The sequence below is a fragment of the Roseococcus sp. SDR genome, assembly GCF_019083995.1.
In the GTDB taxonomy this organism is placed as follows: domain Bacteria; phylum Pseudomonadota; class Alphaproteobacteria; order Acetobacterales; family Acetobacteraceae; genus Roseococcus.
In genome coordinates, this window is sequence record NZ_JAHRCU010000017.1 from 54554 (window position 1) to 109443 (window position 54890).

The window sequence follows — 54890 nt, forward strand, 5'->3', positions numbered from 1 at the left end:
TGCTCCTCTCCTGGCACAACATCCACTACTACCAGGCGCTGATGGCCCGCATGCGGAACGCCATCCTGGCCGGCCGCTTCGAGGCGGAGGCGGCGCTCATCGAGAACGACTGGACCAAGGACGGCGAAGCATGACCGCCAAGACCGAAACCGCCGGCCTGACGATGCTGGGCGCGCACACCGCGATGCCCGCCAACCCCGATGAGGCGGTGCTGGAGCGCGTGCCCAACCCGCATCGCGACATGGCCTACTGCATCCGCTTCACCGCGCCCGAATTCACCTCGCTCTGCCCGCTGACGGGCCAGCCGGATTTCGCGCATCTCGTGCTGGACTATGTCCCGCGCGACTGGATCGTGGAGAGCAAGTCGCTCAAGCTCTTCCTCGGCAGCTTCCGCAACCACGGCGCCTTCCACGAGGCCTGCACGCTCGACATCGCGCGCCGGCTGATCACGCTGCTGGAGCCGGTGTGGCTGCGCATCGGCGGCTATTGGTATCCGCGCGGCGGGATCCCGATCGACGTCTTCCACCAGACCGGCGCGCCGCCCGAGGGTGTGTGGATTCCCGCGCAGGACGTGCCGGGCTATCGCGGCCGCGGGTGATAGCCGAGGCCGATCGGCCTGATCGTGGCCGCCGTCTTGCCCGTCGGCCGCAGGATTGGTGAAGCTGGCCGCGCCCCTGAAGGAACAGCCCCATGCGTCGCCTCTGCGTCCTGGCCCTCCTCGCGATCGGCGCGCCGGCCGCGGCGCAGCCCAGCTTCTCGCCCGCCCCGGGGCCGGCCTACCCGAACACGATCTGCGTCGTGAACAGCGTACCGGATGAGTTCTGGGCGGCCTTCGACACCCTCGCCCCGGGCCAGAACTGGGCGCCGGCCGTGGCGCTCAGGATCATCGGGCCGATGGCGCCCCAATGCATGTCCTTCGCCCCGGGGATCGCGGTCCGCCTGCGGGTGACGGTGGCGGTGCGTGCGGGCTCCGGGGCTTCCAGCTTCAACACGGTCTGCGTGCAGGTGCTGCAGCCGGCCCGCAGCGCGACGGTGAACATCACGGGCGCCCCGCAAGCAGCGGCCTGTTCCTTGTCCTAGCAGGCTGCTGAAAAACTCCGCTGTGGGACCGAGGGGCCAGCCCCTCGGACACCCCGGCAAGAACCTCAGCTTCTTGCATCTCCGATAAGTATTTGATTTAATTTAACAATTGAAGATCCAAGAAACTGAGTTTCTTGGCGGGAGAGTACGAGAGGGCGGAGCCCTTTCGTCTTTTGGCCTTTTTCAGCAGCCTGCCAGGGCGGGCGGCTCAGCCGCCCGACGCCCGGCGATAGGCGTTCTCCACCTCGCTGATCAGCGCCTGGGATTGGCCCAGGACCAGCCCCTCCGGGCCGGGTGCCGCCAGCCCCTCGCGCGCCAGCGCGCCCAGGATGCGCGTCACCACCTCGCGCCGCGTGCCGATCCGCGCGGCCAGCTCGTGATGCGGGCGCGCGGGTGCGACGACCAGCCCCCCGCCCTCGGCCGGCCGGCTCATGCGCAGCAGCAGCGCGATCAGGCGCGGCCGGACGGGCAGCAGCATCAGCTCCATCAGCCGCGCCTCCCGCTCGCGCAATTGTGCGGCGAGCATCCGCATCACCTCATGCGAGGCTTCGGGCGTGGACAGCGCCGCCGCCAGGAAGGACGCCGCCGGCACCACGCAGACCCGCGCCGGCGTCAGCGCGACGAGGCCCAGCGTCGAAGGCCCGCCATCCAGCGCCGCCGCCTCGCCGAAGAACTCGCCATGGCGCAGCTCGTTCAGGATGATCTCGCGCCCCGCGGCGCCGTGCAGGATGATCCGCGCCACGCCGTCGGCGATGAAGACCACCTCCCGCGCGGGGGCGCCCGGCTCCACCAGCACCTCCCCCGGCTCGGCCTGCCGCCAATGGGCGGCGGCGGCGAGGGCGGCCAGCGCCTCGGCCGTCAGGGGCCGGAAAAGGGGGAAACGGGCCAGATCATCCATGCGGCGGACCTCATCGGAGGAAGGTGTCCAGGCCAGTCTGGCACGGCGGCGGCGGGGCGTCGCGTGCCACGCCCAAGGTTGCGGAAGACTCGTCCCGCCCTGTATGGTCCGGCTTCAGGGACAGCGAACACATCATGAACGACCTCTTCGCGGGGCGCGGCGGCAAACCCGCCGCCTCCAGCTACAACGCCGCCGACATCGAGGTTCTGGAAGGGCTGGAGCCCGTCCGGCGCCGCCCGGGGATGTATATCGGCGGCACGGATGAGAACGCGCTGCACCACCTCGCGGCCGAAATCATCGACAACGCGATGGATGAGGCGGTGGCCGGCCATGCCGACCGCATCGAGGTGGTGCTCGAGACCGGCAACTGGATTTCCGTGCGCGACAATGGCCGCGGCATTCCCGTGGACCCGCACCCCAAATTCCCGAAATTGTCGGCCCTTGAGGTCATCCTCACCACGCTGCATTCGGGCGGCAAATTCTCCGGCAAATCCTACGAGACCTCGGGCGGCCTGCATGGCGTGGGCAGTTCCGTCGTGAACGCGCTGGCCGAGGGGCTGGAGGTCGAGGTCGCGCGCGGCGGCGAGCTGTTCCGCCAGACCTATGCGCGCGGCAAGCCCACCAGCAAGCTCAAGCGCGAGGGCGAGGTCCGCAACCGCCGCGGCACCATGATCCGCTTCAAGCCCGACCCCGAGATCTTCGGCGGGCTGATGTTCAAGGCGGAGCGCCTGTTCCGCCTCTGCCGCTCCAAGGCCTATCTCTATCGCGGCGTCGAGATCCGCTGGAAATGCGACCCCTCGCTCATCACGGGCGAGACGCCGGCCGAATCCGTGCTGCATTTCCCGGGCGGCCTCTCGGACTTCCTGGCCACCGCCATCGAGGGCCGCAGCGCCGTCGTCCCCACCCCCTTCGCCGACACGGCCGAATTCCCGGATGGCGCGGGGCGCTGCGAATACGCCATCACCTGGCTCGAACAGGGCGACGGCTTCCTCTCCACCTACGCCAACACCATCCCGACGCCGCAGGGCGGCACGCATGAGGCGGGGCTGCGCGCGGCGCTGCTCAAGGGCCTGCGTGCCTATGGCGAGATGAAGAAGGAGAAGCGCGCGGCGAGTGTGACGGCCGAGGACCTGCTGACCGGCCTCGCCGGCATGCTCAGCGTCTTCATCCGCGACCCGCATTTCCAGGGCCAGACCAAGGACAAGCTGACCAATGCCGATGCCCAGCGCCTGACCGAGAACGCGCTGCGCGACCGCTTCGACCACTGGCTGGCGGCCGACCCCGCAAGTGCCGACAACCTCCTCGCCTTTGCCATCGAGCGCGCGGAGGAGCGCCTGCGCCGCCGCGCGGAGAAGGAGACGCCGCGCAAATCCGCGACCCGCAAGCTGCGCCTGCCCGGCAAGCTCACCGATTGCTCGCGCGAGACGCCGGAGGGGACCGAGATCTTCCTCGTCGAAGGCGACAGCGCCGGCGGCTCCGCCAAGCAGGCGCGCGACCGCGAGACCCAGGCCGTGCTGCCCTTGCGCGGCAAGATCCTGAACGTGGCCAGCGCGAGTGCCGAGAAGCTGCGCGGCAACCAGGAGCTGAAGGATCTGATCGAGGCGCTGGGCTGCGGCGTCGGCGAGAAATTCGACCTCAACCGCCTGCGCTATGGCCGCGTCATCATCATGACGGATGCCGATGTGGACGGCGCGCATATCGCCGCCCTGCTCATGACCTTCTTCTACAAGGAGACGCCGGAGCTGGTGCGCCAGGGCCGTCTGTATCTCGCGCAGCCCCCGCTCTTCCGCCTGCAGGCCGGCGGCAAGAGCGTCTATGCGATGGATGACCGCGACCGCGAGCGGCAGTTGAAGAAGCACTTCAAGGCCAACCAGAAGGTCGAGGTCAGCCGCTTCAAGGGCCTGGGCGAAATGCCCGCCCAGGTGCTGAAGGACACCACCATGGGTGCGAAGAACCGCGTCCTGCTCAAGGTGGTGCTGCCGCCCGAGGAACGCGCGAAGACGGCCGAGCTCATGGAAGCGCTGATGGGCCGCAAGCCCGAGCTGCGCTTCAAGTTCATCCAGGACAATGCCGCGAGCCTGGACGAGGAGGCGGTGGACGCCTGAGGCTCAGAGCGGCTTCTGGGCCCGCTCCAGCAGGCGGGTGAAGAAGCCGGGCTTCTTGGGTGGCTCGGGGGCGGCGACCTTCGCCGCCTCGGCCTCGGCCTTGGCGCGCTTCTCCTTTTCGCGCAGCCAGGCCTCCAGCGTCATGCCGGCCTTGGCGGCCCGCTTCGCCTCATAGGCCCGCTGGCCTTCCGTCAGCTGCTTCGCGTCCATCTGGTTCCGCTCCGGGAGAAACTCTTCCCCCTAAATGCCCAGGCGCGGGGCTTGCGGCAAGGGAGCGCGGGCGCTTAACGCAACGCCCATGGATGCGAAGGTGAAGGCGCATATCTGGGTCGCCATGGCGATCCGGATGTCGGACATGGCGGGCCGCCCGGCGGCGGTGCTGCGGCGGGGCGATCCGGATTCGGGCGGCCTGCTCTGCGTGCTGAACGGCCGCGACGGCCAGGTGGTGCTGGCCCAGGCGCGCGACGCCGAAAGCCGCCCCGCCTGGGTGCGCGGCACGGGCGCCGCGCCCGTCCCGGGTGACGTGGCGGACGCCTATGTGGAGCGCCAGGTGAAACGCGACCCCGACCTCTGGGTCATCGAGTTCGAGGCCCCGGACTACCTCCCGCCCTTCGAGGCGAGAATGATTTAGCCGCCCAAGAGTAGTTGATGCCCTCAGACGCCGGGCGCGCGCTCCGCGCGCTTGGCTTCGCCGCGCCACGGGCGCGATGGGCCACACGTCCGGTTGGGCGGCGCCGGCCGCGTTGCGGCCGGATGGGTCTGGGAGGTTCGGCGGCCGCTGCCTGTCGGTCGGTCAATCCGGCCGGATGTCGTTCTCGCGGATCACGCGGCCCCAGGTCTCGATCTGGCGGTCCAGGAAGGCGCCGAAGGCCGCACCACCCTCATTGCGCAGCTCGATGCCCATGATGTTCACCAGCCGCTCGCGCACCTCAGGCACCTCCGTCGCACGGCGGGCGGCGGCCTCGACGCGGGTGATCACGGCGGGGGGCGTGCCCGCCGGCGCCAGGATACCCCAGAAGGCCTCCGCCTCCACGCCCGGCAGCCCGGCCTCGGTCATGGTCGGCACATCGGGCAGGCCCTGGCGCCGGCGCGGGCCCAGCACCGCCAGCGGCCGCAGCACGCCCTGGCGCAGATGCTCGACGAAGATGGTCCCCGTCGCCGCCGCCAGATCCGTCTCGCCCGCCATGGCCGAGGTGGCGAGCGGCCCGCCGCCGCGATAGGGCACATGGGTCAACTGGATATTCGCCGCGCGCTGCATCAGCACCATGCCAAGATGCGCGAGTGAGCCATTGCCGATCGTGCCGTAGCTGATCGCATCGGGCCGCGCACGGGCGGCCGCCACCAGCTCCGCCACGTTCTGCCAGGGCCGGCTGCGGTGCACCATCAGCATGTTGGGCGCGGTGCCGATCAGCAGCACCGGTGCCAAATCCCGCCGCGTGTCGAAGCCCATGTTGGGGATCAGCGTCGGGTTCGTCGCATGCGTGTCGAAGACGAGCACGAAGGTCTGCCCATCGGGCGCGGCGCGCGCCACCTGCGCCGTGCCGAGCGAGCCCGAGGCGCCGCCCCGATTCTCCACGATCACCGGCACGCCCAGCTCCGCCGAAAGCGGCTGCTGGATGAGGCGCGAGACGGTGTCCACGCTGCCGCCCGGCGGAAAGGGCGCCACGATGCGGATCGGCCCATTCGGCCAGGCGGGTTGCGCGATGGCGGGCGCGGCCAAGGGGGCAGCCAGCAGCGGCAGGGCGCGGCGGGTGATCATGCGTTTTCCTCCGGGGTTTTCCGGCTTCTACCGCAAAGCCCGAAACAGGGTCCAGGGAGCCCGCTCCCTGGCGGGTGGTGCTGGCGCGGGCGGCGGAGCCCTTGCCTTCTACCGCGCAACCGGCGCCGCCGCCCGTGCCATCACGCCCCGCCAGCGCTCCATCTCGGCCTGGATATGCGCCCGGAACTCCAAGGGCGAGGAGCCGATCGGCGGCGCGCCCATCTCCGAGATCCGCCGCGCCACACCCGGCTCGGCCAGCGCGCCCGTGGCCGCCAGGTGATAGGCGCGGATCGCCTCCTCCGGCACGCCGGCGGGCGTCAGCAGCCCGTACCAGCCGCCGGCCGAGAAGCCGGGGAAGCCCTGTTCGGCCAGCGTCGGCACATCGGGCATCAGCGGCGCGCGCGCGAGGCTCGTCACCCCCAGCGCGCGCAAGCTGCCCGCCTGCACATGGGGTGCCACGAGGACGAGGTTCTCGATGGTGAAGGGAAACTCGCCCGCGATCACCGCCAGCACGGCGGGCGCGCTGCCCTGGTAATGCACGGGGGCGGCCGGGAAGCCCGCCGCCTGGCGGAAGGCCTCCTGCGCCAGCAATTGCGGCGAGCCGACGCCCGGCGTGGGATACAGCACCTCCCGCCCCTCGCGCTTCAGGCCAGCGACCAGCCCCGCCACATCCCGGTGCGGCGAGGCCTGGCGCACCACCAGCACCAGCGGCGTCGCGTTCAGCAGGGTGATGGGGATGAGGTCATTCAGCGGATCATAGCCCAGCTGCGCCTCGGTGATGGGCGAGACGGCGAGCGGCCCCGTGCTGCCCACCAGGATCACATGCGCATCGCCGCGCGCCCGCGCCGCCATGGCGGTACCGACATTGCCGCCGGCGCCGGGCCGGTTCTCCACGATGATCGGCTGGCCCAGGCGCTGGCCCATGGGCTCGGCCAGCAGGCGCGCGAGCTGGTCCAGGATGCCGGCGGGCGCGAAGGGGACGATCATCCGGATCGGCCGCTGCGGCGCCCAGGAGGGTCCTCCCCCTTGGGCGCGCGCCAGCGAGGGCGCGGCCAGACCGGTGGCCAGCCCCGCGGCCAGCAGAGCGCGGCGACGCATCATGCGGGTGACCCCTCTCATACGGGTTCCAAGGTGAAGCGCAGCACCGTGTCCTTCACGACGATGCCGCCCCGGTTGCCCACGGTGATGTCGCCATAGCGCTGCGCATAGACGGGCGGCAGCACCCGGGCCTGCCGCGGCGCCAGCCAGAGGCGCAGCAGGTGGCGGCGGCGCTCGGGCTCGGGCCAATCCTCGAAATCGGTGCGGCTGTGCAGGATCTGGTGGTTGTGGATGAACTGCATGTCGCCGGGGCGGAATTCCATCTCGACCGACATCTCGGCCGCCAGCTCATCCAGCCGGTCGATCGCGGCACGCTCATCGGGTGTCAGCCGCCGCGCCTCGGGGAAATTCGCCTGGGCGGAGCGGATATACTGCCCCGAATAGATGGTGCTCAGCTCGCCCTGGAACCAGTTGAACACCGGGATCTCGAACCAGGGCAGCATGCCGGGCGGGATCTCGCCGCGCCGGTCCGTCGGCATCGGGTTGAACAGCGCGCGCCAGAGATGGGGCGTCTCCCGCATCATCCGGTCATGGATCGCGACGGAGGAGACGATCTTCGAGCCGCCGCCCGACTTCGCCGTCTTCAGGCAGATCAGGCCCACAATGTCGCAGGAATCCGTGTGGAACTCCAATTCCTTGTTGGTCTGGTAGTAGCGGACCTTGGGGTTCTGGATATCGAGGCCGAGATCCTTCACATGGCCCAGCAGATGCCCCTTGGCATTCTGCGACCGGAAGCCGCCGAGATGCGCGCCGATGCCCAGATAGGCGATGGCGCTTTCCTCGATGTCACGGCCCGCCACCTCGAAGCCGCGCAGCAGCACGAAGCCGCGCCCGTGCTGGATGTCGTTCAGGATGCGCGCGAGGCGTGGGGCGAGCCTCGGCAGGCGGAAGGTCTCGGGCGTGATCTCGCCCATGGCACGGCCGGAATTCAGATGCTCCGCGACCGCGGCGTCGATCTCGGCCAGCTCGGCCGGGGTGAGGGTCTCCACCCAGTCGGTGCGCCTGGCCATGTCCGCGCCGAGCCAGGCGGCCGGGCCGCCGATTGGCGCCTTCGGATATTCCATCATGTCCTCCCCTATTCTGGTTCAGGGGAGCTTTCGCCGTTTGTCCGGACCTGTCCAGCCATATCCGCTTCACGGGGGCGATGAGCCCCCGCCCGGCCTGATCGCGCGGCCTCAGGCCGAGGCGGCGGCCAGGATCGCGCCATCCGCGCCCTGGACCAGCACCGCCACCCGTTCCCCCGCCCCGCGCGGCACCGCCTGGCGCGGCCGCGCGCCCAGTTGCAGCGGCAGCGAGGTGAGGCTGCGCACCACATGGCCGTAGGCGAGCCGCCTTCCGCCATTCTCGCCCGCGCGGATTTCCGTCTCGTGCCGCGCATCGAAGCCGATGAGCCAGGCCGTGGCGCCGCCGGGGCCGATCTCCACCACCGCCTCGCTGGCATGCGCCTCCAGCACCAGCGCCACGCCGGCCGCGGCGGGTGCGGCGCGCAGCTCGGCCAGCACCGCCGCGCGATCGGAGCCCACGGCGTCCCGCTGGCCCTGGATCACCATCTGCGGCGTATAGACCTGCCCGGGATAGCGCCCCTCGCGCAGCTGGGCCGCATAGCGGCGCTGCCGCTCGGTCGCCGCGCGCAGCGAGAAACGGTCCTTCCAGCCGAGGCGATCCCAATAGGTGACGTGGAAGGAGAGCGCCAGCACGTCCGGTTGGTCGCGGATCAGCTCCAGCAGCAGCGCATCGGCGGGCGGGCAGGAATTGCAGGATTGCGAGGTGAAAAGCTCGGCCACCACCGGGTGCGGCCGGGCGCGGGCGGCGCGGCTGCGCCAGATGGCGGCGGCCGGCAGGCCAGCGAGGAGGAGGCGGCGTTGCATGGGCATTCTCCGGGCGGTGCTGCCACACACTTCGCCCCGGCAACGCCGCCGGTTAGCTCAGCCCTCCATCGCCGGCACGGCGCGGGCCAGGCCGCCATGCAGGTCCAGCAGCCGCTCCCGCCAGGCAAACACCGCGTCATCCGGCGCCAGCAGCGCCAGCGGGCTCACGATCCGCGCCCACATGAAGCTGCCGAAGACGATGTAGTCGGCGTAGTCCGGCGCCGCGCCGCCCAGGAAGGGCTGCTGCGTCAGCGTCCGCCGCAGCGGGCCGAGGCTCGCGCGGAATTCCGGCAGCCGCGCCTCCCGCCCCGCCGTCACCTCGGCGAGCGGCATGCCGAAGCGCTTCTCCCGGCTCTCGGTGAAATAGGCGGCCTCCTTCGGCCCCAGCAGGCCCACGATGTCCGAGACGATGAGCCGCGCCACCCCGGCGCTCAGCACCGTGTCGGTCCAGGCGGTGACGAAGCGATAGGTTTCGGCCGGGCCCTGGAAGAGCGCGGGCGCGTCCGGATAGGTGCGCTCCAGGTGCAGCGCGATGTCCCAGCTGTCGGTGAGCGTGGCCTCGCCATCCAGCAGGATGGGCACGGTCTTGCCGCCATGCGCGGCCAGGCGCTCATTCTCGGTGAAGCGCCAGGGGATGATCTCCGCCTCCAGCCCCTTGTGGGCGAGAGCCATGCGGCTGCGCCAGCAGAAGGGGCTGAAGCGGCGGGCGGGATCGGTGCCGGTGAGTTCGAAGAGCTGGCGGGTCATGCGGGCCTCCTGTGCGGGGGCCAGCCTGGGCGGATTCAACCCGGCTGCGAAGCCCTGCGGGGCGGCTCGCGGCTCAGGCCCTTCAGCGCCAGCGCGCGCTCATATTCCGCCCAGCGCTCGGCGTATTCGCGGCCGAGCCGGTGCAGCACCTCCCAGGAGTAGATGCCGCTGTCATGCAGGTCATCGAAGGCGATGCGCACGGCGTAATGCCCCACCGGCTCGATGCGCATGATGCCCACATGCCGCCGCCCGGCGACGATCACCTTCTGCCCCGGCCCATGCCCCTGCACCTCGGCCGAGGGCGATTCGACGCGCAGATATTCCGCCGGCAACGCGAAGCGGCTGCCATCGTCAAACGCGACGTCGAGAATCCTATCGGCCGAGCGATAGCGCAGCTCGGTCACGGCGAGGCCCATTGGCGTGCTCAGTCGAGCTTGCGCGCCTGGTCCGGCAGCATGATGGGAATGCCGTCGCGCACCGGATAGGCCAGGCCCGCGGCCTCGCTGACCAGTTCGCCCTTCTCGCGGTCGTAGCGCAGCGGCTGCTTGGTCACCGGGCAGACCAGGATTTCCAGCAATTGCGGGTCCAGGGCGGCGGGGGCGTTCGGGGCTTCGGTCATGCGCTTTCTCTAGCTCGGCCGCCCCCCGGGCGGAAGCTCCCCACCGCCATGCGCGGCCATCTTGAGCAGGGCGACGAGGCTCGTCGCGCGATGCGCCAGCGTCGGCGCCTCCAGCAGCGCCTGCTTCTCGGGCACGGCGAAGGGGCAGACCATGGCGAGCGTCGTCACCAGCGCGGGCCCGGCCATCTCGGTGATCGCGTCCCAATTCGCCTCGATGCCCTTGGCCGCGAAATAGGGGCGCAGCGCGTCGAGGATCGCCTCGCGCGGCACGTCCTCGGGCGCGGGCGGGTCGAAATCCTCGGTGTAGGGCGTGTAGTCGGCCCGCACGCGCCGATAGCCGCGCCGCATCTCGATCTCCTCCGCCACGCGGAAGCGCGTCACCCCCGTCAGCGTGATGAGCAGCCGCCCATCCTCCGTCTCCGCGAAGGAGGAAAGCCGGCCGAGGCAGCCCACCCGGTAGATGGTGCTGCCACGCTCGTCGCGGGGCTGCGAGGGGTCGCCCTGGATCATGCCGAACATCCGCCCCTCGGCCAGGCTGTCCAGCGTCATCGCCAGATACCGCGGCTCGAAGATGTTGAGCGGCAGCTTGCCCCCCGGCAGCAGCAGCGCGCCGGAGAGCGGGAAGATGGCGATCTCGGCCGGCAATTGCTCCGGCGCGGGCTGGAAGGGGTCCTGCATGCTCAGCGGAACAGCAGGGCGGAAAGGCCGCGGCGCGCCTTGAGCGTCACGGGGTCGGTCAGGCCCCAGGCCTCGAAGAACTTCAACAGTTGCTTCTGCGCCGCCTTGTCGTTCCATTCGCGGTCGCGCTTGATCGCCTCCAGCAGCGCATCCGCCGCCTCGGTGCGCTTCTCCATGCTGTTCAGCGCGACGGCGAGCTCAATGCGCGCCTCATGGTCATCGGGGTTCGCGGCGAGCCGCTGCTCGAAGGCGCCCAACTGCGACTGCGCGGCGCGGCCGGCCTCCGCCAGCTCGATCTGCGCGCGCACCGCGCTGATCTCCGGGTGGGCCTTCAGCTTCTCCTCCAGCCCATCCAGCATGTCCCGCGCCTGCTCCTCCTCCTCCAGCGCGATGAGGCAGCGCGCGAGGCCGGCCAGCGCCTCGGCATTCTCGGGCTCCTGCTGGGCCAGAGCCGCATAGATCTCGAGCGCGGCGGCGGCGTCGCCCGCCTCCACAAGCTGCTTCGCCTCGGCCAGCAGCTCGGCCGAGGGCATCTGGCCGCCGGCCATCTTCAGCAGGTTCTCGATGAACTTCTTCAGCTCGCCCTCGGGCAGCGCGCCCTGGAAGAGATCGGCGATCTGGCCCTGCCAGAAGGCGGCGACCGTCGGCACCGACTGCAGCGGCAGGCCCATCTGCGTCAGCTGCTGGACGAGCTGGCGGTTCTTGTCGATGTCGATCTTCACCAGCCGCACGCGGCCGCCGGCCGCGCGCACCACCTTCTCCAGCGCGGGCGTCAGCGTCTTGCAGGGGCCGCACCAGGTGGCCCAGAAATCCACGAGGACGGGCACCTCGCGCGAGGCCTCCACCACATCCTTCATGAAGTTCCGCTGGTCCCCGTCCATCACCGGATCGGGGCCATTCGATTTGCTGGGGTCGAGAATCACGTCCATCGGGGTCAGTCCTGAGGAAGGGCTAGAGATGTTGCGCGCAGGGCATAAGGCAAGGCGCGCCAAATGTCTCCCGCCCGTCAATCCGGCAGGTGCAGAACCTTCACCTCATGGCCAAGGCTGCCGAGGAAGGCCAGGAGATCGGCGGGCCTGATGCCGGTGGAGGCGGTGTTCACCAGCGGGTGGAACCAGGCGAGCCCCTCGCTTTCCGCCAGGGCAGCATCCAGCGCCACGCGCACCTCGCCGGGGCGAGCGTTCACCAGGCCGAAGGGGGTGACGCTGCCGGGCTCCACGCCCAGCGTGGCCCGGAGCGCATCCGCATCGGCCATGCTGACCTTGCCCCAGCCTGCCTCCCGCGCCAGGGCGTTGACCGAGACCCGCCGCGCCTCCTCCAGCACGGCGAGGCAGAGCTGGCCGCTCTTGGCCTCACGGAGAAACAGGTTCTTCGAATGCGCCCCCGGCAATTCGCCGCGCAGCGCCTGGGATTCGGCGACGGTGAAGACCGCCGCGTGCCGCACGGTCCGCGTCTCGATCCCCGCCGCCGCGAGGCGGGCCAGCAGCCCCTCCGGTGTCTCCATCAATCGAGCTTGATGTTGTTGGCGCGCACCACGCGGCCCCAGGCCTCGGTCTCGCCGGCCAGCCACTGCCGGAAGGGGGCGGGGCCCATCGCGCGCACCTCGGCGCCCAGCTCCGCCATGCGGCGCGCCACATCGGGCACGGCGAGCGCCTGGCGGAAGGCCTCGTCCAGCCGGGCCACGATCGGTGCGGGGGTGGCCCCCTGCACCAGCACACCCTGCCAGGTGCCCGATTCCTGAGCGGGCCAGCCCAGCTCCGCGAAGGTCGGCAAATCCGGGAAATCCGGCAGGCGGCGCGGGCCGGAGACGGCGATGCCGCGCAGCCGCCCATCCTTCACGAAGGGCGCGGTCGCGGTCGCGCCATTGATGATCATCTGCGCCTCGCCGCCCGTGACGGCGGCCAGCGCCGCCGCCCCGCCGCGATAGGGCACCTGGGTCAGTTCGGCGCCCCAGGCCTGGGTGAGCATCAGGGCCGTCAGGTGGTTGGCCGCGCCCACGCCGGAATGCGCCACGTTGATGGTGTTGGGCGCGCGCCGGGCCAGCGCCACGAACTCCGCCGCATTGGCGGCGGGCACCGAGGGGTGGACCGCCAGGATATAGGGCGCATAGATCAAGAGGTTCACCGGTGCGAGGTCGCGCATCGGCTCGAAGGGCAGGCGCGTGAAGAGGGCGGGCGCCGTCGCCAGAACGCCGGTGTCGATCAGCAGCAGCGTCTGCCCATCCGGCGCGCTGCGCGCCACCAGCTCGGCGCCCAGATTGCCGGCCGCGCCGCTGCGGTTCTCCACCACCACGTTCTGGCCGAGCAGCCGCGTCAATTCCGGGGCCAGGATGCGGCCCAGAATGTCACTGGTGCCGCCCGGCGCGAAGGGCACGACGAGGCGGAAGGGGCGGTCGAAATTCTGCGCGCGGAGCGTGGCCGGCGCGGCCAGGGCCAGGGCTGAAAGGGCTGCGAGCTGCCGACGGTTCATGACGTTCCTCCGTTGATGGCCGGGAGCTTGGACCGGACTTGGCCCGCGGGCTAGCGTGGGAAGGTCATCTCGCGTAGATAGATGCACGTGCGTGTTCGTCGGCAAGCCATCGTGAACCGACGAGTTTCGCGCCCGGGTCCCGCGGCGCCTGCGCCGCATGGCAGGCACCGGAACGGAGCGGTCCGTCCGGCACCGGCCATGTCCCAAGCCCCTGGCCAAGGCAGGTCAACACAGGGCGAAACCCATGGGGAGACCGTTGAGTCTTGAGTAAGATCGGGATCGGGATCGTCACCTACAACCGGCTGGAATACCTGCGCAATTGCGTCCAGGGTGTTCGCCAGTTCACCACCTCGCCCTTCCATATCGTCGTGGCCGATGACGGCAGCACCGATGGGTCGCGCGAATGGTGCCGCTCGGAGGGCATCGAGGTCATCGGCCTGGGCAACCAGGGCGTCTGCTGGAACAAGAATCGGGCGCTTTTCGCGCTCCAGGAAGCGGGCTGCGATCCCATCCTGCTGCTGGAGGATGACTGCTGGCCCATCGCGCCCGGCTGGGACCATGACTGGCGCGTCGCGACAGCCTTGTTCGGCCATGTCTCCTATGCCCATCCAAAGCTGGCGAAATGGACCCTCTCGGGCTCCGGCCGGCCGACGGATCCCTATGTCAACAACAAGGCCACGGCCCAGTGCTCCAGCATTTCCGCCCTGCTGATGCGCAAGGTCGGTTTCTTCGACAGTCGCTTCAAGGGCTACGGCGTGGGCCATGCCGAGTGGACGACGCGCATCAAGAAGGCCGGATCAGGCTTCAAATGGGCCGAAATCGAAGATGGCCGCCGCGCCCGCGCCAATCTCTACATCCATGGCGGCGTGAAGGGTCATGATGCGCCGACCTTCAAGGACCGCGAGAATGTCGCGCGCAACGAGGCCCTCTTCGACCGGCTGAAGCAGGAGCCCATCTACCGGCACCCCTGGTCGAGCGCCGAGGAGCAGGCCAGCTTCGCGCGCGAGATGCTGGAACTCGGCATCAGCCTCGACGGCTACCTGCATGCCACCACGGAAGAGAGCGGGCCGCTGCAACGCCTGGCCTATGCGCCGCCGATTCGCGACGCGCTGGACTCGGTCCTCTCGGACGAAGCCGGCTTCGCGATGGCGGGCCGTTGGGTCGAGGGGATCGCGGGCAACGTGCCGCTCATCGGCACGGAACTGGCCCCGGAGCTGAATTACGCCATGCTGCACTTCCTGCAGGAGCGGATGCAGCCCCTCTGGACGGTGCTCGCTTTCGGCGCCGGCTATTCCACCGCCTGGTGGTCGCGCCAGGCGGACTTCGTCCACGCCTTCGAGGAGGATGAGGAACGCGCGGCGATGGCGCGGCGCCTCGCCGAACCGGGCAAGGCCCGCGTCACCCAGGCCCGGGCGGCCGAACTGCCGGGCATGGCAGCCGCCCTGCATGGCCCCTTCGACGTCGTCGTCCTGGACTGCCCGAATGGGCCCGCCTACGCGACGGTGGCCTTGCAGCTGCTGGCGAAGACCGGCGTGCTGGTGATCAACCACGCGGGCCGCCCGGAATACGCGGACGTGCTCGTGAAGTTGAAGGAGACCGGCCTGCGGGAGCTGCGACTGGTCGGCCCGGCACCGGGCAGCCCGAGGATGGTCACTTCCTCGGTCATCTACGCGCCGGACAATTGCCTGGGCCTGTGAGGCGGTCTCACCCAGGCTGCGGCACGGGTGGCCAGGCGAGGTCCGGCCGGACATAGACCGCATTGCCATAGAAGGCGGCGGCGAGGCCGGAGCGCTTGCGCGGCATCAGGTCGAACAAACCATACATGCGATAGCCGAAGGCGAAGAGCACGGCCTGCATCGTCGTCAGCGGGACATGCAGGAGGTTCTCCGGCGAGAGGCCGCATTCCATCTGCACGAAGTCGATGCGCTGCGCCTGCACCATCGCGCTGAAGCCGATCAGCACGTCGAGATCACGGCCCTCGGTATCGATCTTGAGGAAGCCGATCCGCTCGATCCCGTTCTGCTGGCAGTAGATGTCCCCGGTGGTCTGCTCCACCACCTCGGTCTCGCCCTTGGTGAAGGTGCCCGGCAGGAGCACGCGGTTGCCGGTGGACGCACCCGCCACCGCCATGGTCACCTCCCCCGGCGTACGGCCCAGGGCCAGGCGGTTGCAGCGGATCGCGGGCTGCGCCGCGCAGGCCTTGCGCAGCATGTCGAAGGTCAGCTTCACCGGCTCGAAGGCGTGGATCGCGGCGTCGGGAAAAACATGCGCGAATTCGCGCGCCGTCAGCCCCGAGCTCGCGCCAACGTCGAACACGCAATCCGTCCGGTAACCGCCCCGCATCAGCAGGTCGAGCACAGCATTGTGAGCCAAGGTCAGTCTCCCGGAAACGCGGACGGAGGGAAAAGCGCGGGCGCAGGGGCGCAGGCGGCCAGGCGTCCGCGGGTGGCCCCGCCCCTCACGTGGTCTCCCCTTCGATGGGGCGATGGAACTCGAAGCAGAGATGGCCGGCATAGCGCAGCTTCATCGCGTTCACCTCCCGCGCGCCGGCCTGGGCCGGCGGGGCGTAGTCCAGCAGCAGATCCGCCGCCGGGAAGGCGTCGGACAGAAAGCTGGCAAGCCGCGCCAGCTCCGCCGCCTCGGCCGCGTCAAGCCGATCGCTGGCCATCAGCTTGCCGATCAGGAGGTTCAGCGGGGACTCCCGGTCGAAATAATGGCGGAAGCTGCGGCTGCGCGTGCGCAGCCCGGTGAGGAAGAGGTTGCGCAGCGTCAGCGTCACGCCGTCGATGCCGGGCCGAAGCTCCACCAGCTCCAGCCCGGCATCCACGGCGAGGGTGGCGAAGCCGAAATAGGTGAAGTTCCAGTAGCTGTTCGAATGGAAGGGCTCGAGTTGCGAAACCGAGCCGATGAAGCGCCCACCCGGCCTCAGCACCCGGCGGATCTCCCGCAGCAGCGGTTCCGGATGGCGCACATGCTCGAAGACCTGGCGCGAGAAGACGGCGTCGAAGCGCGCATCCTCGAAGGGAATGTTCACCCCGTCATAGGTCACGAACTCGCAATCCGTCCGGGTGCGGCTGCGCACCTCGGAGCTGTCGGCGATGTCGAGCCCGATCCATTCGACATCGGGATGATGCAAGCGCACGACGTCGAAGGAGCGCCCATCCCCTGCCCCAAGGTCGAGCAGCCGCAGCGGCTGGGCGGAACGAGGAATGCGGCCCAGATAGTGGTAGGCATCCACCTGGCGCGCGTGATCAGACGGGATGGCCTGGAGAAGGCGCTTGCGGGACAGGCTCATGGCGCGGATCCTGCCAGCACATCCGAGAGCCGGAACAGCCCACGCGCCTCAAGCCGCGACATGAGGCGCCCCCAGGCGCCGTCATTCTGCTTCTTGTTCAGGTGGAACAAGGTCCCGCTCTCGGCCTCGGCGCCGGGTTCCCCGAGCCGGCGTCCGAAGGACAAACGCGGCAGATCGCTCTCCACCAGGGCCGTCGGGATCCCGGCGCACATGGTGGCGGCCTTGAAGGCGAGGTCGTCCTGGCGGGGCGCCAATTCACGCAGCTCTTCCAGCAGGGGCAGGTCGGTGAAGAAGCGGGTGTCGTAGAGCACGCCGTGAAAGCCGGTGCCGATCGTGAACAGGCCGTGCAGCTTCGGCGGCAGCTCACCGAAGGCGTCGCCCTCGGCCGGCAGCAGCCGCCAGCGCGAATAGGGTTGGAACCGCCCCTCCGCGACCGCGATCCCGCGGCAACGCCAGGCCACCACGCAGCGCCGCCGCCGGTAGGTCTCCACCAGTCCCGCCAGCCAGTGCGGCGGGTAGACGATGTCGTCATCGACCGTGACGATCAGCCGCTCCTGCCCGGCGAAGCGGTGCAGAGCCGGCAGCAGCTTGCGATAGGGCCCGGTGTTGGGTGCCAAGACCAGCTCGAGCCGGCCCTCGGCCGAGAGCTGCCGGAGGGCGGGGGGAAGCGCATCCGGATCCACGCCCTCATCCAGCAGATAAGGCTCCTGCGAGAGGACCAGCATGATGTGGTCGGGCGCAGGCGTCTGCGCCAGGAGGGAATGCACCACGCGATCCACATGCGCGATGCGCGAGCGGATGGAGGTGAGGCAGATGGTGAGCGGCGGCAGATCCGGCGAGGGCCGCGCCGCGGTGGCCGCGTCCGCGCTCACCCGCCCGCTGCCTCCGGCGGGGCCGCGAAGATGTGGAAGTCGGCGAAGCTGGTCCCGGCCCGGTTCGCCGTGTCCCACGGATAAGGATTGGGGATGTGCAGGACCCGGCGCCAGCCAGGCAGGCGCGCGGCAATGAAGTCGGTGAAGCGGCGATGACGGATATGCGAGCCCGCATAGGGCTCCTCATGGTCGCTGGAATAGATCACGACGACGTTCCGCGCATGGTGGAACAAGCCCAGCATGTAGTTCTCGAAGACCTGGTCCTCGACCAGGTGGTAGAGCACGTCGCAGGAGAGGGTGATGTCGCAGCGCAGATCGCCCGGCAGTTCATCCGCGTGCAGGAAGCGATAGAGGGGCTGGGCCGCGAAGCGCTCGCGCAGGGCGGCCAGGACGGTACGCGACACATCGACCCCGACATAGGGCACCGGTGTCATGAGGCTGAGCTGGTTGCCGTCGCCGCAGCCGAAATCCATCACCGAGCCCGCCTTGGTCTCGGCGATCACGCGGTTGATCACATCGGCCTTGAAGCGGGCCAGCTGCCCGTAGCTGCCGGCACCCGAATTCTTGCCGCGGCTATACCGTTTCTCCCAGTACTCGGCCGAGTTGATCATCCACGGTCCCTTTCGACGGAGCAGGCCAGCAGCGCGAGGATGGTGGGTCGGGAGGGGATCGAACCCTCGGCCGCGAGATTAAAAGTCCCGTGCTCTACCGCTGAGCTACCGACCCCAGGGGCCCGCCATGGGCGAAACCCGTGCGGCGCGAAACACACCGCACGGGGCGCATTGTCAAGCCAGGCTCAGGTATCGGCCAGCACGCGCATGCGGATCAGGCGATCCGCCGGGGCGGGCACCTGACCGCTGCCGCCCACGCCGCGCTTGATGCGGTCCACGAACTCCATGCCGGCCGTCACCTGGCCCCAGATGGTGTACTGGCCATCGAGGCTCGGCGTCGGCGCGAACATGATGAAGAACTGGCTGTTCGCGCTGTTCGGGTCCTGCGCGCGGGCCATGCCGCAGGTGCCGCGCAGGAAGCGCGCGCGGGACGGCGGGCTGAACTCGGCGCGGAGATCGGCGAAGCCGCGATCGCGGAAGCCGCCCATGCCGGTGCCGGTCGGGTCGCCGCCCTGTGCCATGAAGCCCTCGATCACGCGGTGGAAGGGCGTGTTGTCATAGAGGCCCTGGCGGGTCAGCGTCTTGATGCGCTCGACATGCTGCGGCGCCAGGTCGGGGCGGAGCTGGATGACCACGCGGCCATTGTCCTTCAGCTCCATGATCAGGGTGTTCTCGCGGTCCTGGGCGCCTTGCGCTTCGGCTTCGTTGGTCTCGGACATCATCGCTCCTGCTGCGATCAGGGTTGTGGTCATCAGTGCGCGGCGGTTCATGGGTGATCCCTCCGGGGTTGGACTTACTTGCGGACCTTGGCCAGCGTCCGCTCCAGCGTCAGCGCCGGAACGAAGCTGGAAACATCGCCACCAAGCTGCGCGATCTCCTTCACGAAGCGCGAGGAGATGAAGTGGTTTCTCTCGCTCGCCATGAGGAAGACGGTCTCGATCTCGGGATCGAGCCGGGCGTTCATCCCGCACATCTGGAACTCATAGTCGAAATCGGAGACCGCGCGCAGCCCGCGCACGATCATTTGGGCGCCGACCTCCCGCGCGAAGCCGACGAGAAGGCCGGTGAAGGGCCGCACCTCGATCTTGCAGCCGGTGCGGGCGGCGATGGCGGCGGTCTCGGCCGACACCAGCTCGGCGCGCTCCTCCAGCGAAAACAGCGGCCCCTTGCCGATATTCATGGCGACACCGATCACCAGCCGATCCACCAGCCGCGCGGCGCGGCCGATGACGTCGAGATGCCCGTTGGTCACCGGATCGAAGGTGCCCGGGTAAAGGGCGACGCGCTCAGCCATTCTCTTCGGTGTCCTCGGATTCGTCTTCCATCACCGGAAAGCAGCTCGTGACCCGCTCAGCCTCATCGAGGCGCTGGAGCATGACGCCCTGCGATTGCCGCCCGGTCTTGCGCACCTGCTCCGCCTCGAAGCGGATGGCCTGGCCGCCATCGGTCATCAGCATGATGTGGTCACCCGCCTGCACGGTGAAGCAGGCGACGACCGCACCGCCCGTGCGACGGCTGAGGCTGATGCCGTTGATGCCCTGCCCGCCACGGCCGGTGACGCGATACTCATAGGCGCTGCTGCGCTTGCCGAAGCCGCGATCGGTGACCGTCAGCAGGAACTGCTCGGCCGCCTCCAGCTCCGCGATGCGCTCGGGCGTCAGCGTGATCTCGGCCGTGCCGGCCTCCTCCGCATCCTCGGGCGCGGGTGCTTCCGCCGCCTCATCGGCGCCCTCCGTGCGGCGCTTGTGCTTGAGGTAGGCCGCACGCTCCTCGACCGTCGCATTCACATGGCCGAGCACGGCCAGCGCGATCACCTCGTCGCCCTTCGCCAGACGGATGCCGCGCACGCCCGTCGAATCGCGGCCGGCGAAGACACGCAGCGTCTCGGCATCGGCGACGAAGCGGATCGCCTTGCCCTGGCGAGTCGCCAAGAGCACGTCATCGCCCTCGCGGCAGGTGGCGACGCCGATCAGCGAATCGCCCTCCTCCAGCTTCATGGCGATGAGGCCGGAGGAACGGACATTGCGGAAGTCGCTCAGCCGGTTGCGCCGCACATCGCCGCTGGTCGTGGCAAACACCAGGTGCAGATGCTCCCACAGGCTCTCATCCTGCGGCAGCGGCAGCACGGCCGTCACGCTCTCGCCTTCCTGCAGCTGCAGCACCTGGCGCAGCGAGCGGCCCTTGCCGTTCGTGCCGCCCTCCGGCAGTTGCCAGACCTTCTCGCGGAAGGCGATGCCGCGGCTGGTGAAGAACAGCACCCATTGATGCGTGTGGCCGACGAAGCTGCGCACCACCACGTCATCCGCGCGCGTGGAAGCGGCGCTCCGCCCCTTCCCGCCGCGATTCTGCGCGCGGAACACCTCGAGCGGCGTGCGCTTCACGTAGCCATCGCGCGTCAGCGTCACGATCATCGAGGCCGGCGCGATCAGGCTCTCATCGTCAATATCGGCCGCGTAATCCACGATGCGCGTCAGGCGCGGCTGGTTGAGCGTGCCGCGGATGGCGAGCAGCTCTTCCGTCATCACTTCCATGCGGCGCGGGCGGCTGGAGAGGATCTCCAGCAGCTCCACGATGCGCGCGCCCACTTCCTTCAGCTCGGCGTCGATCTTCTCGCGCTCGAGGCCGGTCAGGCGCTGCAGCCGCAGTTCCAGGATGCCGCGCGCCTGCGCCTCGGTCAGCCGCATCGTGCCCGAGGGCGAGAGCTCATTGCCCTCGTCCTGCACAAGCTCCACCAGCGGCGCCACATCGGCGGCCGGCCAGTCGCGCGCCATCAGCGCCACGCGCGCGGCGGCGGCGTCCGGGCTTTCGCGGATCAGGCGGATCACCTCGTCAATATTCGCCACCGCGATGGCGAGGCCGATGAGGTTGTGCGCCCGCTCCCGCGCCTTCATCAGGCGATGGCGTGAGCGGCGGAGGATCACCTCCTCGCGGAAGGCGATGAAGGCCAGCAGCGCGTCGCGCAGGCCCATCTGCTGCGGGCGGCCGCCATTGAGCGCCAGGAAATTCACCGGGAAGCTGATCTGCAGCGAGGTCATCCGGTAGAGCTGGTTCAGCACCACCTCCGCCACCGCCTCGCGCTTCAACTCGATCACGATGCGCAGGCCCGAGCGGTCGCTCTCATCGCGCAAATCGCTGATGCCTTCGATGAGCTTGGAGCGGACCAGCTCGGCGATGCGCTCGATCAGCACCGCCTTGTTCACCTGGTAGGGGATCTCGTTGACGATGATGGCCTGCCGGCCGCCCTTCATCTCCTCGATCACGCAATCGGCGCGCAGCGGGATGGAACCACGCCCCGTCTCGAAGGCCGAGCGGATGCCGGAGCGGCCGAGCATCAGCCCGCCCGTCGGGAAATCCGGCCCGGGGATGATCTCCATGAGTTCGGCGAGACTGGTGTCCGGCTCCGCGATCAGCTTCAGCGTCGCGTTGATCACCTCGGTCGGGTTGTGCGGCGGGATGTTCGTCGCCATGCCCACCGCGATGCCGCCCGCGCCATTCACCAGCAGGTTCGGGAAGGCGGCGGGCAGGACGCGCGGCTCCTCGGCGCTTTCATCGTAGTTCGGGATGAAATCGACCGTGTCCTCGTCGATGCCCTCCAGCAGGGCCGCGGCGGATTTCGCGAGGCGCACCTCGGTGTAGCGCATGGCCGCCGGCGGATCGCCATCCATCGAGCCGAAATTGCCCTGCCCGTCGATCAGCGGCACGCGCATGGAAAAGGGCTGCGCCATGCGGACCATGGCGTCATAGATCGCGCTGTCGCCATGCGGGTGATACTTGCCCATCACGTCGCCGACGACGCGGGCCGATTTGCGGTGCGGCTTGTCGGCCGTGTAGCCCGCCTCATGCATGGCGTAGAGGATGCGCCGATGCACCGGCTTCAGCCCGTCCCGCACATCGGGCAGCGCGCGGCTGACGATGACGGACATCGCGTAGTCGAGATAGGAGCGGCGCATCTCCTCCTCGAGGGCGATGGGGGCCACGTCCAGGGGCTTGGGATCGTCTTCGCTCAAATGGCTGGTCCTGGTTGGTTGGAAACCCAGGGGCTCTGCCCCTGGACCCCGGCAGGAAACTTAGTTTCCTGCACCTTCAACAAATAGGGGTGCAGGGGACTTGTTCCCTGCTGGGGGAGCGCGAGGGGGCAAAGCCCCCTCGCAAAGCTCAGAAGGGGATATCATCATCCATGTCCGGCTTCTTCCCCGAATCCCAGCCGCCCGAGCGCGGCGCACCGCCCCGGGCCGGGGCCGAGCTGCGCTCGCCTGAATAGCCGCCGCCGCTGCTCCGGCCAGACGAATAGCCGCCCTCCTCCATGTCGCCGCCGCCGCCCGAGGAGCGGCCGCCGACCAGCGCCAGCTCGCCGCGATACTGCCGCAGCACGATCTCGGTCGTGTACTTGTCCTGCCCCGAGGAATCCTGCCACTTCCGGGTCTCCAGCTGGCCCTCGATATAGACCTCGCTGCCCTTCTTCAGATACCGCTCGGCGATCTCGCCCAGCTTCTCGTTGAAGATGGCCACCGCATGCCACTCGGTGCGCTCCTGCTGGTTGCCCTCACGGTCCTTGTAGCGCTCGGAGGTCGCGATGCGCAGGTTCACGACCTTCCCGCCATTCTGGAAGTTGCGCACCTCCGGATCCTTGCCGAGGCGGCCCAGGATGATCACCTTGTTAACACCGGCCATGCGCGGCGACTCCTTGCAATTTGGTCCCGGAACCTAGCTTTTCCGGAATGCCCGGGCCAGCCCCGGACAAAGGCTTGGCACCCACCCCCATTATGGTGCAAAAGCCCCGTGAACACAATGCGAACATTCGGATCAGGAGTTCCCCCATGCCGCGCGACACGCCCCCCCTGCCGGCAAGCAAGACGGACCTGATCCGCATCCGCGGCGCCCGCCAGCACAATCTGAAATCGCTGGATCTCGACCTGCCGCGCGGCAAGCTGGTGGTGCTGACCGGCCTCTCCGGCTCCGGCAAATCCTCGCTCGCCTTCGACACCATCTATGCCGAGGGCCAGCGACGCTACGTCGAATCGCTGAGCGCCTATGCGCGGCAATTCCTCCAGCTCATGCAGAAGCCCGATGTGGACAGCATCGAGGGCCTCTCGCCCGCCATTTCCATCGAGCAGAAGACCACCAGCCACAACCCGCGCTCGACCGTCGGCACGGTGACCGAGATCCACGACTATATGCGCCTGCTCTGGGCGCGCGTGGGCGTGCCCTATTCGCCCGCCACCGGCCTGCCGATCGAGGCGCAGACCGTCTCGCAGATGGTGGACCGCGTCATGGCCATGCCCGAGGGCACGCGGCTGCTGATCCTGGCGCCCGTCATCCGCGGCAAGAAGGGCGAGTACCGCAAGGAGCTCGCCGAATACCAGCGCCGCGGCTTCGAGCGCGTGAAGATCAACGGCACGCTGACCCTGATCAGCGAGGCGCCCAAGCTCGACAAGAAGCTGAAGCACGACATCGAGGTGGTGGTGGACCGCGTCGTCGTGCGGGACGGCCTGGCCCAGCGCCTGGCCGACAGCTTCGAGACCGCGCTCGCCCTCGCGGACGGCATCGCCTATGCGGAGAACGCGGATGGCGGCGAGCGCACCGTCTTCTCCCAGAAATTCGCCTGCCCCGTCTCCGGTTTCTCCATCGAGGAGATCGAGCCGCGGCTCTTCAGCTTCAACTCGCCCCAGGGCGCCTGCCCCACCTGCGACGGCCTCGGCACCGAGAGCTTCTTCGACCCGGCGCTCGTCATTCCCAACCCGGCGCTGAGCCTGAAGGAGGGCGCCATCTTCCCCTGGGCCGGCAATGCCAGCAGCCCCTATTACGACCAGACGCTGGTGAGCCTTGCGAAGCACCTGCGCATCAGCATGGACACCGCCTGGGAGGACCTCCCCGAGGCCGCCCAGCAAGCCATCCTGCACGGCACGGGGGCCGAGCCGGTCACGCTCCGCTACAAGGATGGCCTGCGCGCCTATGAGGTGCAAAAACCCTTCGAGGGCGTGATCCGCAACCTCGAACGTCGCTTCCGCGAGAGCGACAATCCCTGGGTGCGCGAGGACATGGCGCGCTACCAGGCGGAGAAGCCCTGCCATGCCTGCGGCGGCCATCGCCTGAAGCCGCAATCGCTGGCCGTGAAGGTCGCGGGCTGCCATATCGGCGAGGCCTCGGCGCTCTCCATCCGCCGCGCGAAGGACTGGTTCGCGGGCGTGATGGCGACGCTCACGCCGCAGCGCCAGGACATCGCGCGCCGCATCCTGCGCGAGATCGAGGACCGGCTGCAGTTCCTGAATGATGTGGGGCTGGACTACCTCTCGCTGGCGCGCAGCAGCGCCACGCTCTCCGGCGGCGAAAGCCAGCGCATCCGCCTGGCGTCCCAGATCGGCTCCGGCCTCACCGGCGTGCTCTATGTGCTGGACGAGCCCTCGATCGGCCTGCACCAGCGCGACAATGAGCGCCTGCTCGGCACGCTGCGCCGCCTGCGCGACCTCGGCAATTCCGTCATCGTCGTCGAGCATGACGAGGACGCGATCCGCACCGCGGATTACCTGGTGGATATCGGCCCCGGCGCCGGCAAGGCGGGCGGCACCGTCGTCAGCCAGGGCACGCCCGAGCAGGTGGCGGCCGACCCCGCCAGCCTGACCGGCGCCTATCTCGCCGGGCGGCGCGAAATCCCGATGCCGGAGCAGCGCCGCGCCGTGGACAGGAAGCGCATGCTCCGCGTCGTCGGCGCCACCGGCAACAACCTCAAGGACGTGACGGCCGAATTCCCGCTCGGCACCTTCACCGCCATTGCCGGCGTCTCGGGCGGCGGCAAGTCCACGCTGGTCATCGAGACGCTGTTCAACGGCCTCAGCCGCAAGCTGATGGGCGCCTCCGTCGTGCCCGCGCCGCATCAGCGCATCGAGGGGATCGAGCTGATCGACAAGGTCATCGACATCGACCAGTCGCCCATCGGCCGCACGCCGCGCTCCAACCCCGCCACCTATACGGGCCTGTTTGCCCCGATCCGCGACTGGTTCGCGGAGCTGCCCGAGAGCCGCAGCCGTGGCTACAAGCCCGGCCGCTTCAGCTTCAACGTGAAGGGCGGCCGCTGCGAGGCCTGCCAGGGCGATGGCGTCATCAAGATCGAGATGCACTTCCTGCCCGATGTCTACGTCACCTGCGACACCTGCAAGGGCAAGCGCTACAACCGCGAGACGCTGGAGGTGAAGTTCCGCGGCAAGTCCATCGCCGATGTGCTGGACATGACGGTGACCGAGGCGCGCGAGTTCTTCGCCGCCGTCCCCAGCATCCATGAGAAGCTGAAGACGCTGGAGGAGGTCGGCCTCGGCTACATCCACCTCGGCCAGCAGGCGACGACGCTCTCAGGCGGCGAGGCGCAGCGCATCAAGCTGGCGAAGGAGCTGTCCCGCCGCGCCACCGGCCGCACCCTCTACATCCTGGATGAGCCGACGACCGGCCTGCATTTCGAGGATGTGCGCAAGCTGCTCGACGTGCTGCACGCGCTGGTGGCCAGCGGCAACACGGTGGTGGTGATCGAGCACAATCTCGAGGTCATCAAGACCGCCGATTGGGTGCTCGATCTCGGCCCCGAAGGCGGCGAGGGCGGCGGGCGGATCGTGGCTTCCGGCACGCCGGAGGAGATCGCCGCCAACCCGGAAAGCCATACGGGCCGCTTCCTGGCACCCATCCTGGCAAGGCATGCGCCCGTGGCAGCGCCCAAGGCGAAGCGCGCGCGGAAGGCGTAACCGAGCGGCGTCAGGGGGCGAAACCAGGAGGCATGGCCCGCCTCCTCCTCATCCTCCTCGCCCTCGCCGCCCCCGCCCGGGCGGAGATGCTGCACATGATGGAAGCGAGCCCGACGCCGCGCAGCGTGATGCAGGGCGCCGCCCAGGAGTTCTTCGTGCGCTTCGACGGGCCGGTGGACCACCAGGCCTCGCGCCTCATCGTCACGCGGGGCGATCTGGTGATCCGCACCCTCCGCCCGCGCCTCGGCGCCTCGCCCAATACGCTCTACGCCGTGGCCGGCGGCCTCCCGGCCGGCGACTATGTGCTCCGTTGGGTGGTGGCCCCACGCGCCGGCGGCGTGCCCAGCATGGGCGGGCTGGATTTCACCATCCGGTGACGGCGCCTCAATGCCAGCGGCGTGGCGGTCCGTAATGGTAGCCGCCGCGATAGACCGGCTGATGATAGGCATAGGCCCGGCCATAGCCGCCGCCATAGTAGCGCGGCGGCGGCGCCACGCAGGCGGCCAGACTGGCGAGAAGCGAGAGCGCGCCCAGGGCACGCGCGATGCGATGGAAGGACAGCTTGGCCATCACGGCCTCCGAAAGCGACGGGGTTGCATCTGTCGCTGACGGAATGAGAGCGCCGCCGCATGGCGGCAGCACGCCGGAATCGAGGCGAAATCGGAGCATGATGCGTTGAGGCGGCATCGCCGAAACGCTGATACCAAATCCCGCGGTCCATGACTCACGCCCGCCGAAGGCGGGCGAGGCCGCGAATGCGGCCCGCCGGCATTCCGGCGAAGCCAAGCGGCCGGAGGCCGCGCCCGGCGTCTGAGGGCAGGAAAAACATGCCACATCCCATGGCTCGGCCACGCTCCATGGGATGTGGTATGAATCATCCTCCCGGCACGTTCTACAGCGCCATCTTCGCCAGCATGATGTCCGCATCCTCTGTGCTGCGGCTGATGGTGAATCCCAGCTTCCGGACGAAGGCCAGCATCGGCGCGTTGTCCGCCAGCACATGGCCGACGATCTCCGTGACACCCTCATGCCGCGCCCATTCCATCGCGCGCTCCATCAGGTGCCGCGAGAGGCCCGTGCCCTTGGCCGCCGGGCTCACCACCACCGCGAATTCGGCGCTGGTGCCGGCACCCTCGCGGATGATGCGCGCCGTGCCGTAGTTCCGCCCCTCGCGGAACGCGACAAAGGCCATCTCCCGCCCGTAATCGATCTGCGTGAGGCGGGCGAGCATGGCGGGGGGCAATTCCTTCATCGTCGAGAAGAAGCGGAAGCGCACATCCTCGGGCGGCAATTCCAGGAAGAAGGCGCCCTGCGCCGCCGCGTCCTCCGGACGGATCGGCCGAACCTCGAAGATGCTGCCATCGCGTCCGGTGAAGGGCGCCACCCACTCCATCGGATAGGGCGGGATGGCGAAGAGCGCGGTCGCCCCCTCGGGACGCAGGCGCAGCGAGGCATCGGCCGCCACAACGCCCGAGGCATCGGCGAAGATCGGATTGGCGCCGAGCGCCATGATCTCCGGAAAATCCACCTGGAGCTGGCTGATCCGCACCAATGCGTCCGCAATCGCGGGTTCGTTCACCGCCGGCCGGTCGCGGAAGCCCGGCAGCAGCCGGGAAAGCCGTGTGCGCGCGATCAGCCCATGCGCCAGCGGCAGGTTGAGCGGCGGCAGGTCCAGCGCCTCGTCGGCCGCGATATCGGCCGTGGTGCCGCCCTGGCCGAAGCCGATCCAGGGGCCGAACATCGCATCCTCGCCGAGGCGCAGGCGCAGTTCCATGCCGCCGCGCCGCGCCATGGGCTGCACGAGGAAGCCGGCGGGCGTGGCCTCCGGCGCGCGGCGGCGCACCTCGTCGGCCATCTGTTCGGCGGCGGCGCGCACGCTGTCGAAGTTGCGCAGGTTCAGCACCACGCCGCCCACCTCGCTCTTGTGGCGCAGCAGGGCACGGATCTTGAGTGCCACGGGCGGGCCGAGCGCCACCGCGGCCACCGCGGCCTCCGTCGCCGTCTCCACGCGGCGCGGGGTGAGGGTCGGGATGCCATAGGCGGCCAGAACCGCCAACGCCTCATCCTCGAAGAGGTCGCGCCGCCCCTCGGCGCGGGCGGTGTCGAAGATCGCGCGCACCTTGGCGCGATCGGGCGTCAGCTCCAGCACGTCGGAGGCCGGAAGCTCGGCCGCCGTCGCGCGGTTGCGGCGCTCGGCCGCCAGATGCGCCGCGCCGCGCACAACGGCCTCCGGGGTCTGGAAGACAGGCAGGCCCGCTTCGGTCAGCGCCAGGCGCTCGGCCCGCGCACTCGCCTCGCCGGTCCAGCCCAGCAGGATGGGGGCGCCACGATTGCCACGCGCGGCGGCCGCGAAGGCCTCGGTGGGGGCGGCCTCCTGCTCGGGCGCGTGGAGCGCGATCACCACATCCACCTCGCCCGCGCCGGCCAGCAGCCGCGCCGCCTGCGCAAGTTCCGCCCCCGCCCGGCTGCCGAGCGAGAGCGGGTTGCGCGCCTCCCACCCCTCGGGGATCAGGGGGGCGAGCGCCGCCTCCGTCGCCGGGGTGAAGCGGGCGAGCCGCAGCCCCTGGGCCAGCGCCGCATCGGCCGCGAGCCGCGCCACACCCAGGCCATTGGCGATGATGGCGATGCGGTCCGCCTGGCCCGCGCCGCCGCGCGGCTTGGTGCGGGCCAGGGTCTCAGCCGCCGCCAGCCATTCCTCGAAGCCTTCGGCCCGCAGCACGCCCGCGCGGCGCAGCACGGCCGCCATCACGCCATCGGCGATGCCACTCGGGTCATCCATCCGCCCGCCCGCCCGCAGCGCCAGCACCGGTCTCGTGCGGGCCACCGCGCGCGCCGCGGAGACGAAGAGCCGCCGCTGCTTGATCCGGCGGATGTCCAGCATCACGCAGGCCGTCCCCGTATCCCGCGCCAGCCAATCGAGCCCCGAAGCGAAGCCCAGCCCGTCGTTGGAGCCGACGCCGATGATGTGGCTGAAGCCCAGCCCCTCGGCCGTCGCCCAATCGATCACCGCGCGCGCGATGGCCGAGGATTGCGCCATGAGGGCGAGCCGACCGGCCTTCAGCGGCAAATGCGAGAGCGTGGCGTTCAGCCCGATGCCGGGCAGGGCCAGCCCGAAGCTGCGCTCGCCCATCGCATGCACGCCCGCCGCCGCCGCCTTCGCGGCAAGGCCGGGCGCGGCGGTCGGCACCACCACGGCGAAGCAGCCCCGCGCCGCGATGCGGGCCATCTCCCGCGCCTGGACCGCGGGCGGGACGCAGAGGATGGCAAGGTCTGGCGTGCCCTCCACGGGGGCGAAGCCATCGCCCATCAGGGCGCCACGAAACCCGCCCGCCGCCAGGTTGCGCGTGAGGATCGCGGTCTCCGGCAAATCGGGGTCGGCCCGCAGCCAGACGGAGCGCGGCTGGAAGAAGGCGGTCTCGCGGAAGCCGCGGCCCGGCCGCCCGGTGAGGAGAAGCGACATATTTTGAGCATAGCAGCAGGCCCGCGCGGCGGAGGAGGTTCCCCCGCGCGCCTCCCCTGCTCTAGGCTCATGGCGGAGCGGCCCCGCAGAGGGCCGCCGAAAAGGGAAGACAACGACCATGCGAAGCCTCCTCGCGCGGCTCACCGCGCTCGCCATCCTGGCCCTGCCCGGCGCGGCACTCGCCCAAGCGCCCATCACCGTCGTCGTGAACTTCGTGGCCGGCGGCCCGTCGGACCTGATGGGCCGGCTGCTGGCGCCCGAGCTTTCGGCCGCGCTCGGCACCCAGGTGGTGATCAAGAACAGCGCGGGGGCGGCCGGCGGGATCGGCGCGGCCGAGGTGGCACGCGCCCGGCCGGATGGGACGACGCTGCTGCTCTCGCCGATCGGCGCCATGGCGATCCAGCCGCATTTCCGCGCCGACCTGCCCTATCGCCCTGCGGATTTCGCGCCGATCTGCCAGGTGGCGGACACGCCCGTGGTGGTGATGTCCGCCCCCGGCAGCCCGCTGCGCAGCCTGGCCGAAGTCATCTCCCGCGCGCGGGAGGCCAATGGCAGCTTCAACTTCGCCTCCACCGGGCCAGGCTCGCTGCCCCACATTGCGACCGTGGCACTCGCCCGCGCCGCTGGCGTGCCGATGACGCACATCCCCTATCGCGGCAATGCGGAAGCCGTGACGTCGCTGCTGCGCGGCGATGTCAGCATCTTCGCGGACCAGCCCGGCACGTTGCGCGCCAACAACCTCCAGGCCGTCGCACTCCTGGCCGAGCGCCGCACGCCCGAGTTCCCGAACACGCCGACGGCGCGCGAACAGGGCGTGGACCTGGTCTATTCCATCTGGTCCGGCCTTTTCGCGCCGGCCGGCACGCCGCCGGAATTCCTGGCGCGCGTCGAGGCCGCCTGCCAGCGTGCGCTGCAGGCGCCGGCCGTCATCGAGGGCTTCCAGCGCCTCGCCACCCCGATCGTCTTCCGCAACCAGCAGGACTTCGCGACCTTCTGGGCGGCGGAGCTCGAGAAGTTCCGCGGCATCGTCCAGGCGGCGGGCATTCGCCCGGGCGACTGAGCAGGAAGCCTTCCTGCCGGGCTGATTCACGCCTTGGGTGATTCCCCCCAAGGCGATCAGACCCTAGGCTCCGTCCCGCGCAGAGAAGGAGCTTGCCCCGCATGTCCGATTGGCCCCGCCCGCTGGATGGCTTCACCATTCCCCGCTTCGCCGGCCCCTGCACCTTCATGCGGCTGCCGATGCGGGACGATGCGGCAGGCCTCGACATCGCGCTGATCGGCATTCCCTTCGACGGCGGCACCACCAACCGCCCCGGCACGCGCCACGGCCCGCGCCAGCTGCGCGAGGCCTCGGGCCTCATGCGCCGCGTCCATCCGATCAGCCTGACCGAGCCCTACAAGCTTTGCCGCGTGGCGGACCTCGGCGACCTGCCGACCAACCCGACCGACCTGATGCAGACGCTCGACCTTGTCACCGAGGCGGTCGCCAAGATCCGCGCGGCCGGCGCCTGGGCGCTGGCCGCGGGCGGCGACCACCTGCTCTCCCTGCCGCTGCTGCGCGGCATCGCGCGGGCAGAGCCGGCCCTCGGCCCGCTCGGCATGGTGCATTTCGACAGCCACTCGGACACCAACGACACCTATTTCGGCGGCACCCGCTACACCCATGGCACGCCCTTCCGCCGCGCCATCGAGGAAGGCCTGCTCGACCCGAAGCGCGTCGTCCAGATCGGCATCCGCGGCTCGCTCTATTCGGCCGAGGACATGGACTGGGCGCGCGAGGTCGGCATCCGCATCATGACGATCGAGGAATGCGTGGATCTCGGCCCCGATGCGGTGGCCGCCGAAGCCAAGCGCATCGCCGGCCCGGGCCCCGCCTACCTGACCTTCGACATCGACAGCATCGACCCCGCCTTCGCCCCCGGCACCGGCACGCCGGAGGTGGGCGGCTTCACCCCCCGCGAGGCGATGCGCATCCTGCGCGGGCTGCGCGGCCTCGACATCATCGCGGCCGACCTGGTCGAGGTCTCGCCGCCCTATGACCCCTCGGGCAATACGGCGATGGTGGGGGCCACCATGATGTTCGAGATCCTGTGCCTGATGGCTGAAACGCGGGCACGTTTGCGCCCTCTCTGAGGCAGATCACGGCCGGGCGCGCGAAATTCTGCCGCGCCTCCGCCTGTCGCGCGCTGACCGGGCGCGCGAATCTCGGGCTTCCACATGGGAAAGCCCCGATGCGCCGCGCCCTCCTGCTTCTCGCCAGCCTTGCCCTGCCGCTTGCGGCGGCGAAGGCCCAGACACCCATCACCATCGTCGTGAATTTCGGCGCCGGCGGCTCCGCCGACCGGATGGCGCGCCTCCTGGCGCCCGAGATGAGCGAGATGCTGGGCACCCAGGTCATCGTGAAGAACACCACCGGCGCGGGTGGCGCCATCGGCGCGGCGGAAGTCGCGCGCGCGCGGGCGGATGGGAATACGCTGCTGCTCTCCACCACCGGGCCGATGGCGATCCAGCCCTTCTTCCGCAGCGACCTGCCCTATCGCGTCACCGATTTCGCGCCGCTCTGCCAGGTCGGGGACGCACCGGTGATGATGATGGCGGCGCCCACCGGCCCGGTGCGCGACGCGGCCTCGCTCGTCGCCGCCGCGCGGGCGGCGCGGGGCGGCTTCACCTATGGCTCGGCCGGGCAGGGCTCCATCCCGCACATCGTGATGGTGGCCCTCGCGCGGCAGGCGAATGTGGAAATGGTCCATGTCCCCTTCCGCGGCAGCGCCGAGGCCGTCATCGCCCTGCTGCGCGGCGACGTGATGGTCTATGCCGACCTGCCCGGCCCGCTGCAGGCCAACAACCTGACCGCCGTCGGCGTCATGGCCGAGGCGCGCACCGCCGAATTCCCCAACGTGCCGACGCTCCGCGAGCAGGGCTTCGACCTGGTGCATTCCATCTGGGCCGGCCTCTTCGCGCCGTCCGGCACGCCGAGCGCGGTGCTCGATCGCCTGCAATCCGCCTGCGAGCGCGCCCTGCAGCGCCCGGCCGTGGTGGAGGGCTTCCAGCGAATCGCCACACCCATCACCTATCGCGGCCAGTCGGAGTTCGCGGCCTATTGGCGGGCGGAGCTGGAGAAGTTCCGCGCCATCGTCCAGGCCGCCGGCATCCGCCCCGGAGACTGACACGTGACGACCGATGCCCCGCGCGCCGAGATCGAGCGCATCCTGCCGCGCATTCTCGCCCGCTACACCCCGCTGCGCGACGGCGCTCTGGCTGACTATATCCCCGAGCTGGCCCGCATGGACCCGGACAGCTTCGGCATCGCCATCGCCACCGCCGAGGGCCACCAGTTCAGCGTGGGCGATGCGGAGCGCCCCTTCACCATCCAGTCCATCTCCAAGGCGCTGACCTTCTGCCTGGCGCTGGAGCTGGCCGGCCCCGCGGCCGTGCGCGCGCGCGTCGGCGTGGAGCCGAGCGGCGACGCCTTCAACGCGATCGAGTTCGATCCGGTGACGCGCCGGCCCTACAACCCCATGGTGAATGCCGGCGCCATCGCCATCTCGGGCCTGCTGCACGAGGTGCTGGGCGAGGCCGCCTTCGAGACGGTGCTGGACCGCCTCTCCCAGGCGGCGGGACGGCGCCTCGCGCTGGACGAGGCGGTCTATCGATCAGAGGCGGAGACCGGGCACCGCAACCGCGCCATCGCGCATCTCCTGCTCTCGGCCGGCGCGCTCTCGGGGCCGGTGGAGCCGGTGCTGGATCTCTATTTCAAGCAATGCTCCATCCTGGCGACCGCGACGGATCTGGCGCGGATCGGCGCGACGCTCGGCCATCTGGGCGAGCAGCCCTGGACGGGCCGCCAGGTCTTCGAGGTGGGGGCCGTGCGGGACACGCTCTCCGTCATGTTCAGTTGCGGCGTCTATGATTACTCGGGCAACTGGGCGCATGACGTCGGCATCCCGGCCAAGAGCGGCGTGGGCGGCGGCATCCTGGGCGTGGTCAGCCGGCAATTGGGCCTCGCCACCTTCTCACCGCGGCTGGATGCGCGGGGCAATTCGGTGCGGGGGCTGGCCGTGTTCAAGAGCCTGGCGGCCGAGCTCGGCCTGCATGTCTTCGACGCCACGAACCGCGGATCAGCGCTGATTCCCACCTATTTCAAGGTGCCGGACTGACCGCCACGGCTTGCAACGGCGGGCGCGAGACGCAAATATCGGGGCTTGCAAAGCCGAACCCGCCGCCCGCAATTCTTCTACACGACCACCCCCCTCCCCTGCCCCTATCTGCCGGGCCGGACGGAGCGGAAGATCGTGACCGAATTGACCGGCCCGGATGCCGAGGCGCTGCATGACCGCCTCTCCCGCGCCGGGTTCCGCCGCAGCCACAACATCGCCTATTCGCCGGTCTGCCCGGGCTGCCGCGCCTGCGTGCCGATCCGCGTCCGGGCCGCCGATTTCGAACCCAGCCGCACCCAGCGCAAGATCATCGCCCGCAACGCGGATCTCGAGGTGCGGCCCGTGCCGGCCCGCGCCACGGCCGAGCAATTCGCCCTGTTCCAGCACTACCAGCAGAGCCGCCACCCGGGTGGCGACATGGCGGCGATGGGCTTCTATGACTATCGCGCCATGGTGGAGGACACACCCATCACCACGGGCCTCGTGGAGTTCCGCGACGGCACGGGCCGCCTGCTGGGCGCCTGCCTCACCGACTGGCTCTCGGACGGGCTCTCCGCCGTCTACAGCTTCTTCGCGCCCGAGGAGGATCGCCGCAGCCTCGGCGCCTATGCCGTGATGTGGCTGATGGGCGAGGCGGTGCGCGGCGGGCAGCCCTATGTCTATCTGGGCTATTGGGTCGCCGAGAGCCGGAAGATGGCCTACAAGGCCGGGTATCGCCCGGCTGAGGTGCTGGTGCAGGGGCAATGGACCCCGCTCGGCGAAGATGAGCCGGTTTCGGGAGAGCGGGTGACCGCGGGATAGATCGACAGCCCTGAGGGTCTGGACACCGCGCATAGGTTCACGCAAAATTTATTATTACGTTTGCGCGAGGCTTCCCCATGGCCGTGTTCACCATCAGCCCACCGGCGACCCCCCTGGTGCGCGCGGGCACGGCAGGGCGGGATACCTTCAATGTCCGGTCGGTCAACGCCCTGCTGGCGCCCGGCCTTGCACAGGATGCGGGAGACGCCGCGGATGTGCTTCGCATCATCTCCGTCGGCGGCAGCACGCTGACCGACCTGCATTTCGCGGGTCTCGCGAACTTCGAGCAGCTCCGCTTCAGCGGCACGGGGCTCCACACCGTGACGCTCGGCGCCGCGGCCGAGGCCGCCTTCGGACCGACCCTCCAGATCCGGCTGACCACGCCAACTGCCGCGCTCACGGTGGATGGCTCGGCGCTGTCCGCCGCGACTGCCCTTGCCGTGTCCGGCGGGGTGCTGGGCGACAGCATCCTGGGCGGCGCGGGCGCGGATACGCTGCTTGGCGACGCCGGTGATGACACGATCGACGGCGGCGCCGGCGCGGACCGCCTGGAGGGCGGCGACGGCGCGGATCTCCTCTCGGGCGGCGATGGAAAAGACCTCCTGCTGGGTGGCGACGGAGCCGACACCCTCACCGGCGGTGCGGGCATCGACGATCTCCGTGGCGAGGCGGGCCAGGATTCACTGAGCGGCGGCAATGACGCGGACAAGCTCCTCGGCGGCGCCGACAACGACACCCTCGCGGGCGATGCCGGGAATGACCTTCTCCAGGGCGATGACGGCCAGGATCTGCTGATGGGCGGCACCGGCGCGGACACCCTGCTCGGCGGCGGCGAAGACGATACCCTCGAGGGCGGCGACGACGCGGACCGCCTGGAAGGCGGCGACGGCGCGGACCTCCTCACGGGCGACCAAGGCACTGACCTCCTGATGGGCGGCGCCGGTGCCGACACCCTCACCGGCGGCGAGGGCAATGACAATCTCTTCGGCGGCACAGGCGCTGACATCTTCACCGTGACCCTCGCGGGCGGCGCCGATCGCATCTCCGATTTTGTGATCGGCGAGGATCGCCTGGACGTCAGCGCGCATGGCATCGCGACGGCGGCCCAGGCACTCGCCCTCGGCCGCCAGTCCGGCGACGGCACGGTCTTCACCTTTGCCGACGGCACCAGCGTGACACTGCGCCCTGGCGTCCTCGCCGGCATGACGGCCGCGGAATTCATCCTGGCCCCGCAGAGCGCGCCCACCGACCTCACCTTCCTGTTCGGTGGCGGCAGCCTGCTGAGCGGCGGGCGTGACGTCGGCGTCGTGCGCGCGACGGACCCCAATTCCGGCGAGACCTTCACCTATACGGTGGATGATCCTCGCTTCGAGTTCGTTGGCGACTTCCTGCGGCTGAAGGCGGGCGAGGCGCTGCTCGAGGATGCCATCACCGACACCGTCACCCTCAGGATCACCGCGACCGACAGCTTCGGCCTCACCTATTCCGAGGACTTCGTGGTGGACGTGCTGACGCCCGCCCTCGTCCCCGGCGTCCTCACCGTGCCGGAGAACCGCGCGGCCGGCGCGCTCGTCGGCGACTGGGGCGTGACGGGCTTCGCGGTGGTGGGCCCCCTCACCTTCGAGGTGGTGACGCCCGGCGCGCCCTTCGCCTTCAACGACTACCGGATGATCACCACCGAGGCGCTGAATTACGAGACGCTCGGCGCCTACCCCATCACGGTACGGGTGACGGATCAGGGCACCGGCCGCGTGGTGGAGCGTAACGTCACCATCACGGTCGAGGACCAGACGGACACCAACCTCAACGAGACCCTGACGCGCGATGTCACCGGCGCCGATGGCGTGAACCCGGGCGATGCGGGCGAGTCGCTCTACGAGACGCCCTTCACCGCGGCGGACAATCCCGCCGGCACGAGCCTCCCCGATGTCGTGGTCTGGAACAGCACGATCACGGGCGGCGATGGCGCGGCCGGGAATGATGGCGGGGCGGGCGGCGATGTGGCGGCGGCCATCGCGACCATTACCGCGCGGACCGGCGTCGTGAACCAGATCGGCCAGGATCTGATCACGGTCAACCTCGCCACGCAGGGCGGCGCGGGCGGGAACGCCACGGTGGGGGCGGGCGGCCAGGGCGGCGCGGCCGCAAGCGCGATCCAGACCTGGGACAGCCTCTTCTCGGCCAATACGAATCTGACCTTCAACATCCAGGCGACGGGCGGTGCCGGCGGCAACGGGGCGGCGGGCCCGGGCGGCGATGGCGGGACGGCCGATGCGCTGTTCGATCTCATGGGAACCTTCCCCTCGGGCGGCATGAACGCGACCTTCGACGTTGTCGCGATCGGCGGCGCGGGCGGGGGCAGCAGGGGCGGCGCGGCTGGGGCCGGCGGCGATGCCACCGTGCAGATCACCGCGATCCGCTTCGGCGGCTATGCTCCGGGCGATGACGAGACGCTGGTGCGGATCGAGGCCACGGCCACTGGCGGGGCGGGCAGCACGCGGGGCGATGCGAAAATCACCATCGACAACAATGTCGTCGAACTCGGCGCGGGCGATGACACGCTGGCACTCGCGACCTATTTCGACGGCGCGAGCCACACGCTGGTGTTCTCGACCAACGAGTTCCACGGCAACGCCGGAACCGACCTGCTGGACCTCTCGGGCGTCTATGGCGGTTTCGGCGCCACGGTGAACCTGACGACGGGCCGCATGACGCTGGGCGAAAGCCCCCTGAACGTCGTCAGCGAGTTCGAACACTTCATCGGCACCGAGAGCGCGGACCGCTTCATCGATGCCGGCGGGCCGCAGGTCTATCGCGGCGGCAGCGGCGATGACGTCTTCGTCTTCGCGCCCGGCGGCGGGCATGATTCGATCAATGACTTCACGCAGGGCGATGACCTGCTGGATGTGCAGGCCTATGGCTTCGCGGATTTCGCGGCCATCACCATCGTCTATGGCGGCGGCGTCGTGCCTGGGGATCCAGCCTATGCGGTGGTGGTGCTGGACGGCGGATCGAGCCTCAGCATCACGCTGCCTGACACGATCGCGCGGCTGACCGCGGCCGACTTCCTGATCTGAGCGGAGCGCGGCAGCCCCCGCTCACCGGATGCGCGTGGACACCCGGCGCAGGTCATAGACCATCTGGCAGCGCCGCCCTGGGTGGCTGCCGGTGAAGCGGCGGGCATTGTTCGCGCCCTCAAAGATCTGCCCCGTGCCCGCGCCGAACAGGCCGAAGGGCGGCAGCGTCACCGCGCCATTGGCACCGACCGTCGCCTCCAGCGGCGGATCGCCCGGCAGGGCGTCGATCTCGAAGCGGGAGCCACGCAGCCGGGCCGTCACGCGCGTTTGCCCCGAACGGCCGGTGGCCTGGCATTCCTGCACGCGCGTGCCCTCATAGGTGCCGTCATGCGCGCTGGTGCGCTGCTGCGCCCCCGCGGGCGCGGCCAGGGTGAGCATCAGGCTGGCGAGAAGAAGAATTCGCATCATTCAGCTTCCGAAGCGGTTGCCACGGGGGAACCCGTTGGGCGGGGCCTTGCCCGCCCCGGCGCGATTGCCCCGCCAGGTGGTGAGATCGGTCTCGACACGCATGCGCTCGCCCAGGCGCCAGCTCAGCCCCTCGGCGCGGGTGAAGACCTTGGCATCGGCCAGGCCACCATCCTTGTAGGATTGCAGCTGCACGCCGCGGCCGCGCGTCATCACCGGCAGCTGCTCGATGGGGAAGACCAGCAGCTTGCGGTTCTCGCCCAGCACGGCCACGTGGTCGCCCTCGGCCGGCACGCAGAGCGCGCCGCGCGTCATCCCCTCCAGCACCAGAACCTGCTTGCCGGTGCGCTTCTCGGCCAGCAGCTCGGCGCCCTCGACCAGGAAGCCCTTGCCGTCCCCGGCCGCGACGAGGTAGCGCGCGCCCTCGCTGGGCAGGAACATGGCCAGCACGCCATCCTCATTGGGCAGGTCGATCATCAGTCGCAGCGGCTGGCCATCGCCACGGCCACGCGGCAGCGTATCGGCGCGCAACGTATAGGCCTTGCCATTGCTGGCGAAGATGACGAGGCGGTCGGTGCTCTGCGCATGCAGCCGGAAGCCGAGCGCATCGCCCTCCTTGAAGCGCAGCTCCGCATCCTCGGCCAGGTGGCCCTTCAGCGCGCGGATCCAGCCCTTCTCGGAGAGCACCACGGTCAGCGGCTCGCGCTCGATGAAGGCGCTCTCATCCACCGCCACGGCGGGCAGGCCGGAGCCGATGGCGGTGCGGCGAGAACCAAGCGCGCCATCGCCAAATTTCTTCCGCGTCTCCTCGATCTCCTTGCCGATGGCGGCCCATTGCTTGGCGGGGCTGGCCAGCAGCGCCTGCAGGCCCTTCTGCTCCTTCGTGAGCTTCTCGTGCTCGCGCTTGATCTCCATCTCCTCGAGGCGGCGGAGTGCGCGCAGCCGCATGTTGAGGATGGCCTCCGCCTGCACTTCCGTCAGATCGAAGCGCGCCATGAGCTTGGGCTTGGGCTCATCCTCGGTGCGGATGATGCGGATCACCTCATCGAGGTTGAGGTAGGCGATGAGGTAGCCGTCCAGCACCTCCAGCCGCCGCGCGATGGCGGCGAGGCGGTGATTGGTCCGGCGCAGCAGCACCTCATGCCGGTGGTCGAGCCAGGCGCGCAGCGCCTCGCGCAGCGACATGACACGCGGCGTGCGCGTCGCGTCCAGCACGTTCATGTTGAGGCTGAAGCGGCTTTCCAGCTGCGTCGCGCGGAACAGCGTCTCCATCAGCACGGCGGGCTCCACCGTGCGGTTGCGTGGCTCCAGCACGAGGCGCACCTGATCCGTGCTCTCGTCGCGGATATCGGCGAGCAGCGGGAGCTTCTTCTCCTCCAGCAGCAGCGCCACCTGCTCGATCAGCTTGGACTTCTGGACCTGATAGGGGATCTCGGTGACGACGATGCTCCAGGCGCCGCCCTTGGCCCGCTCCACCTCCCATTTCGCGCGCAGGCGGAAGCCGCCGCGGCCGGTGGCATAGGCCTCCGCAATGTTCTCGGCGGTTTCGACCAGCACGCCGCCGGTCGGGAAATCGGGGCCGGGCACATGGGTCAGCAGCTCGGCATGGCTGATCTGGGGGTTGGCGATCAGCGCCAGCGCCGCCGAACACAGCTCGCCCGCATTGTGCGGCGGGATGCTGGTGGCCATGCCGACCGCAATGCCCGTAGCGCCATTGGCGAGCAGGTTCGGGAAGGCCGCGGGCAGCACGGCGGGCTCGCGATCCTCGCCATCATAGGTGGCGCGGAAATCGACCGTGTCCTCGTCAATGCCGGAGAGCAGCGCCTGGGCGACGGCCGTCAGCCGCGCCTCGGTGTAGCGCATGGCGGCCGCGTTATCGCCGTCGATATTGCCGAAATTCCCCTGGCCCTCGACGAGGGTGTAGCGCGCGGCGAATTCCTGCGCCTGGCGGACCAGCGCGTCATAGATCGAGGCATCGCCATGCGGGTGATACTTGCCCATCACGTCGCCCACGATGCGCGCGCATTTCTTGAAGCCCGCATCGGGGTCGAGCTTGAGCTGGTGCATGGCCCAGAGCAGGCGGCGATGCACCGGCTTCAGCCCATCCCGCACATCCGGCAGGGAGCGCGCCATGATGGTGGACATGGCATAGGCGAGGTAGCGCCCGCTCAGCGCCTCGCCGAGCCGCGTCTCGCGGATCTCCCCGCCGTCCTTCAGCGCATCATCGGCCATCACTGGGTCCCGTCATCAAGGTCAACCGGTCCTGCAGGGCCTCCCGCGCGGGGGGGAGCGGGCGGTGCTGCAGGCCGAAGGCATCGCGGGTGAGGAAAAAGCCTGTCACGCGGAGTCCCGCAAGCCATTCCTGCACATCGGAGGGCTGCGCCGCGTCGCGCAGGAAGGCGGGCAGCGGAAGCAGGCGGTCGGCATAGGGTGCCCCCGCCTCGGCCGAGACGGCCCGGCCGGATTTGGGGGAGACGTAGATCAGGTTTTCCGTGACGCCGGTGGCGGCGCAGGCGGTGAGGTCCAGCCCATAGCCGAGTTCGGCCAGCAGCACCGCCTCCCAATGGACCAGGCGCGGCAGGGCATGTTCCGGCCCCCGCGCCAAGGCCGCGATGACGCTGACCAGGCCGTGGAAGCAGCCGGGATGGGCCTCACGCTCGGGCAGGGCGCCCTCGGCCACGGCGCAGGCTGCGGTGAGCACAGAGAGCGCCAAGGGGTCATCCAGCGCGAGCGAGGCCGCGGCATGCACCATCTCGCCCGAGAGGCTGCCGAGCTGGTCCGCCAGCCGCGCCACCCAGCGCGCCTCGATCAGGTTGCCCGGCTGCCACAGCGCGGCCTGGGCGCGGGAGGCGCCGCCCTTGGCGAGGCCGGCATGGCGGCCATGGGCTTCGGTGAGGACGGTGACGACCGCGCCGCCCTCCCCATGCGGGCGGGCGGCGAGGACGATGGCGGGAGCGTGCCATTCGAGGGACATGGGAAGGGACTAGCCGGGATTCGGATAGAAGTCGTTGCCTCTCTTCGGCTGGTGAACACAGAGAATTTTCACGAGTCGGTTGGGGCAGCGTAGTTGCCAGCTAGGTGCATCGGCAGAACGAAGGCAGGTGGCAAATATCGCAGTACCCTACGACTTTGACATCAGAGCGTCAGTGCACAATCGGCGGCCGTCATTTTTTGAGGTAGGCTTTTTCAATCGCCGCATTTTCGACATCAGTTGAAAAACAATCAATCCAAAAAATCACCCTATCTATAACTTCGGTAGCATAATTTTTGGGTGGATCGAATAACTCACCATGCGCTATAGCACACCGATTTCCAAATAAATCATTGATAAACGGAGCCTCATGAGACCACATAATTTTGTAGTTTATGCCTATACTGATACAAATATTTTCAAATATTTCGGAATTCAAATTTGACTCTGTATCGATAGCGTTTTCATCAATCGATACCGAATTTATGTTCTTATTCAATAGTAGATCAATTAAATTTAAATGAGGCGTTATTTTTTTGGATGAATTTTGGGCGATCCTTAATTCCTGTCGACAAAATAGAGCCTGAAAATTAGACGACAGTGCCACAAAAGCTCTCGATTTATTGGAAACAAACTGAACGTAAGCGCGCGCAGCCTGCTTCACAAAGCCCTCCCAGTGCGCGTAGCCAAATACTACTGCGGACATCTCAACCCTTTTAACTTCAATATCGTTCCTCAAATCTTGCTTAAACGATACTAACTCCCGCTTTCTGCGCTGCTTATTTTGCGCCAAAAAATCCAGCAGCTGTTCATCAGTCCGGATTTTCACACTTGAACCCATTCCCTGCCAAAACGAACGGTCTCAGGCACCCGGGTAGATGCCCGAACTCCTGATCCAACAAATTTCTTTTGACCAAGCTCTGACCACAATTTTTGGTGTCGATCCAGAAATTCTCGACTTGGCGGCAATGACGCACCGCCTTGGAGGCGGTTGGCAAGCCCAACAGCCACAACCTCGTAAATTGAAACAAGAAGCGGTCCAACATACCGACCCGACTGCGTGCTATATCGCCGAAATGCGTTTTCCTGCAGATGCTCCGCCAAATAAGAAAACGTCTGATTAAATGTAAACTCCATAAGCTCAAAGGGAAAATTCTTATCACGAGCCTGCGAAACCGCTTCTCTATTAAGATACGCCCCAAGCTCATCTAACCTCTGCAGCTCCTCCACTTCTTTTCTTGAAAATATGAGTAAACGACACACAAGCTCGATATCAAAAGCTTCCTCAACAGCACGCTCTGTCAACGAAAGCGTTTGCTTGAATGCTTCACTTTTACTCAAATGCTGGATCCAATTAAAATAACCTCGATTTGACATTACCAGCAGGCAATTTCTGATTTCCTGCTCTGTTGCCGAAGCTCCACCCTTATTTAGACGCTGAAAGACCTCATACTTTACGTCAGTATCGCTTGTGCTTTTTACGATATTTATGTCAAGTCGCGCTCTCTTGATCTTTATCCTAACGCTTTCTGGCAAAGATGAATTTTCTTCTTCGTGGACCCAGTATCTTGACTCGAGATCAGGAAGATAGTGGGTCTGTAGAAGCATAAGAGGAGGCTTCCGCCGCCCCTCCTCATCAACAAGCTCGCCCATTAATTCAAGAATTGTGGACAGCCGCTGTAGACCGTCAATTACGTCCCACTTGGAGTCCTCACGCTCAGATACGAAAATCGGCGGAATCGGAATCCCAAGAATAAGGGACTCTATCAGACGAGATTTTTGCTCGTCGGTCCAACGAAAAAATCTTTGAAATTCGGGATGAAGATCTAACTCGCCGTCGCGATACATAGAAAGCAACTCGCTCACTGACATCGAATACGACGTCGTTTGAACATGCTTTGAGTGCCTAGCGATAGCCTCTTCAAGACTCACTTGTCCGCCCACCTACTTTGTATGCGCAACATCATACGGCCGGATCCCCTTCAATCCAAGCCTTACTTGCGCTTGGCTACGTCCCACTTATTGTCGATCGGGTTACGGAGCAAACCAATGTGATGTAGCGAAGCAACGCACTACGAAGGCATTGGACATAAGCTAGCCTCTGACCTCACCCCTCATCCTCCAACCCCAACGCCCTGATCCGCCCCGTCTCCTCATCCCAACCCGGCCGTTCCTTCACGTTCAGGAACAGATGGATCGGCCGCTCCAGCAGCGCGGTCAGCTCCAGCCGCGCCCGCCGCCCGATCTCCTTGATGCGCGCCCCGCCATCGCCGATCAGGATCGCCTTCTGCGAGGCGCGGCCCACATAGATGGTGCAATCCACCCGCGCGCTGCCATCCGGCCGCTCGGTCCATTGCTCCGTCTCCACGCTCGCATGGTGCGGCACCTCCTCATGCGTCTGCCGGAGGATCTGCTCGCGCACCACCTCGGCCGCCAGCATGCGGTTGGGCAGGTCGGAGAGCTCATCCTCCGGGAACATCCAGGGGCCGGGCGGCATGGCCTCGGCCAGCTTGGCGCGCAGCCGGTCCAGCCCCTTCGCCTTCTCGGCCGAGATCATGAAGGTCTCGGCGAAGGGCAGCATCTCATGCAGCTTGGCGGCCAGCGGCAGCAGCGTCTCGCGCTCGATCAGGTCCACCTTGTTCAGCGCGAGCCACACGGTGCGCTTCTGCTGGGCCAGGCGCTCGATGATGCCGCGCACCGTCTCGGTGATGCCGGTCTTCGCATCCACCAGCAGCAGCGCGAAATCGGCATCCTTCGCCCCCCCCCAGGCGGCCGAGACCATGGCGCGGTCCAGCCGGCGGCGCGGCGCGAAGATGCCGGGCGTGTCCACCAGCACGATCTGCGCCTCGCCCTCGATCAGCACGGCGCGCACGCGGAAGCGCGTGGTCTGCGGTTTGGGCGAGACGATGGTCACCTTGGTGCCCGCCAACGCGTTCACCAGCGTGGACTTGCCCGCATTGGGCGCGCCCAGGATGGCGACGAAGCCGCAACGCTGGGCCGATACATCACTCATGTCGAAATCCCTGATAGCCAGGCCTCGGCCGCCGCCTGTTCCGCCGCCCGCTTGCTTTCGCCCATCCCCTCGGCCGAGCGGCCGGCCGCCGTCACCTGCACGACGAAGACCGGCGCATGCGAGGGGCCACTGGTCGAGAGCATCGCATATTCGGGCAGGCCCAAGCCCCGCCCCAGCGTCCATTCCTGCAGCCGGTTTTTGGCGCTGACCGGCGGCTTGGCATCCACCGCCATGGCCTCGGCCCATTCGCGGCGCACCACGGCGCGCGCCACATCGAGCCCGCCATCGAGATACAGGGCGCCCAGCACCGCCTCCAGCGCATCGGCCAGCACGGTCGCCCGCGCGCGCAGCCCCGTCCGCCCCTCGGAGGGCGGAACGCGCAAGGCGGCAGCGAGGCCCATGCGCTCGGCGATGGGCGCGATCACCTCCTGCGAGCAGAGCGTGGCGAGCCGCTTGCCGAGGTCCCCTTCCCGTTCCTGCGGGAAGCGTTCGGCCAGCCATTCGGCGATGCAGAGGCCCAGCACGCGGTCGCCCAGGAATTCCAGGCGCTCGTTGGAATCCAGCATGCGCCGGCGCGGATCGGCCGCCGAGCGATGCGTCAGCGCATGCTCCAGCAGGCCCGGATCCCGGAAGCTGTGGCCCAGGCGCTGCTGCAGCCCGGCGGTCATCGGCGCCCGTCTATCGGACGGCGCTCAGCAGGCGGGAGTAGCGGATGGCGAAGGGCCAACCCCAGACCTCCCACCAGCGCGCGCTGCCATCCACCGAGAAGAAGATGAACTCCGCCCGGCCCACCAGGTTCTCGATGGGGATGAAGCCGACCGCGCTCGGCACGCGGCTGTCCAGGCTGTTGTCGCGGTTGTCGCCCATGGCGAAGACATGCCCGTCCGGCACGCGGAATTCCGGCGTGTTGTCAAGCGGCCCGTCATCCGATTGCTCGATGATGAGGAAGCTGCGCCCGCCGGGCAGGAATTCGCGGAACTGCTGCACCGTCATGCGCGGGCCATCGCCCTCCGCCACGAAGGGGCCGAGCGATTCGCGGCGCAGCGGCTGGCCGTTCAGGTGCAGGATGCCGCGCCGCACCTGCACGATATCCCCCGGCAGGCCGATGATGCGCTTGATGTAGTCCTGGCTCGTGTCGCGCGGCAGCTTGAACACCGCGACATCGCCGCGCTCCGGCGTCGTGCCCCAGATGCGGCCGGAGAAGAGGTTCGGGCTGAAGGGCATGGAATGCCGCGAATAGCCATAGGAATACTTGGAGACGAAGAGGTAGTCGCCCACCAGCAGCGTCGGGATCATGGAGCCCGAGGGGATGTTGAAGGGCTCGAAGGCGACCGTGCGGATGCCGATGGCGATCAGCGCGGCATAGACGATCGTCTTGACGCTCTCGAGCCAGCCGCCCGTCTTCTTCTTCGACATCAAGGAGGAGCTTTTCGCCATGGAAAGGGGGGACCACCGGGGGAAATCAGGGATTGAGCCCAGGGGCTTGCGGGTGTCAAGGAAGGCCGCTTGCGGCCCGCCGGGGCCTCAGGTGCCGAGCGGCACCGCGCTGATGATCACGATGGCGCTGGCGTAAGGGTATTCATCGGTCATCGTCAGCTGGATCTCGGCCCGGTGGCCCGGCGGCGTCATCGCCTTCAGCCGCTCGGCCGCGCCGCCCGTGAGCCTGAGCGTGGGCTTGCCCGAGGGCAGGTTCACCACGCCCAGATCCTGCATGAAGACGCCGGCCCGGAAGCCCGTGCCCAGCGCCTTGCTCGCCGCCTCCTTGGCCGCGAAGCGCTTGGCATAGGTGCCGGCCCGGATGCGCTCCGTCCGCCGCTCGGCCTTGGCGCGCTCGACGGGGGTGAAGACGCGCTCCAGGAAGCGCTGGCCGTGCCGTTCCATCACCGCCTCGATGCGGCGGATGTCACAGACATCGTTTCCTATTCCGAGGATCATTTGGTGCCCTCAAACGCCGGGCGCCGGCTCCGCCGGCTTGGCTTCGCGCCGCGGCTGGCGCGCTGGTTCGAACCGCGGGCTGGGCGCGCCGGCCGCGTTGCGGCCGGATCCTCGGAGGGCGGCGCCCCATCGGGCAGGACCATCGCGGCCCCGACGCCCAGGCTTGCGTCGGTCATCCTAACCCCTGGCCCGATCCACCCGCACCACGCCCTCGCACGCGCGCAGCGTGCCCATCACCTCGGCCAGGTGCTTCGTGTCGCGCACTTCCACATCCAGCGCCAATTCGCACTCGTCATCCTCCCGGCGCGACAGCCGCAGATTGGTCAGCGTGCCCTTCTGCTTGCTGATGGCATTCGCCACCCCCGAGAGCAGCTGCGGCCCATTCACCGCCGAGACCGAAAGCCGCACCACATGCGCGGCCGGGCCCAGCGCCTCCTGCTCCCAGTCCACATCCAGGAAGCGCTCCGGCGTCGCGACGAAGTTCTCCAGCATGTGGCAATCCTGGGTATGGACCGTCACACCCTTGCCCGTGGTGACGATGCCGACGATCCGGTCGCCCGGGATGGGGTGGCAGCACTGCGCGAAATGCAGCTGCATCCCCGCCACCACGCCGGTGATGGGGGCCGCGGGCACCGCCGTCTGGCTCTTGCCGTTGCGCCCGCCGAGGCGCCCGCGCGGCGCCACCAGCCCCATCGGCTCGATCCCGCGGGCCGGCGTGCGCAGCTCCGGGAAGGCCGCGTTCACCACATCGCGCGCCGAGATGCTGCCGGCCGCGACCGCGTGGAACATCTCCTCGATGCCCGATTGCCGGAGCGCCTTCACCGCGGGCTCCAGCAGCTTCTCCTGGAACTCCAGCCCGTTCTGCCGGAACGCCTTGACGATGGCGGTGCGGCCCTCGTCGCGCTGCTTCTGCTTCTCCTCGGCCTGGGCGAAGCGGCGGATGCGGGCCTGCGCCTTGCCCGACTTCACGAACTTCATCCAGGCCGGGTTGGGCTGCCCGCCCTTGGCCGTGATGATCTCCACTTGGTCGCCGTTCAGCAGCTTGTGATCGAGCCGCACGATGCGCCCGTTCACCTTGGCGCCGACGCAGGTGTCGCCCACCTGGCTGTGCACGTGATAGGCGAAGTCGACCGGGGTCGCGCCCTGCGGCAGTTCGATCAGGTCGCCCTTGGGCGAGAAGCAGAAGACCAGCTCGCGATGGAGTTCGAGCTTCGTCGCCTCCATCGCGTCCTGGACCTCGGGCTCGGTCTCGAGGATGTCGAGCAGCGCACGGACCCAGGGGTAGCTCTTGGCCGCCGCCGCCTGGCCGCCCTGCTTGTAGACCCAATGCGCGGCGAGGCCGTATTCGGCGATGTGGTGCATCTCCCGCGTGCGGATCTGCACCTCGATCTTCGCCTCGTCCCGCCTTCCCGGCAGCAGCACGCCCGTGTGCAGCGACTGGTAGCCATTCGTCTTGGGCGTCGAGATATAGTCCTTGAAGCGGCCGGCGATCACCTTGAAGGCGTCGTGGATGGCGCCGAGTGCCATGTAGCAATGCGCGCGCTCGGGCACGATGATGCGGAACGCCATCACGTCCGAGAGGCCCTCGAAGGCCACGTTCTTCGCCTGCATCTTGCGCCAGATGGAATAGGGCGATTTCTCGCGGCCCGAGACCTCCTCCACCGGCACGTTGTTGATCTCGAGCGCCTCGCGCAGCTCGGCCTCGATCTCCGGGATGATGTCGGCCGAGCGGCCGCGCAGATAGGTCAGGCGCTGCGCGATGGTGGCCCAGGCATCGGGGTTCAGCTCGCGGAAGCCCAGCGTCTCCAGCTCGGTCTTCAAGGCCTCCATGCCGATGCGCTCGGCGAGCGGGGCGTAGATGTCGAGCGTCTCGCGCGCCGTGCGCAGCCGGCTTTCGGGCTTCGTCACGAACCCAATCGTTCGCATATTGTGCAGCCGGTCGGCCAGCTTCACGAGCAGGACGCGCAGATCCTCGCTCATCGCCAGCAGGAGCTTGCGCAGGTTCTCGGCCTGCTTGGTGCGCTCGCTCTGCACCTCGATGCGGGAGAGTTTCGTGACGCCGTCCACCAGCCGCGCGATCTCGGGCCCGAAGCGCTTCTCGATCTCGGGCAGGCCGTGCGGCGTGTCCTCCACCACATCATGCAGCAGCGCGGTCGCGATGGTCGCGCTGTCGAGGTGGTAGCTCGCCAGGATCTCGGCGACGGCGACGGGGTGGATGATGTAGGGCTCGCCATTCTGGCGGGCCTGGGGCGCATGGGCCTCGGCCGCGAAACGGCCGGCGCGCAGGATCAGGTCGGCGTCGAGGCGCGGATCGGCCGTGGTGATCCGGCTGCAGAATTCGAGGACGGCGTCGAGGCCGGGGACGGGAGCGGCCCCGCCAGAGACGCCATCGGGCGCGCGCGCCACCACCGGCTCATCCGGGGTGGCGCCAGGTTTCACCGGGGGGCGCTCAGTCGCCTCGGCCGCCGAGCTCGGCGGCCAGCTGGGCTTCCAGGTCGTCGGGCGAGAAGTCGTCGCCGCCCATATCGGCCGGCAGTTCCTCGTTCACGTCCATCACGCCAAAGATGTTCTCGTTCGTGTCGATCAGGTCCATCACCTCGTCCTCGACGGGCTCCGGCTCCGGCGCGCGGCTGAGGGACTTGATCAGGTCCTGCTCCAGGGCGGGCAGTTCCACCGTCTGCTCGGCGATCTCGCGCAGCGCCACGACGGGGTTCTTGTCATTGTCGCGGTCGAGGGTCAGGCTCTCGCCCCGGCTGATGTTGCGGGCGCGCTGGGCCGCGAGCAGCACGAGCTCGAAGCGGTTGGGAACCTGGAGGACGCAGTCTTCGACGGTAACGCGCGCCATGGGGCACCTCGGGGGCAACAAGTGACAGGGACGGGCGCGTGATGTTGCGCCGCGGCGAAACTTCCAGATAAGCGTTGCGGCCCGACTCCGCAAGCGCTCAGGGCGCGAGCGGGCTGATCTCCTGGGGGGGCAGCCGTGCGATCAGCGCATCCACCCCCTCGCCCGTGCGCGGGTGCCGCCAGCGGGGCGCGACCTCGGCCAGCGGGCGGAGAACGAAGGCGCGCTCGTAAAGGCGCGGATGGGGCAGGATCAGGCCCGGCCCCTCGCGCAGCGCGCCGTGGCAATCCAGCAGATCAAGGTCCAGGGTGCGGGGCGCATTGGGATAGGGCCGCGCGCGGTGATGCGCGGCCTCGATGGCATGCAGGGCCGCCAGCAGCGCATCGGGCTCGGCCGACCCTTCCAGCCGCGCCACCCCGTTCACGAACCAGGGCGCGCCCGGCATGGGCGGGATGGGGGCGCTTTCCCACCAGCGCGAAAGGGCGCGCAGCCGGAGGCCGGGCAGCGCGTCCAGCGCCGCCGCGGCCGCCCGGCAGGTCTCGCGCGGCAAGGTGCCGTCCGGCGTGGGCAGGCTGGCCCCGATGCCGACCAGGATCACGCCTCAATCCTCGTGCGGGTTGTCCGGCCGGGGTTCCGGCCGGCGGCGGCGGACGAAATCGGTGACCGGACGCAGCAGGATGTTCACCGCCAGCACCATGGCGGCCAGGATCAGCGCGCCCACCGTCTCGGCCGCCCCGGCCAGCAGGCCGATCGCCGCCACGCACCACATGGTGGCGGCGGTGGAGAGGCCGCGCACCGTGGTGCCGTCGCGCATGATCATGCCGGCCCCCAGGAAGCCCACGCCTGTCATCACCGCACCATAGCCGGCGCCGAGATTGGCGGGCGTGACCTGCGCCAGCATCAGGTCGGCCACGGCGGCACTGGCGAGGGCCACGAGCGCGCAGGTGCGAAGCCCGCCCGGCTTGTGCCGCCATTCCCGCTCGGCGCCGACCGCCGCCCCCAGGAGGAAGGCGAGCGGAAGGCCGTAGATGGTGGCATCCTCGGGGAGAAGCTCGATCACGCGGCCGGCGCTGCCGCCAGCGCCGCCTCGATGGCGCGGATCATGGGCGGAGAATCCGGCGCGGTCTGGGTCGAGAAGCCCTGGACCCTCCGGCCATCGCGGCTGACCAGGTACTTGTGAAAATTCCAGCGCACCGGCCCCGCCTCGCGCGCCGCCCAGGCGAAGAAGGGATGCGCGCGCTCGCCGCGCACATGGTTCAGCGCGGTCATCGGGAAGGTGATGCCGAACATCCCGTCGCAGAATTCGCGGATCTTCCGGGCGTCGGTGCTCTCCTGGTTGAAGTCGTTGGAGGGCACGCCCACCACCGTCAGGCCGCGCGCCTCATGCGCGTCCTGCAGGCGTTGGAGGGCGGCGTATTGCGGGGTGAAGCCACAGAAGCTCGCCGTGTTCACCACCAGCAGTACGCGGCCGCGATATTGCGAGAGCGGCATCGGCCCGCCCTCCAGCGCCTGGAAGGTGAAGTCGAAGGCATTGGGGGTGCTGGCGAGCGCGGGCGTGCTGAGCGCCATGCCGCCGAGAAGCAACGCGCGGCGCTCAACCATAGCGCTCCTCCAGCCAGGGATCGGCATTGTTGTGATAGCCGCGCACCTCCCAGAAACCGGGCTGGTCCTCGGCGCGCAACTCGATGCGCGTCACCCATTTGGCGCTCTTCCAGAAGTAGTAGCGCGGGATGACGATGCGCGCCGGGCCGCCATGCACGCGCTCCAGCGGCGCGTTGTTCCAACTGTGCGCCACCAGCGCATCCTCGGCCGCGAAGACCTCCAGCGGGACGTTCGTCGTGTAGCCGTCATAGGAGTGGAAGACGATGAAGCGCGCCTCGGGCGTGGGGCGCGCCAGCTCCAGCAGATCCCGCGCGGCGACGCCGTGCCAGATGTTGTCGTAGCGGCTCCAGGCCGTCACGCAGTGGATGTCGTTCTTCCATTCGCGCTGCGGCAGGGCCTGGAAGGCGGCCCAATCCAAGGCGAGCTTGTTCTCGACCAGCCCCTCCACGCGCAGGCGCCAGCGGTCGAGCTTCACCTCCGGCTGCACGCCAAGGTCGAGCACGGGGAAATCGGTCACGAGGCGCTGGCCGGGCGGCAGGCGCTCCTGCCCCGCCATGCCGGTCAGCAGCCGGCCTTCGCGCGCCCATTTCTCCTTGCTCGCGATGAGCTTGTCCTTCACCGCGCCGGTGAGGGTGACGTCGTCTTCGGCCATCGTTTCATTCCTTCGCGTGGCTCATAGGTGCCACTTCGCGCCCGCGATGCAAGATGAACCGCGACGAGGCCCCTGTTCCCTGCCGAGAGATTGCATTATGTCCACCCCGGGACGAAATGCCGGTGCGCCTGCTGCAACCGGAGATGATCATGACCAATCGCCGCCAGATTCTGGCTGCCCTCGCCGCCACCCCCGTGCTGGCGGCGCCCGCGCTCGCCCAGCCGGCGCGCTGGGCCCCCAGCCGGTCCGTCCGCCTCATCGTCCCCTTCCCCGCTGGCGGCAGCCCGGACGTACTGACGCGCCTGATGGCGCCGCACGCCCAGGCGGCGCTGGGCCAGAATGTGGTGGTGGAGAACCGGACGGGCGCCGGCGCCACGGTCGGCTCCAACCTCGTCGCGCGCGAGGCGCCCGATGGGCACACCATCCTCGCCGCGGTCATCTCCTCGCTCACCGCGCCGCTGATGATGAGCCCGCCGCCCTATGACCCGGTGCGGGATTTCCGCGCGCTTTCCATGCTCGCCATCACGCCGACGGTGCTGGTGACGCGGCCGGATTTCCCGGCGCGGACGGTGCAGGAATGGCACCAGGTGATCCAGCGCAACCCGGGGCGCTTCACCTTCGCCTCGGGCGGCGTCGGCAACCCCGCGCATCTGGCGGGCGAGCTCTACCGCTCGATGACGGGCGCCAACATCACCCATGTGCCCTTCCGCGGCAGCGCGCCCGCGCTGGTGGAACTCCGCGCGGGCCGGGTGGATTTCTCCATCCTCGACCTGCCCTCGGCCGCCGCCATGATCGCCGATCGCAGCGTGCCGGCGCTGGCCGTGGGCACCGCCGAGCGCCTGCCCACCCTGCCCGACCTGCCGACCATCGCCGAGAGCGTGGTGCCGGGCTTCGAGGCCTATTCCTGGGTGATGTGGTGGGTGCCGGCGGCCACGCCCGACGCGGTCGCCGCACGCCTGACCGAGGTGGCGAACGAGGCGCTGCGCCAGCCCGATGTCCAGGCCCGCGGCGCCCAGGCCGGCTTCCTGCTGCGCGGCACGGATGCCGCGGCGGCCCGCGCCCATGTCCTCGCCGAGAACGAGAAATGGGGCCGCATCATCCGCGAGCGGAACATCGTCTTCGACGGCTGAGCGCCACATCTCGATGGACAAATGATTGCGCTCCCGCCATATGCGCCCCGCCCCGGAACGGCGGGGCGCATTTCGGGAGTGAACCGCATGTCCAATTCCCCCCTTGGCGCCCGCTTCGGCCGTCGCGCCTTGGCCGGCCTGCTCGCCGCCCCTGCGCTCGCGCCAGGCCTTGCCGCCGCGCAGGAGGCCTATCCGAACCGACCCATGCGCTTCATCGTCCCGGTCGCCGCCGGCGGCTCGGCCGATGCCCAGGCGCGCCGCGTGGCCCAACGCCTGGCCGAGCGCTGGGGCCAGCCCGTGGTGGTGGAAAACCGCCCCGGCGCCAATGGCATCGTCGCCGTTCAGAACTTCCTGCAGGCGCCGCCCGATGGGCACACCGTCTTCGCCACGCCCTCGGGGCCCATCGCGATCAACCCGAGCCTGTACCGCAACCTGCCCTATGACCCCTTCCGGGATTTCAGCTTCGCCTCGCTCATCAGCGTGATCCCGCTGGTGCTGGCGGTGCACCCTTCCGTGCCGGCGAACAACCTGGCCGAGCTGGTGGCGCTGACGCGGCGGCAGGGTGCGAGCTTCGCCTTCGCCAATGCCGGCGTCGGCACGCCCTCGCACCTTTCCATCGCCATGTTCCGCAGCATGGCGGGCGGCGGGGACGTGACCTCCGTGCCCTTCGGCGGCTCGGCGCCCGGGCTCACCTCCATCGTGGGGGGCCAGACGCAGGCGATGTTCGACGCCGCGGTCTCCATCGCACCCTTCTTCCGCGACAACCGGCTGAAGCCCATCGGCGTCGCGCATAGCGAGCGCCTCTCCATGCTGCCGGAGGTGCCGACGCTGATCGAGCAGGGCGCGCCGAACTTCCTCTCCGCCACCTGGATGAGCCTCTGCACCCATGCGGCGACGCCGCGGGACCGTACGGCGCGCCTCTCCGCCGAGGTGGACGCGATCCTGGCTGAACCCGCCCTGCGCGAGCTGCTGACCAGCCAGGGCGCCTTCGTGCGCGGCGGCACGCCGGAGCAGTTCGCCGCCTTCGCCCGGGCCGAGGCCGACAAATGGGGCCGCCTGGTGCGCGAGACGGGCGCGACGGTGGATGCCTGACCGGCCCTGGCCGGTTATCATGTAACATATTGCATGCAATCCGGTCCTGCGTCAGAAGCGGCGCATGGCCGGCCACCCCACCCGCATCGCCCATGCGCTGCGCGCCCGCATCTTCGCGGGCGAGCACCCGCCAGGCAGCCGCCTCGCCGAGATCCCGCTCGCCGAGGCACTGGGCGTCTCGCGCACGCCGATCCGCCTTGCGCTGGCCCAGCTGGAGGCCGAAGGCCTGGTCCAGGCTTCGGCCGGCGGCGGATTTCTGGTGCGCCGCTTCACCCTGCCCGAGATCGAGGACGCCATCGCCGTGCGCGGCCAGCTGGAGGGCATGGCCGCCCGGCTGGTGGCGGAGCAGGGCCTCTCCCCGGCCACCCGCCAGGCCATGGAAGCCAGCCTCGCGGCCGGCGATGCGGCCCTGGAAGCCCCCCTGCTCGACGCCGCCGCCCTGGCCGCCTATGGCGATATGAACTCAAGATTGCATGCAATCCTGCTGGAGGCGGCGGGAAATGACGCGCTGAGCCGCGCGCTCGCCGCCATCACCGCGCTGCCCTTCGCCGCTGCCTCGGCCCTCGTCCCGCATGAGGGCAGTGCGGCCGCGCGCCACGCCCTGCTGCGCCATGCGCATCACCAGCATCACCTCCTGGTGGAGGCGCTGGTGGCCGGCCAGGGCAGCCGCGCCGAGGGGCTGATGCGCGAACACGCCGAGAATGCCCGTCGCAACCTCCGCCTGATCCTCGCCGCCGGCGAGCCGGGCGTGAGCCCGCTCGTCACCCAGGCCTAGAGAGGAAACCCCATGCAAAAGCCGCCCTTCCGCGCCGACCATGTCGGCAGCCTGCTGCGCCCCATCCCGCTGCGCGAGGCGCGTGCCGCCCGCGCCGCCGGCACCCTGAGCGCCGAGGCGCTGCGCGCCGCCGAGGACGCTGCCATCCGGACGGTCATTGCCGAGCAGAAGGCCATCGGCCTCAAGGCCGTCACCGATGGCGAGTTCCGCCGCGCCTTCTGGCATTTCGACTTCCTGGCCGGCCTCGGCGGTGTCGAGATGTATGAGGCCGACCAGGGCATCCAGTTCCAGGGCGGCCAGACCAAGGCCTATGGCCTGAAGGTCACCGGCCCCATCCGCTATGAGGGCCATCCCTTCGTGCGCGACTACGCCTTCGTGGCGGCGAATGCCGGCGGGGCCGCGCCCAAGATCACCATCCCCTCCCCCTCCGTGCTGCATTTCCGCGGCGGCCGCCGCGCGGTGGATGCGCACACCTATCCGGACATGGCGGGCTTCTTCACCGATCTCGGCGAGGCCTATGCCGCCGCCGTGGCGGATTTCGCGGGTGCCGGCTGCCGCTACCTGCAGCTGGATGAGGTGAACATCGCCTATCTCTGCGACCCGGATCAGATCGCGGGCCTCAAGGCGCGCGGCGAGGAGACGGAGGGGCTGCTTGGCAAATATGCCGACCTCATCAACCGCGCCATCGCTGGCCGGCCGTCGGACATGTTCGTCTCCATGCATCTCTGCCGCGGCAACTTCCGCTCGATGCACATCGCGCAGGGCGGCTACGACCCGGTGGCCGAGGTGCTGTTCAACGGCATCAACGTGAATGCCTATTTCATGGAGTATGACGATGAGCGCTCGGGCAGCTTCGCGCCGCTGCGCTTCCTGCCGAAGGGCAAGACCGTCGTGCTCGGCCTCGTCACCTCCAAGCGCGGTGAACTTGAATCGAAGGACCTGCTGAAGCGCCGCATCGAGGCGGCGGCGAAATACGCGCCGCTGGAGCAGCTCGCGATCAGCCCGCAATGCGGCTTCGCCTCGACCGAGGAGGGCAATGTCCTCACCGTCGAGGAGCAATGGGCCAAGCTGCGCCTCTGCGTCGAGGTGGCGCAGGAGGTCTGGGGCGCGGTCTGAGCCGGCGGCGCCTCAGCGCCGAGTCGTGCCCGTCAG

57 protein-coding genes and 1 tRNA gene (2 of these 58 running past the window's edge) are annotated in these 54890 nt (G+C 69.0%); 18 read left to right on the forward strand and 40 right to left on the reverse strand.

All coding sequences use genetic code 11. The features are described from left to right. From tgt to KTR66_RS18025, 3 genes are all read left to right on the forward strand, one after another. On the forward strand, positions 1 to 134 hold the end of the coding sequence (gene tgt / locus KTR66_RS18015) for a tRNA guanosine(34) transglycosylase Tgt (protein WP_213614959.1). 985 nt of this gene lie to the left of the window's left edge; 134 of the gene's 1119 nt are visible here — the last part of the coding sequence; its start codon lies off the left edge, out of view; the stop codon is at positions 132 to 134. Continuing rightward, positions 131 to 598 carry a preQ(1) synthase gene (gene queF, locus KTR66_RS18020; protein ID WP_213614961.1) on the forward strand — a complete coding sequence of 156 codons (468 nt, stop codon included), beginning with the start codon at positions 131 to 133 and terminating at the stop codon, positions 596 to 598. The genes tgt and queF overlap by 4 nt, the downstream gene beginning before the upstream one ends. A 92-nt stretch (positions 599 to 690) precedes the next feature. Further along, on the forward strand, positions 691 to 1080 hold the full coding sequence (locus KTR66_RS18025) for a hypothetical protein (RefSeq protein WP_213614963.1): 390 nt from the start codon (positions 691 to 693) through the stop codon (positions 1078 to 1080). A 208-nt stretch (positions 1081 to 1288) separates the two neighbouring features. Here KTR66_RS18025 and KTR66_RS18030 read toward each other — a convergent pair whose 3' ends face one another. After that, the gene (locus KTR66_RS18030; RefSeq protein ID WP_213614965.1) at positions 1289 to 1978 is read right to left on the reverse strand and encodes a Crp/Fnr family transcriptional regulator; all 690 of its coding nucleotides are present in this window, start codon (positions 1976 to 1978) and stop codon (positions 1289 to 1291) included. A 134-nt stretch (positions 1979 to 2112) separates the two neighbouring features. Here KTR66_RS18030 and parE point away from each other — a divergent pair, with 134 nt between their 5' ends. Then, positions 2113 to 4083 (forward strand): DNA topoisomerase IV subunit B, encoded by a 1971-nt coding sequence (gene parE, locus KTR66_RS18035; RefSeq protein ID WP_213614967.1) that lies wholly within the window; start codon positions 2113 to 2115, stop codon positions 4081 to 4083. Positions 4084 to 4086: 3 nt separating this feature from the next. On the opposite strand, the gene KTR66_RS18040 is transcribed toward parE, so the two are convergent. Further along, entirely contained in the window at positions 4087 to 4293 is a 207-nt protein-coding gene (locus tag KTR66_RS18040) for a hypothetical protein (RefSeq protein ID WP_213614969.1), read from the reverse strand. Positions 4294 to 4381: 88 nt separating this feature from the next. On the opposite strand from KTR66_RS18040, the gene KTR66_RS18045 reads away from it, so the two are divergent. Continuing rightward, positions 4382 to 4714 carry a DUF1491 family protein gene (locus tag KTR66_RS18045; RefSeq protein WP_213614971.1) on the forward strand — a complete coding sequence of 111 codons (333 nt, stop codon included), beginning with the start codon at positions 4382 to 4384 and terminating at the stop codon, positions 4712 to 4714. A 162-nt stretch (positions 4715 to 4876) separates the two neighbouring features. On the opposite strand, the gene KTR66_RS18050 is transcribed toward KTR66_RS18045, so the two are convergent. From KTR66_RS18050 to KTR66_RS18100, 11 genes are all read right to left on the reverse strand, one after another. Next, the gene (locus KTR66_RS18050; protein ID WP_213614973.1) at positions 4877 to 5842 is read right to left on the reverse strand and encodes a tripartite tricarboxylate transporter substrate binding protein; all 966 of its coding nucleotides are present in this window, start codon (positions 5840 to 5842) and stop codon (positions 4877 to 4879) included. Between the two features lie 108 nt (positions 5843 to 5950). Then, positions 5951 to 6943, reverse strand: a complete 993-nt coding sequence (locus tag KTR66_RS18055; RefSeq protein ID WP_213614975.1) for a tripartite tricarboxylate transporter substrate binding protein — start codon at positions 6941 to 6943, stop codon at positions 5951 to 5953. A gap of 14 nt (positions 6944 to 6957) precedes the next feature. Further along, positions 6958 to 8004, reverse strand: a complete 1047-nt coding sequence (locus KTR66_RS18060; protein ID WP_213614977.1) for a TauD/TfdA family dioxygenase — start codon at positions 8002 to 8004, stop codon at positions 6958 to 6960. Between the two features lie 111 nt (positions 8005 to 8115). Then, positions 8116 to 8808, reverse strand: coding sequence for a thioredoxin family protein (locus KTR66_RS18065; RefSeq protein WP_213614979.1), 693 nt, complete (start codon positions 8806 to 8808; stop codon positions 8116 to 8118). Positions 8809 to 8865: 57 nt separating this feature from the next. Beyond that, entirely contained in the window at positions 8866 to 9555 is a 690-nt protein-coding gene (locus KTR66_RS18070; protein ID WP_213614981.1) for a glutathione S-transferase family protein, read from the reverse strand. A gap of 35 nt (positions 9556 to 9590) precedes the next feature. Continuing rightward, positions 9591 to 9971, reverse strand: coding sequence for a gamma-butyrobetaine hydroxylase-like domain-containing protein (locus KTR66_RS18075; RefSeq protein ID WP_213614983.1), 381 nt, complete (start codon positions 9969 to 9971; stop codon positions 9591 to 9593). A gap of 8 nt (positions 9972 to 9979) precedes the next feature. Further along, entirely contained in the window at positions 9980 to 10174 is a 195-nt protein-coding gene (locus tag KTR66_RS18080; protein ID WP_213614985.1) for a Trm112 family protein, read from the reverse strand. A gap of 9 nt (positions 10175 to 10183) precedes the next feature. Continuing rightward, positions 10184 to 10852, reverse strand: coding sequence for an LON peptidase substrate-binding domain-containing protein (locus tag KTR66_RS18085; protein WP_213614987.1), 669 nt, complete (start codon positions 10850 to 10852; stop codon positions 10184 to 10186). Positions 10853 to 10854: 2 nt separating this feature from the next. Beyond that, a complete protein-coding gene (locus KTR66_RS18090) occupies positions 10855 to 11781 on the reverse strand; it encodes a tetratricopeptide repeat protein (protein WP_213614989.1) in 927 nt (308 codons plus the stop codon). Positions 11782 to 11858: 77 nt separating this feature from the next. Beyond that, the gene (locus KTR66_RS18095; RefSeq protein WP_213614991.1) at positions 11859 to 12356 is read right to left on the reverse strand and encodes a prolyl-tRNA synthetase associated domain-containing protein; all 498 of its coding nucleotides are present in this window, start codon (positions 12354 to 12356) and stop codon (positions 11859 to 11861) included. Beyond that, positions 12356 to 13321 carry a tripartite tricarboxylate transporter substrate binding protein gene (locus KTR66_RS18100; RefSeq protein ID WP_213614993.1) on the reverse strand — a complete coding sequence of 322 codons (966 nt, stop codon included), beginning with the start codon at positions 13319 to 13321 and terminating at the stop codon, positions 12356 to 12358. Before KTR66_RS18100 ends, KTR66_RS18095 begins: the two co-directional genes overlap by 1 nt. A 263-nt stretch (positions 13322 to 13584) precedes the next feature. Between KTR66_RS18100 and KTR66_RS18105 the strand changes: the two genes are divergently transcribed. Next, positions 13585 to 15018 (forward strand): glycosyltransferase, encoded by a 1434-nt coding sequence (locus tag KTR66_RS18105; RefSeq protein WP_213614995.1) that lies wholly within the window; start codon positions 13585 to 13587, stop codon positions 15016 to 15018. Positions 15019 to 15025: 7 nt separating this feature from the next. Here the strand turns inward: KTR66_RS18105 and KTR66_RS18110 are convergent, their stop codons facing one another. From KTR66_RS18110 to ssb, 9 genes are all read right to left on the reverse strand, one after another. Further along, entirely contained in the window at positions 15026 to 15694 is a 669-nt protein-coding gene (locus KTR66_RS18110) for an FkbM family methyltransferase (RefSeq protein WP_213614997.1), read from the reverse strand. A gap of 85 nt (positions 15695 to 15779) precedes the next feature. Continuing rightward, positions 15780 to 16616 (reverse strand): class I SAM-dependent methyltransferase, encoded by an 837-nt coding sequence (locus KTR66_RS18115; RefSeq protein WP_213614999.1) that lies wholly within the window; start codon positions 16614 to 16616, stop codon positions 15780 to 15782. Then, positions 16613 to 17488, reverse strand: a complete 876-nt coding sequence (locus KTR66_RS18120) for a glycosyltransferase family A protein (protein WP_213615001.1) — start codon at positions 17486 to 17488, stop codon at positions 16613 to 16615. Before KTR66_RS18120 ends, KTR66_RS18115 begins: the two co-directional genes overlap by 4 nt. Next, positions 17485 to 18099: a bifunctional 2-polyprenyl-6-hydroxyphenol methylase/3-demethylubiquinol 3-O-methyltransferase UbiG gene (locus tag KTR66_RS18125; RefSeq protein WP_213615003.1), complete on the reverse strand. Its 615-nt coding sequence runs from the start codon at positions 18097 to 18099 to the stop codon at positions 17485 to 17487. The genes KTR66_RS18120 and KTR66_RS18125 overlap by 4 nt, the downstream gene beginning before the upstream one ends. Positions 18100 to 18139: 40 nt before the next feature. Then, positions 18140 to 18214 (reverse strand) — tRNA-Lys (locus KTR66_RS18130). A gap of 70 nt (positions 18215 to 18284) precedes the next feature. Beyond that, positions 18285 to 18818 carry a peptidylprolyl isomerase gene (locus KTR66_RS18135; RefSeq protein WP_249732233.1) on the reverse strand — a complete coding sequence of 178 codons (534 nt, stop codon included), beginning with the start codon at positions 18816 to 18818 and terminating at the stop codon, positions 18285 to 18287. 74 nt (positions 18819 to 18892) lie between these two features. Further along, complete coding sequence (coaD, locus tag KTR66_RS18140) at positions 18893 to 19393, reverse strand: pantetheine-phosphate adenylyltransferase (RefSeq protein WP_213615007.1); 501 nt, start codon at positions 19391 to 19393, stop codon at positions 18893 to 18895. Then, positions 19386 to 22049 (reverse strand): DNA gyrase subunit A, encoded by a 2664-nt coding sequence (gene gyrA / locus KTR66_RS18145; RefSeq protein ID WP_213615096.1) that lies wholly within the window; start codon positions 22047 to 22049, stop codon positions 19386 to 19388. Before gyrA ends, coaD begins: the two co-directional genes overlap by 8 nt. A gap of 205 nt (positions 22050 to 22254) precedes the next feature. Next, the gene (gene ssb, locus KTR66_RS18150) at positions 22255 to 22770 is read right to left on the reverse strand and encodes a single-stranded DNA-binding protein (RefSeq protein WP_213615009.1); all 516 of its coding nucleotides are present in this window, start codon (positions 22768 to 22770) and stop codon (positions 22255 to 22257) included. A 146-nt stretch (positions 22771 to 22916) separates the two neighbouring features. Between ssb and uvrA the strand changes: the two genes are divergently transcribed. Both uvrA and KTR66_RS18160 read left to right on the forward strand, forming a co-directional pair. Next, complete coding sequence (gene uvrA / locus KTR66_RS18155; protein WP_213615011.1) at positions 22917 to 25826, forward strand: excinuclease ABC subunit UvrA; 2910 nt, start codon at positions 22917 to 22919, stop codon at positions 25824 to 25826. Between the two features lie 32 nt (positions 25827 to 25858). After that, on the forward strand, positions 25859 to 26203 hold the full coding sequence (locus KTR66_RS18160) for a copper resistance protein CopC (RefSeq protein ID WP_213615013.1): 345 nt from the start codon (positions 25859 to 25861) through the stop codon (positions 26201 to 26203). A 7-nt stretch (positions 26204 to 26210) separates the two neighbouring features. Here the strand turns inward: KTR66_RS18160 and KTR66_RS18165 are convergent, their stop codons facing one another. Further along, complete coding sequence (locus tag KTR66_RS18165; RefSeq protein WP_213615015.1) at positions 26211 to 26396, reverse strand: hypothetical protein; 186 nt, start codon at positions 26394 to 26396, stop codon at positions 26211 to 26213. Positions 26397 to 26718: 322 nt separating this feature from the next. Continuing rightward, positions 26719 to 29286 (reverse strand): GNAT family N-acetyltransferase, encoded by a 2568-nt coding sequence (locus KTR66_RS18170; protein WP_213615017.1) that lies wholly within the window; start codon positions 29284 to 29286, stop codon positions 26719 to 26721. Between the two features lie 118 nt (positions 29287 to 29404). Here KTR66_RS18170 and KTR66_RS18175 point away from each other — a divergent pair, with 118 nt between their 5' ends. The 6 genes from KTR66_RS18175 to KTR66_RS25200 all read left to right on the forward strand — a co-directional run bounded on the left by KTR66_RS18175 (position 29405) and on the right by KTR66_RS25200 (position 37321). Beyond that, positions 29405 to 30346 carry a tripartite tricarboxylate transporter substrate binding protein gene (locus KTR66_RS18175; RefSeq protein ID WP_213615019.1) on the forward strand — a complete coding sequence of 314 codons (942 nt, stop codon included), beginning with the start codon at positions 29405 to 29407 and terminating at the stop codon, positions 30344 to 30346. 101 nt (positions 30347 to 30447) lie between these two features. After that, positions 30448 to 31419 (forward strand): agmatinase, encoded by a 972-nt coding sequence (gene speB, locus KTR66_RS18180; RefSeq protein ID WP_213615021.1) that lies wholly within the window; start codon positions 30448 to 30450, stop codon positions 31417 to 31419. Positions 31420 to 31517: 98 nt separating this feature from the next. Then, on the forward strand, positions 31518 to 32453 hold the full coding sequence (locus KTR66_RS18185; protein ID WP_213615023.1) for a tripartite tricarboxylate transporter substrate binding protein: 936 nt from the start codon (positions 31518 to 31520) through the stop codon (positions 32451 to 32453). A 3-nt stretch (positions 32454 to 32456) separates the two neighbouring features. Beyond that, positions 32457 to 33443 carry a glutaminase A gene (gene glsA, locus KTR66_RS18190; RefSeq protein ID WP_213615025.1) on the forward strand — a complete coding sequence of 329 codons (987 nt, stop codon included), beginning with the start codon at positions 32457 to 32459 and terminating at the stop codon, positions 33441 to 33443. Positions 33444 to 33488: 45 nt separating this feature from the next. Further along, positions 33489 to 34244 carry an arginyltransferase gene (locus KTR66_RS18195; protein ID WP_213615027.1) on the forward strand — a complete coding sequence of 252 codons (756 nt, stop codon included), beginning with the start codon at positions 33489 to 33491 and terminating at the stop codon, positions 34242 to 34244. Positions 34245 to 34321: 77 nt separating this feature from the next. Continuing rightward, entirely contained in the window at positions 34322 to 37321 is a 3000-nt protein-coding gene (locus KTR66_RS25200; RefSeq protein ID WP_213615029.1) for a hypothetical protein, read from the forward strand. A gap of 21 nt (positions 37322 to 37342) precedes the next feature. Here the strand turns inward: KTR66_RS25200 and KTR66_RS18205 are convergent, their stop codons facing one another. The 15 genes from KTR66_RS18205 to KTR66_RS18275 form a co-directional block, all read right to left on the reverse strand. Next, on the reverse strand, positions 37343 to 37726 hold the full coding sequence (locus tag KTR66_RS18205; RefSeq protein WP_213615031.1) for a hypothetical protein: 384 nt from the start codon (positions 37724 to 37726) through the stop codon (positions 37343 to 37345). 3 nt (positions 37727 to 37729) lie between these two features. Continuing rightward, the gene (gene parC / locus KTR66_RS18210; RefSeq protein ID WP_213615033.1) at positions 37730 to 39958 is read right to left on the reverse strand and encodes a DNA topoisomerase IV subunit A; all 2229 of its coding nucleotides are present in this window, start codon (positions 39956 to 39958) and stop codon (positions 37730 to 37732) included. After that, positions 39948 to 40700, reverse strand: coding sequence for a DNA repair protein RecO (gene recO, locus KTR66_RS18215; protein WP_213615035.1), 753 nt, complete (start codon positions 40698 to 40700; stop codon positions 39948 to 39950). The genes parC and recO overlap by 11 nt, the downstream gene beginning before the upstream one ends. A 190-nt stretch (positions 40701 to 40890) precedes the next feature. Continuing rightward, a complete protein-coding gene (locus KTR66_RS18220; protein ID WP_213615037.1) occupies positions 40891 to 41526 on the reverse strand; it encodes an MAE_28990/MAE_18760 family HEPN-like nuclease in 636 nt (211 codons plus the stop codon). After that, the gene (locus KTR66_RS18225; protein ID WP_213615039.1) at positions 41523 to 42629 is read right to left on the reverse strand and encodes a DUF262 domain-containing protein; all 1107 of its coding nucleotides are present in this window, start codon (positions 42627 to 42629) and stop codon (positions 41523 to 41525) included. The genes KTR66_RS18220 and KTR66_RS18225 overlap by 4 nt, the downstream gene beginning before the upstream one ends. Before the next feature lie 175 nt (positions 42630 to 42804). Next, on the reverse strand, positions 42805 to 43710 hold the full coding sequence (gene era / locus KTR66_RS18230; protein ID WP_213615041.1) for a GTPase Era: 906 nt from the start codon (positions 43708 to 43710) through the stop codon (positions 42805 to 42807). After that, on the reverse strand, positions 43707 to 44378 hold the full coding sequence (gene rnc / locus KTR66_RS18235; protein ID WP_213615043.1) for a ribonuclease III: 672 nt from the start codon (positions 44376 to 44378) through the stop codon (positions 43707 to 43709). Before rnc ends, era begins: the two co-directional genes overlap by 4 nt. Before the next feature lie 10 nt (positions 44379 to 44388). Then, complete coding sequence (gene lepB, locus KTR66_RS18240) at positions 44389 to 45126, reverse strand: signal peptidase I (RefSeq protein WP_213615045.1); 738 nt, start codon at positions 45124 to 45126, stop codon at positions 44389 to 44391. A gap of 108 nt (positions 45127 to 45234) precedes the next feature. Further along, complete coding sequence (gene acpS / locus KTR66_RS18245; RefSeq protein ID WP_213615047.1) at positions 45235 to 45645, reverse strand: holo-ACP synthase; 411 nt, start codon at positions 45643 to 45645, stop codon at positions 45235 to 45237. Between the two features lie 177 nt (positions 45646 to 45822). Further along, entirely contained in the window at positions 45823 to 48084 is a 2262-nt protein-coding gene (locus tag KTR66_RS18250; protein ID WP_213615048.1) for a bifunctional (p)ppGpp synthetase/guanosine-3',5'-bis(diphosphate) 3'-pyrophosphohydrolase, read from the reverse strand. Between the two features lie 10 nt (positions 48085 to 48094). Next, positions 48095 to 48490, reverse strand: a complete 396-nt coding sequence (gene rpoZ, locus KTR66_RS18255) for a DNA-directed RNA polymerase subunit omega (RefSeq protein WP_213615049.1) — start codon at positions 48488 to 48490, stop codon at positions 48095 to 48097. Between the two features lie 97 nt (positions 48491 to 48587). After that, positions 48588 to 49085, reverse strand: coding sequence for a 2-amino-4-hydroxy-6-hydroxymethyldihydropteridine diphosphokinase (folK, locus tag KTR66_RS18260; RefSeq protein WP_213615051.1), 498 nt, complete (start codon positions 49083 to 49085; stop codon positions 48588 to 48590). A 3-nt stretch (positions 49086 to 49088) separates the two neighbouring features. Beyond that, positions 49089 to 49547 (reverse strand): MgtC/SapB family protein, encoded by a 459-nt coding sequence (locus tag KTR66_RS18265; RefSeq protein WP_213615053.1) that lies wholly within the window; start codon positions 49545 to 49547, stop codon positions 49089 to 49091. After that, a complete protein-coding gene (locus KTR66_RS18270) occupies positions 49544 to 50089 on the reverse strand; it encodes a glutathione peroxidase (RefSeq protein WP_213615055.1) in 546 nt (181 codons plus the stop codon). The genes KTR66_RS18265 and KTR66_RS18270 overlap by 4 nt, the downstream gene beginning before the upstream one ends. Next, positions 50082 to 50741, reverse strand: a complete 660-nt coding sequence (locus KTR66_RS18275; protein ID WP_213615057.1) for a sulfite oxidase-like oxidoreductase — start codon at positions 50739 to 50741, stop codon at positions 50082 to 50084. The genes KTR66_RS18270 and KTR66_RS18275 overlap by 8 nt, the downstream gene beginning before the upstream one ends. 149 nt (positions 50742 to 50890) lie before the next feature. Here KTR66_RS18275 and KTR66_RS18280 point away from each other — a divergent pair, with 149 nt between their 5' ends. From KTR66_RS18280 to KTR66_RS18295, 4 genes are all read left to right on the forward strand, one after another. Continuing rightward, positions 50891 to 51871 carry a tripartite tricarboxylate transporter substrate binding protein gene (locus KTR66_RS18280; RefSeq protein ID WP_213615059.1) on the forward strand — a complete coding sequence of 327 codons (981 nt, stop codon included), beginning with the start codon at positions 50891 to 50893 and terminating at the stop codon, positions 51869 to 51871. Positions 51872 to 51958: 87 nt separating this feature from the next. Further along, positions 51959 to 52963: a tripartite tricarboxylate transporter substrate binding protein gene (locus tag KTR66_RS18285; protein WP_213615061.1), complete on the forward strand. Its 1005-nt coding sequence runs from the start codon at positions 51959 to 51961 to the stop codon at positions 52961 to 52963. Positions 52964 to 53027: 64 nt separating this feature from the next. Beyond that, positions 53028 to 53738 (forward strand): GntR family transcriptional regulator, encoded by a 711-nt coding sequence (locus KTR66_RS18290; protein WP_213615063.1) that lies wholly within the window; start codon positions 53028 to 53030, stop codon positions 53736 to 53738. 12 nt (positions 53739 to 53750) lie between these two features. Then, the gene (locus KTR66_RS18295; protein ID WP_213615065.1) at positions 53751 to 54854 is read left to right on the forward strand and encodes a 5-methyltetrahydropteroyltriglutamate--homocysteine S-methyltransferase; all 1104 of its coding nucleotides are present in this window, start codon (positions 53751 to 53753) and stop codon (positions 54852 to 54854) included. Positions 54855 to 54866: 12 nt separating this feature from the next. Here KTR66_RS18295 and KTR66_RS18300 read toward each other — a convergent pair whose 3' ends face one another. After that, positions 54867 to 54890: the 3' end of a type IV secretion protein Rhs gene (locus tag KTR66_RS18300; protein WP_213615067.1), read on the reverse strand. 387 nt of this gene lie beyond the right edge of the window; 24 of the gene's 411 nt are visible here — the last part of the coding sequence; the start codon falls outside the window, past its right edge; it ends in the stop codon at positions 54867 to 54869.

Bases quoted from the DNA above. Each gene is read 5' to 3' on its own strand.
- queF (WP_213614961.1), top strand. From the start codon at position 131: ATGACCGCCAAGACCGAAACCGCCGGCCTGACGATGCTGGGCGCGCAC.
- KTR66_RS18025 (WP_213614963.1), top strand. From the start codon at position 691: ATGCGTCGCCTCTGCGTCCTGGCCCTCCTCGCGATCGGCGCGCCGGCC.
- KTR66_RS18030 (WP_213614965.1), bottom strand. From the start codon at position 1,978: ATGGATGATCTGGCCCGTTTCCCCCTTTTCCGGCCCCTGACGGCCGAG.
- parE (WP_213614967.1), top strand. From the start codon at position 2,113: ATGAACGACCTCTTCGCGGGGCGCGGCGGCAAACCCGCCGCCTCCAGC.
- KTR66_RS18040 (WP_213614969.1), bottom strand. From the start codon at position 4,293: ATGGACGCGAAGCAGCTGACGGAAGGCCAGCGGGCCTATGAGGCGAAG.
- KTR66_RS18045 (WP_213614971.1), top strand. From the start codon at position 4,382: ATGGATGCGAAGGTGAAGGCGCATATCTGGGTCGCCATGGCGATCCGG.
- KTR66_RS18050 (WP_213614973.1), bottom strand. From the start codon at position 5,842: ATGATCACCCGCCGCGCCCTGCCGCTGCTGGCTGCCCCCTTGGCCGCG.
- KTR66_RS18055 (WP_213614975.1), bottom strand. From the start codon at position 6,943: ATGATGCGTCGCCGCGCTCTGCTGGCCGCGGGGCTGGCCACCGGTCTG.
- KTR66_RS18060 (WP_213614977.1), bottom strand. From the start codon at position 8,004: ATGGAATATCCGAAGGCGCCAATCGGCGGCCCGGCCGCCTGGCTCGGC.
- KTR66_RS18065 (WP_213614979.1), bottom strand. From the start codon at position 8,808: ATGCAACGCCGCCTCCTCCTCGCTGGCCTGCCGGCCGCCGCCATCTGG.
- KTR66_RS18070 (WP_213614981.1), bottom strand. From the start codon at position 9,555: ATGACCCGCCAGCTCTTCGAACTCACCGGCACCGATCCCGCCCGCCGC.
- KTR66_RS18075 (WP_213614983.1), bottom strand. From the start codon at position 9,971: ATGGGCCTCGCCGTGACCGAGCTGCGCTATCGCTCGGCCGATAGGATT.
- KTR66_RS18080 (WP_213614985.1), bottom strand. From the start codon at position 10,174: ATGACCGAAGCCCCGAACGCCCCCGCCGCCCTGGACCCGCAATTGCTG.
- KTR66_RS18085 (WP_213614987.1), bottom strand. From the start codon at position 10,852: ATGCAGGACCCCTTCCAGCCCGCGCCGGAGCAATTGCCGGCCGAGATC.
- KTR66_RS18090 (WP_213614989.1), bottom strand. From the start codon at position 11,781: ATGGACGTGATTCTCGACCCCAGCAAATCGAATGGCCCCGATCCGGTG.
- KTR66_RS18095 (WP_213614991.1), bottom strand. From the start codon at position 12,356: ATGGAGACACCGGAGGGGCTGCTGGCCCGCCTCGCGGCGGCGGGGATC.
- KTR66_RS18100 (WP_213614993.1), bottom strand. From the start codon at position 13,321: ATGAACCGTCGGCAGCTCGCAGCCCTTTCAGCCCTGGCCCTGGCCGCG.
- KTR66_RS18115 (WP_213614999.1), bottom strand. From the start codon at position 16,616: ATGAGCCTGTCCCGCAAGCGCCTTCTCCAGGCCATCCCGTCTGATCAC.
- KTR66_RS18125 (WP_213615003.1), bottom strand. From the start codon at position 18,099: ATGATCAACTCGGCCGAGTACTGGGAGAAACGGTATAGCCGCGGCAAG.
- KTR66_RS18135 (WP_249732233.1), bottom strand. From the start codon at position 18,818: ATGTCCGAGACCAACGAAGCCGAAGCGCAAGGCGCCCAGGACCGCGAG.
- coaD (WP_213615007.1), bottom strand. From the start codon at position 19,393: ATGGCTGAGCGCGTCGCCCTTTACCCGGGCACCTTCGATCCGGTGACC.
- gyrA (WP_213615096.1), bottom strand. From the start codon at position 22,049: ATGCGCCGCTCCTATCTCGACTACGCGATGTCCGTCATCGTCAGCCGC.
- ssb (WP_213615009.1), bottom strand. From the start codon at position 22,770: ATGGCCGGTGTTAACAAGGTGATCATCCTGGGCCGCCTCGGCAAGGAT.
- uvrA (WP_213615011.1), top strand. From the start codon at position 22,917: ATGCCGCGCGACACGCCCCCCCTGCCGGCAAGCAAGACGGACCTGATC.
- KTR66_RS18160 (WP_213615013.1), top strand. From the start codon at position 25,859: ATGGCCCGCCTCCTCCTCATCCTCCTCGCCCTCGCCGCCCCCGCCCGG.
- KTR66_RS18165 (WP_213615015.1), bottom strand. From the start codon at position 26,396: ATGGCCAAGCTGTCCTTCCATCGCATCGCGCGTGCCCTGGGCGCGCTC.
- KTR66_RS18170 (WP_213615017.1), bottom strand. From the start codon at position 29,286: ATGTCGCTTCTCCTCACCGGGCGGCCGGGCCGCGGCTTCCGCGAGACC.
- KTR66_RS18175 (WP_213615019.1), top strand. From the start codon at position 29,405: ATGCGAAGCCTCCTCGCGCGGCTCACCGCGCTCGCCATCCTGGCCCTG.
- speB (WP_213615021.1), top strand. From the start codon at position 30,448: ATGTCCGATTGGCCCCGCCCGCTGGATGGCTTCACCATTCCCCGCTTC.
- KTR66_RS18185 (WP_213615023.1), top strand. From the start codon at position 31,518: ATGCGCCGCGCCCTCCTGCTTCTCGCCAGCCTTGCCCTGCCGCTTGCG.
- KTR66_RS25200 (WP_213615029.1), top strand. From the start codon at position 34,322: ATGGCCGTGTTCACCATCAGCCCACCGGCGACCCCCCTGGTGCGCGCG.
- KTR66_RS18205 (WP_213615031.1), bottom strand. From the start codon at position 37,726: ATGCGAATTCTTCTTCTCGCCAGCCTGATGCTCACCCTGGCCGCGCCC.
- parC (WP_213615033.1), bottom strand. From the start codon at position 39,958: ATGGCCGATGATGCGCTGAAGGACGGCGGGGAGATCCGCGAGACGCGG.
- recO (WP_213615035.1), bottom strand. From the start codon at position 40,700: ATGTCCCTCGAATGGCACGCTCCCGCCATCGTCCTCGCCGCCCGCCCG.
- era (WP_213615041.1), bottom strand. From the start codon at position 43,710: ATGAGTGATGTATCGGCCCAGCGTTGCGGCTTCGTCGCCATCCTGGGC.
- rnc (WP_213615043.1), bottom strand. From the start codon at position 44,378: ATGACCGCCGGGCTGCAGCAGCGCCTGGGCCACAGCTTCCGGGATCCG.
- lepB (WP_213615045.1), bottom strand. From the start codon at position 45,126: ATGTCGAAGAAGAAGACGGGCGGCTGGCTCGAGAGCGTCAAGACGATC.
- acpS (WP_213615047.1), bottom strand. From the start codon at position 45,645: ATGATCCTCGGAATAGGAAACGATGTCTGTGACATCCGCCGCATCGAG.
- rpoZ (WP_213615049.1), bottom strand. From the start codon at position 48,490: ATGGCGCGCGTTACCGTCGAAGACTGCGTCCTCCAGGTTCCCAACCGC.
- KTR66_RS18270 (WP_213615055.1), bottom strand. From the start codon at position 50,089: ATGGTTGAGCGCCGCGCGTTGCTTCTCGGCGGCATGGCGCTCAGCACG.
- KTR66_RS18275 (WP_213615057.1), bottom strand. From the start codon at position 50,741: ATGGCCGAAGACGACGTCACCCTCACCGGCGCGGTGAAGGACAAGCTC.
- KTR66_RS18280 (WP_213615059.1), top strand. From the start codon at position 50,891: ATGACCAATCGCCGCCAGATTCTGGCTGCCCTCGCCGCCACCCCCGTG.
- KTR66_RS18285 (WP_213615061.1), top strand. From the start codon at position 51,959: ATGTCCAATTCCCCCCTTGGCGCCCGCTTCGGCCGTCGCGCCTTGGCC.
- KTR66_RS18290 (WP_213615063.1), top strand. From the start codon at position 53,028: ATGGCCGGCCACCCCACCCGCATCGCCCATGCGCTGCGCGCCCGCATC.
- KTR66_RS18295 (WP_213615065.1), top strand. From the start codon at position 53,751: ATGCAAAAGCCGCCCTTCCGCGCCGACCATGTCGGCAGCCTGCTGCGC.